At 66.1% G+C, this 57362-nt stretch carries 54 protein-coding genes (1 of these 54 only partly in view); 29 read left to right on the forward strand and 25 right to left on the reverse strand.

The annotated features are described in order from the left end of the window. The first annotated feature begins 168 nt into the window (after nucleotides 1–168). The gene (locus tag ABD663_RS12790) at nucleotides 169–618 is read left to right on the forward strand and encodes a hypothetical protein (protein ID WP_344739140.1); all 450 of its coding nucleotides are present in this window, start codon (nucleotides 169–171) and stop codon (nucleotides 616–618) included. A 221-nt stretch (nucleotides 619–839) separates the two neighbouring features. Here the strand turns inward: ABD663_RS12790 and ABD663_RS12795 are convergent, their stop codons facing one another. Both ABD663_RS12795 and ABD663_RS12800 read right to left on the reverse strand, forming a co-directional pair. Then, a complete protein-coding gene (locus ABD663_RS12795) occupies nucleotides 840–3032 on the reverse strand; it encodes a hypothetical protein (RefSeq protein WP_344739142.1) in 2193 nt (730 codons plus the stop codon). 147 nt (nucleotides 3033–3179) lie between these two features. Further along, a complete protein-coding gene (locus tag ABD663_RS12800) occupies nucleotides 3180–4436 on the reverse strand; it encodes a hypothetical protein (RefSeq protein WP_344739144.1) in 1257 nt (418 codons plus the stop codon). A gap of 942 nt (nucleotides 4437–5378) precedes the next feature. Here ABD663_RS12800 and ABD663_RS12805 point away from each other — a divergent pair. After that, nucleotides 5379–6941, forward strand: a complete 1563-nt coding sequence (locus tag ABD663_RS12805; RefSeq protein WP_344739146.1) for an SNIPE associated domain-containing protein — start codon at nucleotides 5379–5381, stop codon at nucleotides 6939–6941. Between the two features lie 251 nt (nucleotides 6942–7192). On the opposite strand, the gene ABD663_RS12810 is transcribed toward ABD663_RS12805, so the two are convergent. Both ABD663_RS12810 and ABD663_RS12815 read right to left on the reverse strand, forming a co-directional pair. Then, a complete protein-coding gene (locus ABD663_RS12810; protein WP_344739148.1) occupies nucleotides 7193–8269 on the reverse strand; it encodes a DUF3039 domain-containing protein in 1077 nt (358 codons plus the stop codon). A 45-nt stretch (nucleotides 8270–8314) separates the two neighbouring features. After that, the gene (locus ABD663_RS12815; protein ID WP_344739150.1) at nucleotides 8315–8707 is read right to left on the reverse strand and encodes a helix-turn-helix domain-containing protein; all 393 of its coding nucleotides are present in this window, start codon (nucleotides 8705–8707) and stop codon (nucleotides 8315–8317) included. 261 nt (nucleotides 8708–8968) lie between these two features. Between ABD663_RS12815 and ABD663_RS12820 the strand changes: the two genes are divergently transcribed. Both ABD663_RS12820 and ABD663_RS12825 read left to right on the forward strand, forming a co-directional pair. Then, complete coding sequence (locus tag ABD663_RS12820; protein ID WP_344739152.1) at nucleotides 8969–9997, forward strand: ImmA/IrrE family metallo-endopeptidase; 1029 nt, start codon at nucleotides 8969–8971, stop codon at nucleotides 9995–9997. After that, complete coding sequence (locus ABD663_RS12825) at nucleotides 9994–11124, forward strand: hypothetical protein (protein ID WP_344739154.1); 1131 nt, start codon at nucleotides 9994–9996, stop codon at nucleotides 11122–11124. The genes ABD663_RS12820 and ABD663_RS12825 overlap by 4 nt, the downstream gene beginning before the upstream one ends. Here the strand turns inward: ABD663_RS12825 and ABD663_RS12830 are convergent. Further along, complete coding sequence (locus ABD663_RS12830; protein ID WP_344739156.1) at nucleotides 11121–11699, reverse strand: hypothetical protein; 579 nt, start codon at nucleotides 11697–11699, stop codon at nucleotides 11121–11123. The genes ABD663_RS12825 and ABD663_RS12830 overlap by 4 nt on opposite strands. Then, nucleotides 11692–11970, reverse strand: coding sequence for a hypothetical protein (locus ABD663_RS12835; protein ID WP_344739158.1), 279 nt, complete (start codon nucleotides 11968–11970; stop codon nucleotides 11692–11694). Before ABD663_RS12835 ends, ABD663_RS12830 begins: the two co-directional genes overlap by 8 nt. 503 nt (nucleotides 11971–12473) lie before the next feature. Here ABD663_RS12835 and ABD663_RS12840 point away from each other — a divergent pair. Continuing rightward, entirely contained in the window at nucleotides 12474–15419 is a 2946-nt protein-coding gene (locus tag ABD663_RS12840; protein ID WP_344740241.1) for an AAA family ATPase, read from the forward strand. A gap of 73 nt (nucleotides 15420–15492) precedes the next feature. Here ABD663_RS12840 and ABD663_RS12845 read toward each other — a convergent pair whose 3' ends face one another. The 11 genes from ABD663_RS12845 to ABD663_RS12895 form a co-directional block, all read right to left on the reverse strand. Then, on the reverse strand, nucleotides 15493–15945 hold the full coding sequence (locus tag ABD663_RS12845; protein WP_344739160.1) for a single-stranded DNA-binding protein: 453 nt from the start codon (nucleotides 15943–15945) through the stop codon (nucleotides 15493–15495). A 34-nt stretch (nucleotides 15946–15979) separates the two neighbouring features. Further along, the gene (locus ABD663_RS12850; protein ID WP_344739162.1) at nucleotides 15980–16456 is read right to left on the reverse strand and encodes a hypothetical protein; all 477 of its coding nucleotides are present in this window, start codon (nucleotides 16454–16456) and stop codon (nucleotides 15980–15982) included. Further along, nucleotides 16453–16845 carry a hypothetical protein gene (locus ABD663_RS12855; RefSeq protein WP_344739164.1) on the reverse strand — a complete coding sequence of 131 codons (393 nt, stop codon included), beginning with the start codon at nucleotides 16843–16845 and terminating at the stop codon, nucleotides 16453–16455. Before ABD663_RS12855 ends, ABD663_RS12850 begins: the two co-directional genes overlap by 4 nt. Further along, on the reverse strand, nucleotides 16842–18680 hold the full coding sequence (locus ABD663_RS12860) for a type IV secretory system conjugative DNA transfer family protein (protein ID WP_344739167.1): 1839 nt from the start codon (nucleotides 18678–18680) through the stop codon (nucleotides 16842–16844). Before ABD663_RS12860 ends, ABD663_RS12855 begins: the two co-directional genes overlap by 4 nt. A 12-nt stretch (nucleotides 18681–18692) precedes the next feature. Next, a complete protein-coding gene (locus tag ABD663_RS12865; protein WP_344739169.1) occupies nucleotides 18693–19970 on the reverse strand; it encodes a MinD/ParA family ATP-binding protein in 1278 nt (425 codons plus the stop codon). Beyond that, nucleotides 19967–21571, reverse strand: a complete 1605-nt coding sequence (locus ABD663_RS12870) for a hypothetical protein (protein ID WP_344739171.1) — start codon at nucleotides 21569–21571, stop codon at nucleotides 19967–19969. Before ABD663_RS12870 ends, ABD663_RS12865 begins: the two co-directional genes overlap by 4 nt. Next, nucleotides 21571–23061: an SCO6880 family protein gene (locus ABD663_RS12875; RefSeq protein WP_344739173.1), complete on the reverse strand. Its 1491-nt coding sequence runs from the start codon at nucleotides 23059–23061 to the stop codon at nucleotides 21571–21573. Before ABD663_RS12875 ends, ABD663_RS12870 begins: the two co-directional genes overlap by 1 nt. Beyond that, complete coding sequence (locus ABD663_RS12880; RefSeq protein ID WP_344739175.1) at nucleotides 23061–24599, reverse strand: hypothetical protein; 1539 nt, start codon at nucleotides 24597–24599, stop codon at nucleotides 23061–23063. Before ABD663_RS12880 ends, ABD663_RS12875 begins: the two co-directional genes overlap by 1 nt. Then, entirely contained in the window at nucleotides 24599–24892 is a 294-nt protein-coding gene (locus tag ABD663_RS12885; RefSeq protein ID WP_344739177.1) for a hypothetical protein, read from the reverse strand. Before ABD663_RS12885 ends, ABD663_RS12880 begins: the two co-directional genes overlap by 1 nt. Before the next feature lie 20 nt (nucleotides 24893–24912). Then, nucleotides 24913–25425 carry a M23 family metallopeptidase gene (locus ABD663_RS12890; protein WP_344739179.1) on the reverse strand — a complete coding sequence of 171 codons (513 nt, stop codon included), beginning with the start codon at nucleotides 25423–25425 and terminating at the stop codon, nucleotides 24913–24915. 100 nt (nucleotides 25426–25525) lie between these two features. Then, entirely contained in the window at nucleotides 25526–26266 is a 741-nt protein-coding gene (locus tag ABD663_RS12895) for a hypothetical protein (protein WP_344739181.1), read from the reverse strand. Nucleotides 26267–26521: 255 nt separating this feature from the next. On the opposite strand from ABD663_RS12895, the gene ABD663_RS12900 reads away from it, so the two are divergent. The 18 genes from ABD663_RS12900 (at nucleotide 26522) to ABD663_RS12985 (ending at nucleotide 42461) form a co-directional block, all read left to right on the forward strand. Further along, nucleotides 26522–26770 carry a winged helix-turn-helix transcriptional regulator gene (locus ABD663_RS12900; RefSeq protein ID WP_344739183.1) on the forward strand — a complete coding sequence of 83 codons (249 nt, stop codon included), beginning with the start codon at nucleotides 26522–26524 and terminating at the stop codon, nucleotides 26768–26770. A gap of 267 nt (nucleotides 26771–27037) precedes the next feature. Beyond that, on the forward strand, nucleotides 27038–27514 hold the full coding sequence (locus ABD663_RS12905; protein WP_344739185.1) for a hypothetical protein: 477 nt from the start codon (nucleotides 27038–27040) through the stop codon (nucleotides 27512–27514). Between the two features lie 18 nt (nucleotides 27515–27532). Continuing rightward, entirely contained in the window at nucleotides 27533–27982 is a 450-nt protein-coding gene (locus tag ABD663_RS12910; protein WP_344739187.1) for a hypothetical protein, read from the forward strand. Next, on the forward strand, nucleotides 27979–28986 hold the full coding sequence (locus tag ABD663_RS12915) for a hypothetical protein (protein ID WP_344739189.1): 1008 nt from the start codon (nucleotides 27979–27981) through the stop codon (nucleotides 28984–28986). The genes ABD663_RS12910 and ABD663_RS12915 overlap by 4 nt, the downstream gene beginning before the upstream one ends. A 38-nt stretch (nucleotides 28987–29024) precedes the next feature. Next, nucleotides 29025–30143, forward strand: coding sequence for an alpha/beta hydrolase family protein (locus ABD663_RS12920; RefSeq protein WP_344739191.1), 1119 nt, complete (start codon nucleotides 29025–29027; stop codon nucleotides 30141–30143). Nucleotides 30144–30930: 787 nt separating this feature from the next. Next, nucleotides 30931–31593, forward strand: coding sequence for a DsbA family protein (locus ABD663_RS12925; RefSeq protein ID WP_344739193.1), 663 nt, complete (start codon nucleotides 30931–30933; stop codon nucleotides 31591–31593). Then, complete coding sequence (locus ABD663_RS12930; RefSeq protein ID WP_344739195.1) at nucleotides 31593–32612, forward strand: flavin-containing monooxygenase; 1020 nt, start codon at nucleotides 31593–31595, stop codon at nucleotides 32610–32612. Before ABD663_RS12925 ends, ABD663_RS12930 begins: the two co-directional genes overlap by 1 nt. Before the next feature lie 121 nt (nucleotides 32613–32733). Further along, nucleotides 32734–33345, forward strand: coding sequence for a copper resistance CopC family protein (locus ABD663_RS12935; RefSeq protein ID WP_344739197.1), 612 nt, complete (start codon nucleotides 32734–32736; stop codon nucleotides 33343–33345). Further along, nucleotides 33332–33868, forward strand: a complete 537-nt coding sequence (locus ABD663_RS12940; RefSeq protein ID WP_344739199.1) for a signal peptidase II — start codon at nucleotides 33332–33334, stop codon at nucleotides 33866–33868. Before ABD663_RS12935 ends, ABD663_RS12940 begins: the two co-directional genes overlap by 14 nt. Beyond that, nucleotides 33865–34200 carry a DUF6804 family protein gene (locus ABD663_RS12945; protein WP_344739201.1) on the forward strand — a complete coding sequence of 112 codons (336 nt, stop codon included), beginning with the start codon at nucleotides 33865–33867 and terminating at the stop codon, nucleotides 34198–34200. Before ABD663_RS12940 ends, ABD663_RS12945 begins: the two co-directional genes overlap by 4 nt. Next, nucleotides 34197–34799 (forward strand): TlpA family protein disulfide reductase, encoded by a 603-nt coding sequence (locus tag ABD663_RS12950; protein WP_344739203.1) that lies wholly within the window; start codon nucleotides 34197–34199, stop codon nucleotides 34797–34799. The genes ABD663_RS12945 and ABD663_RS12950 overlap by 4 nt, the downstream gene beginning before the upstream one ends. After that, complete coding sequence (locus ABD663_RS12955; protein WP_344739205.1) at nucleotides 34796–35560, forward strand: cytochrome c biogenesis CcdA family protein; 765 nt, start codon at nucleotides 34796–34798, stop codon at nucleotides 35558–35560. Before ABD663_RS12950 ends, ABD663_RS12955 begins: the two co-directional genes overlap by 4 nt. Then, nucleotides 35541–37229: a cytochrome c biogenesis protein ResB gene (resB, locus tag ABD663_RS12960; protein ID WP_344739207.1), complete on the forward strand. Its 1689-nt coding sequence runs from the start codon at nucleotides 35541–35543 to the stop codon at nucleotides 37227–37229. Before ABD663_RS12955 ends, resB begins: the two co-directional genes overlap by 20 nt. Next, entirely contained in the window at nucleotides 37226–38167 is a 942-nt protein-coding gene (locus ABD663_RS12965; RefSeq protein WP_344739210.1) for a cytochrome c oxidase assembly protein, read from the forward strand. The genes resB and ABD663_RS12965 overlap by 4 nt, the downstream gene beginning before the upstream one ends. A gap of 3 nt (nucleotides 38168–38170) precedes the next feature. After that, nucleotides 38171–39808 carry an apolipoprotein N-acyltransferase gene (gene lnt / locus ABD663_RS12970; protein WP_344739213.1) on the forward strand — a complete coding sequence of 546 codons (1638 nt, stop codon included), beginning with the start codon at nucleotides 38171–38173 and terminating at the stop codon, nucleotides 39806–39808. A gap of 212 nt (nucleotides 39809–40020) precedes the next feature. Further along, the gene (locus ABD663_RS12975; RefSeq protein ID WP_344739215.1) at nucleotides 40021–40626 is read left to right on the forward strand and encodes a M23 family metallopeptidase; all 606 of its coding nucleotides are present in this window, start codon (nucleotides 40021–40023) and stop codon (nucleotides 40624–40626) included. Nucleotides 40627–40691: 65 nt separating this feature from the next. Further along, nucleotides 40692–41711: a c-type cytochrome biogenesis protein CcsB gene (ccsB, locus tag ABD663_RS12980; protein ID WP_344739217.1), complete on the forward strand. Its 1020-nt coding sequence runs from the start codon at nucleotides 40692–40694 to the stop codon at nucleotides 41709–41711. Nucleotides 41712–41756: 45 nt separating this feature from the next. Next, nucleotides 41757–42461 carry a thioredoxin-like domain-containing protein gene (locus ABD663_RS12985; protein WP_344739219.1) on the forward strand — a complete coding sequence of 235 codons (705 nt, stop codon included), beginning with the start codon at nucleotides 41757–41759 and terminating at the stop codon, nucleotides 42459–42461. Nucleotides 42462–42486: 25 nt separating this feature from the next. Here ABD663_RS12985 and ABD663_RS12990 read toward each other — a convergent pair whose 3' ends face one another. Then, complete coding sequence (locus ABD663_RS12990) at nucleotides 42487–44532, reverse strand: heavy metal translocating P-type ATPase (RefSeq protein WP_344739221.1); 2046 nt, start codon at nucleotides 44530–44532, stop codon at nucleotides 42487–42489. 87 nt (nucleotides 44533–44619) lie between these two features. Here ABD663_RS12990 and ABD663_RS12995 point away from each other — a divergent pair, with 87 nt between their 5' ends. After that, on the forward strand, nucleotides 44620–44952 hold the full coding sequence (locus tag ABD663_RS12995) for an ArsR/SmtB family transcription factor (RefSeq protein WP_344739223.1): 333 nt from the start codon (nucleotides 44620–44622) through the stop codon (nucleotides 44950–44952). Nucleotides 44953–45010: 58 nt separating this feature from the next. On the opposite strand, the gene ABD663_RS13000 is transcribed toward ABD663_RS12995, so the two are convergent. From ABD663_RS13000 to ABD663_RS13020, 5 genes are all read right to left on the reverse strand, one after another. After that, entirely contained in the window at nucleotides 45011–46306 is a 1296-nt protein-coding gene (locus ABD663_RS13000) for an APC family permease (protein ID WP_344740243.1), read from the reverse strand. Between the two features lie 88 nt (nucleotides 46307–46394). After that, the gene (locus ABD663_RS13005) at nucleotides 46395–47288 is read right to left on the reverse strand and encodes a WD40/YVTN/BNR-like repeat-containing protein (RefSeq protein ID WP_344739226.1); all 894 of its coding nucleotides are present in this window, start codon (nucleotides 47286–47288) and stop codon (nucleotides 46395–46397) included. A 56-nt stretch (nucleotides 47289–47344) separates the two neighbouring features. Next, nucleotides 47345–47926, reverse strand: a complete 582-nt coding sequence (locus tag ABD663_RS13010) for a DUF305 domain-containing protein (RefSeq protein ID WP_344739228.1) — start codon at nucleotides 47924–47926, stop codon at nucleotides 47345–47347. Nucleotides 47927–48013: 87 nt separating this feature from the next. Beyond that, complete coding sequence (locus tag ABD663_RS13015; RefSeq protein ID WP_344739230.1) at nucleotides 48014–48427, reverse strand: DUF6153 family protein; 414 nt, start codon at nucleotides 48425–48427, stop codon at nucleotides 48014–48016. Nucleotides 48428–48603: 176 nt separating this feature from the next. Then, nucleotides 48604–49194 carry a DUF305 domain-containing protein gene (locus ABD663_RS13020; protein WP_344739232.1) on the reverse strand — a complete coding sequence of 197 codons (591 nt, stop codon included), beginning with the start codon at nucleotides 49192–49194 and terminating at the stop codon, nucleotides 48604–48606. Nucleotides 49195–49356: 162 nt separating this feature from the next. Between ABD663_RS13020 and ABD663_RS13025 the strand changes: the two genes are divergently transcribed. From ABD663_RS13025 to ABD663_RS13045, 5 genes are read left to right on the forward strand one after another with little or no spacing between them, the layout of a single operon-like run. Continuing rightward, nucleotides 49357–49638, forward strand: coding sequence for a metal-sensitive transcriptional regulator (locus tag ABD663_RS13025; protein WP_248240652.1), 282 nt, complete (start codon nucleotides 49357–49359; stop codon nucleotides 49636–49638). Between the two features lie 25 nt (nucleotides 49639–49663). Beyond that, a complete protein-coding gene (locus ABD663_RS13030) occupies nucleotides 49664–49996 on the forward strand; it encodes a heavy-metal-associated domain-containing protein (RefSeq protein WP_344739235.1) in 333 nt (110 codons plus the stop codon). Beyond that, complete coding sequence (locus tag ABD663_RS13035) at nucleotides 49993–52266, forward strand: heavy metal translocating P-type ATPase (RefSeq protein WP_344739237.1); 2274 nt, start codon at nucleotides 49993–49995, stop codon at nucleotides 52264–52266. Before ABD663_RS13030 ends, ABD663_RS13035 begins: the two co-directional genes overlap by 4 nt. A 37-nt stretch (nucleotides 52267–52303) precedes the next feature. After that, complete coding sequence (locus tag ABD663_RS13040; protein ID WP_425561781.1) at nucleotides 52304–54445, forward strand: heavy metal translocating P-type ATPase; 2142 nt, start codon at nucleotides 52304–52306, stop codon at nucleotides 54443–54445. Nucleotides 54446–54480: 35 nt separating this feature from the next. After that, the gene (locus tag ABD663_RS13045) at nucleotides 54481–55314 is read left to right on the forward strand and encodes a F510_1955 family glycosylhydrolase (RefSeq protein ID WP_344739239.1); all 834 of its coding nucleotides are present in this window, start codon (nucleotides 54481–54483) and stop codon (nucleotides 55312–55314) included. Nucleotides 55315–55327: 13 nt separating this feature from the next. Here the strand turns inward: ABD663_RS13045 and ABD663_RS13050 are convergent, their stop codons facing one another. Together ABD663_RS13050 and ABD663_RS13055 are read right to left on the reverse strand one after the other, a co-directional pair. Then, the gene (locus ABD663_RS13050) at nucleotides 55328–55810 is read right to left on the reverse strand and encodes a hypothetical protein (protein ID WP_344739241.1); all 483 of its coding nucleotides are present in this window, start codon (nucleotides 55808–55810) and stop codon (nucleotides 55328–55330) included. A 663-nt stretch (nucleotides 55811–56473) separates the two neighbouring features. Then, nucleotides 56474–57362: the 3' portion of a sulfatase family protein gene (locus tag ABD663_RS13055; RefSeq protein ID WP_344739244.1), read on the reverse strand. Its footprint extends 530 nt past the window's final position; 889 of the gene's 1419 nt are visible here — the last part of the coding sequence; its start codon lies beyond the right edge, outside the window; the stop codon is at nucleotides 56474–56476.

Raw genomic sequence — 57362 nt, forward strand, 5'->3', positions numbered from 1 at the left:
GCGAAGGTGACGCGGGCGGGGCGGATCGTGTCCCGTCCTCTGACGGGCGTCGCACGCAGCGCGGGCGTTGGCGTGCCGCCACGGTTCGGCGCGTGGCAACTGACTGATGTCCGAGATCACGGATAAGTTGCGGCCATGGGATGGATAGCGCGGGTCGTGGGCGGCGGAGTGGCGGCGTTCGTGATCGCATGGATATCAACGGCCCTCATGCGCCTCTTCGGACAACCATTGATCGATCGTCTCCCCGGCGGCGACTGGGGAACTGATCGATTGCGCGAGGCTGGCGCCTGGGCGGTCAGTCCCGCCTCGATGTTCTGGTTTGCGGCGGCTGCGACCTTGATCGTCGTCTATTGGGTTGGACGACGCGCAGCGGTAACTCGCGCGACTGCGATCAACTTGATGGGATGGCTCCTCGCCGGTGTGGCGGGCGGTGCAATGCTCAGCTTGTTCCGCGCAGGGATCTCGCTCCCTCATGTCTGGGCGGACCCCGCGCTCTGGTTGCTGGGCGCCGCCTACGTAATGCCGGTCCTGACAGCAGTGGTGTGGTGGACCGTACCCGAGGTGATCGAGGTCGGCAGATCACGCTTGCGGACGAAGCGCACGATGGTTGCGGACTGAGTACGTCGTCCCAAGTAGAGATCCGTACGCGGTGTGCTAGCGGCACACCTATCCTCTTGCGGGCAGTGCACGGACGGGGGGCGATGCGTGCGCCGACGAATGGATCCGACCCTTGTCGGAGCACTATTGGCCCGCGACGTGTTCGGAGCCTCCGCGTACTCGACTCATCAGCGATCGTCATCGCGCGAGGCGTCGGAGCCAAGAAGTCCCAGCGCATCGCGCTACCCCGCGGGACGCTGCTCGCATGCAATTGCAAGCAGTCTGAGTAGTTCCCCGTTCTCCATTCTGCTGGCTCGTGTCAACGCTCGATGGATGACCGAACGAAGATCTGGCTCGCGCATGCGTAGGCGTCCACCCGCGATCGCGAGTAGGAACTCGTGTGATGCCGCCCCATCGTCGGTCCCACTTTGCTCGACGATAAGGCCCACGACGCTTGCGATGTCTCGGCTCAGTGCGCGAGACGCAGAGTAGTCAAGTTCTCGAGGTATTGCCGCGCGCAAGAGCGCCGCTTGAACCAGCCCATCGGTGAATCTGTTGAATGCAAAGGGATCGATTACGACCCGGTTGTGCGCGTCGACCGTTAGCAGAGGAAGGGGCCCATCCTTCGCTTCCACGGGCTCTGTGCGTGCTCGATTCAGCAGCGAGGCGACGGTAACGAAGACGTCGGCGTCGTCGGCGTCTGAGTAGTTGAATCCTTGAGCTTGAGCCCATGCGCGGTCCCAGAACGCGAACCCCTCGGTAAGCCGCAGACGGTTATCCGCCGTCGTAGAAGCCGCGGAGTCGCTCCTGCTGTGGGGAAGGAAGGCACCAACTCGGAACGAGCCCGTCAGCACTTCCGCTAGACGCGCATCAATCCCACGGGCCAAGTCTTCCAGCCCGAGACTCTCGGCTTCGAGAACGAGTCTCTCCCAGACGGTCGCCTCGTAGCCCCATGGATCGATTAGAGGTTCATGGTCCGGCGGCAGGGGCGACATGAACCCAATTCTCACGTCGTGTTTGCGACCGCCGCGCGCTATTCGCAGGTCGCTCTCGAGATTGGCCCACCGCTTCGTGGACCATGTGCGAACCATTCCGATGCAGTAGGTGATGATCGCCCGCGGAGCGACGTCGCGTAATGCGCGGCTGATTTCGTTTACGCTCCGTCCGCTGGCAACGACACTGCAGAAGACGGTCACTCGTTCAGCGCCAGACTCTGCTAGTGATCGCAGGCCCTCTTGGCGCACCAGTGGGATCCCATCGACGCCCGTCTGCTCGCGCCACCAGCCCGCAAGGTTCCGCGAGCAGTCGTCGTTTGCGTGCACAATGAGGTCTGGTAGGTCATCGGACTCGGCGATGAGACGCTCCGCCAGGATCGCTGCTACCTGTTCGTTCGCAAGACCACGCGAGAGATCAAAGTGGATCGTCCGTCTTGAGCCGGCCGCGGTGGCCGAATTCAGTTGGAATAGCCCCCGTGAGAACAGCGTCGCGCCATGTTCCTTGACCCACGGCGGACGGTCAGGTAGGCCGATCTTCCGAGCGGCGGTTTGCGGCGTCGCAGGGAATAGGCTGTCGCCGGCGATTTCGAGGAGTGCGCTGCCGAGATCGCACAGTGTGCACAGTCCACGGTGAGCTTCGGTCGGGAGAATGTCTTCGCCGTCGCCAGAGTTTCCATGCGATCTCAGATCGCAGATCGTATTTGCCGGCGGCTGTGCTGTCCCGAGATAGTACATGGAGACTGCCCGCGCCCCGCCCCGCGGGGAAGCTCCAATCCTGTCAGCGAGTTCTCCCGAACTTGATGCCGAAATAATGAAGAGCGCTCCGGGGTTACTCGCCCACCGGTCAATCGCCTCCCGCGGCGCGGCATGCCCTCGAAAAGAACGAACATTGGCGAGCGAGCTCTCGTTTCCGAGCTGGTGTCCGAGGATGGCGACGGCGTAACCGACCGACCCGAGGGAAGCTGTGTCAATCAGCACTTCATCCACAGGCCCGCCGCCGATCTGATGCCATATGGCGAGCGCTGCAAAGCCGGACCTGGCGTAGTTGTGGTAGGCCTCACCCACGACGATGAATTGCGACTGATGACTACCAGACGGCGTCTTGAAGTGGAAGGAGGAAGTCCCACGATGCACGGCGTCCGAATCGTGGAGCAACTGGCTCAGCCCTTCCGCGAACATCCAACTGACGAACTCCCCCTCCGAGTTGAATCGAGGGTCTGCGAGTTCCGCCGTCACCTTGCTGAGCCCGTCAACGGCTCCACTAGCGCGGACAAAGGCGAGGACCGGTTCCGCAAGTGATCCGCGTCGAGCTAGTCGACGCGGCAGCGCGCCCCTGACCGCGTCAGACGATACCGCGGCCTTCACTAGGGGCGCGAGGTGTTCCGACGTCAGCACGATAAGGCCGCCGGGAGAGGTGTTCGCTAGGTAGTAGTCGCGCACGTCTGCAGCAAGGTCTGCGTGACTAGGAGGGGCACCGGCTATCGAGACTATGTCGAGGTCATTCGAGGGAGCGTCGCGCAGGTCCGCGCGCACACGATAGATGAGTGCGCCTGATCGGCCGTCGGCCCAAACTTGCCCCGCCAACCGTCAAACCTTCCGGGTAGGCACGATCAGTGTGACGGATGTCCCGCAGACACTCGGGTGTTCGGTGGGCTCTTCAGATCCAGTCATTGAGTCGAAAATCGAGGGGCGTGCGGACTCCTCTTGCCTAAATGGATTCGCCTCGAAATCTCGACTGAGCGCGAGCCTACCTGTGCGAATTCGCACAGCTCCCTTCAGGTCAGTCAATGCCTCAAAGATGTGCGTAAACCCTCGTCCGCGTTCCTCGCCTGCCCCGCCAGGATCGTCAGTCACCCCGTCTGCAATTACCGAGCGCATCACATCGAACTGCGCCCGCGCCGAGTTCTCGTGGAGTCCCAGCCGCTGCAATCTGCGGAAGTAGATCCCGGGCCCGCCGTCGACCACGGAGTACTCCGCGTGAAATTGCGTCCCGCGGGTTCCCGCGCGCCGTGCATATCCATTGATGACTGCGTCGCCCGCCCCGAGCGCTGAAAGCTCTTTCGGTGTGCGACTTGCCCACTCCATACGTAGCAGTCGGAACGAAGACTGCTCTATTGTGAGCGACCGACCCCATTGGTCAGCGTTATCGAAGGTCTCCGAAAGCGCGACGGCGATCGACGAGAACGCAACGTCAGGTATCGCCGCATCGGCGTTTCGAATCAGTTCTGATGTAAGTCTTCGTAGCCACGATGCGAACGCTGAGCCGCGGAGCACTCGCGGGGGCCGATTGGCCGGGTACGGCCACCCAACGGGCGGCGCTTGAGGGTCCCACATCCAGTCTCTGACTCGCACCGAGTCATAGAGCGGCGCGGCAACCGAGGTCCACCGCGTGCGGGGGTCTTCGTAGGCCAGAAACGACGCGTGGCCGACGCGTCGAAACGCGGGATCGTCAGCCGCCTGTGCAGATGCTTCTCGCGCTAGCGCTTTAAGTCTGCGCGTGATGTCGATCCCGCGAGAAGAAAGTACCGTTCGCGCAACTACTGCTGCAATCAGCAGCTGAGGTTCGTCGCAGAGGGTTCGGCGAAGTTCGTCATCGCTGGTGGACGGATCAATGTACGAGTGGACTACCCTCTCTGGGTCCCGGTTCGCCCAGGTTGCAATGAGCTGAACGATTCCAACCAACCCGCCGAAGTCATCATTTTTCAGGTGATGAGCGACGCGGAGACGCACGGCGCGACCGCGGTCGTGAGCTCCCCCAACAAGCTCGAGGAGGGCACTGGAGTCCGCAATCGTGCCGCTGCGCGTAACGAGGACGGTATCGCGCCCGACCGAGTCCCCTGGCATGCTGCTCAGGCTAGTGCACGGCAAATCACGCAACGCACTAGTGACACTTCCGCCCTCCGGGTCGATCAATTGCACCGAGACCTTCTCTAAGGAGGCACACGTAGACCCGCGGCGACGAGGGGTGCAAAGCTTGCGCCCAGCTCAACCGCAGGGTGAGAGAGGACGTCTCTCTCACGCCGCTCGTCCCAGATCATTCACCCGGTGACGATGTCGAAACGCTAGTTCGTGGGCCGAGGGCGGGCCGGTCCCTGTCCGGGCGCGCGAAACAGGGACCACGCGTGCGGCCACGTGGGCTGCATTTTGAATCCCAGCCTCATCGACGAGTGGCCGGCGCGACCGCTACGATCAATGGCACTAGATCGCTCGCATAAGGCCCGCGGGAAACCGGACAGGGTGGCGAGATGACGACTTGGGGCACGTGATGCCGCGGCTTGAGAGGCCGCGACAGAGTACCGCTGTTACCCGCGGTCGTTCCTGTTTCACGACATGGAGCCGCGGTGACCACCTGCCCGAAAACCCCCATCCCCTCCCTCTATCTCGCTGGGCGCGCCCTTCTTGCTGCGCGTGCCCGGATGCTCGACCAGCAGCGAAGTCGCGTGGTCATCGGCGTCCATCCCTGCGCGCGATGCAGAGCGTTTCACCTGACGTCCAACCCGAACTCCGAACGTTCGTTGTGGACACGTCGTGCGCTTGCGCTCGCCCAGCGATAGAGCGAGCTGGGATCCGTATCCGGGCGATGCGCGTAGAGCGGAGGTGGCGTGCGCGTTCTTTGGGGGGTCGCAGCGCCGACAGCGAATCGCTGTTCGCTCATCCAGAGTTGGTTGCTGCTCCCGCGGCTCGCGTGTCGCTCCTCGTTGGTAGGTTCGGTTCGTGCCGCCCGTAATCGGGCTGGCCTGCCCGCACATCACCGTGCGGCGGGCGTGATCGACATGGGGGAGCGCGATGACGAACGGTACTGAGACTGCCGCCGACTGGTATCCGGACCCGACCGGCAAGCACGAGCGCAGGTACTGGAACGGGACCACCTGGACCGAGCACGTCTTCTCCGCTGGCGTGCAGAGCGTGGACCCTATGCCCGCGACCGCGATCGATGACACGGCCGATAGCGAAACGGCTAGCGCTCCTGTAACGCGACGCGAGGCTCGCGCGAATGCACCGCAGGCGGTTCGAGAGACAGCGGCGCTGGTCGCCACGCAGCCCCAGGCTGATGAGGAGCGGGTTGGCAAGTCCCGCAAGGTCTCGTTCTTCGGCGCGAAGAAGCAGGCGGAGTCTCTCATCGAGGAGAATGACCGACTCGAAGCGCTGATCACTCAATACGGGTTGAACGAGGTCAGCGAGCTCGACGGCATCAAGCGGGAACTGCAGGAGCAGATCGCGGCAGCGGAGCAGGAACTCGCGCGTGCCCGTGCCGACGCGCAGGCTTCTATCGCTGAGAGGAGCGCCGCACAGCAGGACATTGTGAACCTCCGCGATGCCGCGCGGCTCCAGGAATACGGCCTCTACGACTTCGAGAATCCCGCCGAGTCGTCGGTCGCTCTCGCTACCGAGCTCGAGTCGGTCCGATCTGAGATCAAGCGCCTCGTGCGCGATGGCGGCGCCACTACCGCATCGTCCACGTTTACTTTCAACAACAGCGTTGCGAAGGGCCGCAAGTTCGTCAACGACATGTCGAAGCTCCTGCTGCGCGCATACAACGCCGAAGCGGAGAACTGCATCAAGACGGTTCGCGCGGGCAACCTCGAGTCCGCTCAGAAGCGACTGTCGACCGTCGTCACTCAGGTCGAACGCCTTGGCACGATGATTGACCTCCGCATCACACCGGGGTACCACTTCCTCCGGTTGAAGGAACTCGAGCTTGCCAGCCGGCATCTTCAAGCCCTGCAGGTCGAGAAGGAGCTCGAGCGCGCGAGGCGGGAAGAACTTCGCGAGCAGAAGAAGGCCGAGCAGGAACTCGCACGGGAGAAGGAACGCCTCCAGAAGGAGCGAACCCACTACCTGAATGCGCTGGCGACGCTGGAAGCGAACGGGGACGTCGAAGGTGCGGAACGCCTCCGCGCGAAGCTCACCGACGTCGAACACGCCATCGAGAACGTCGACTACCGGGCAGCCAACATACGCGCAGGCTACGTGTACGTGATTAGCAATATCGGCGCATTCGGCCCCGAGGTCGTCAAGATCGGACTCACGCGGAGACTCGACCCCATGGACCGAGTCAACGAGCTCGGCGACGCATCCGTCCCCTTCAGGTTCGACGTACACGCGCTGTTCTTTGCCGACGACGCCGTTGCCATCGAGGCGATGCTCCACCAGCACTTCGCCGAGCAGCGACTCAATAAGGTCAATCTCCGGCGTGAGTACTTCCGCGCAACCCCGGAGCAGGTGCTCGCCGCCCTCCGCGAGCACAATGTCGAGGTCCTCGAATACTCGCTCGAACCTGCAGCGGCCGAGTACCGCAGTTCGATCGCTGAAGACAGCTCGAGCCCTCGCGACCCAGGACGGATCTGATCCTCAAACGGGCACCGCGAACTGGGGACGTCGTGTGTGGCCTACGCCGCGCGATTGACGTTCGTAGGATCAGCCATGCGCAGTCACGTGTGAGCTACTCGTGCAGCAGTCCCGGACGTCGAGTGGCTTCGACGCACGCAAGGGCGAGAACGACTGGCACGTGCACCGCGTGAGGGGTGTGTCGGTGCCCGGTCTCATTACCCATCCCGAGCACCTATCTGCGCTCACCGTGTCGAGGAGTCCGAGACGGGTCAGGCGGGAGTGTTTGCGTACTCTTCCTGGCAGGTTGCGCACACCGGCTTCGACTCGTGATCCGCCGTGGGGACGAACCAATGTCCGCACATTGCCCGGATTGCTTCGCCGTGCACCGAGGCGTAGGCAATGTGCTCGTGATGCGAGTAGTGCGCGATGGTGCCGAGCCGGACTTCGCCGGGGCGAACGTCCGCGGACAGCGTCCCGGAATCGGCAGTCGCGCGTGCTGCGGACATCGCCTCCTCGGTCAGCACTGTCCAGTGTGACTCGGCGTTGTGGTTCAGAGGAGCGCTCGTCCAGGCCTCGAACTGAGGTTCGATGGCGGTCTTCACGATGATGGATGCGCGGTCGTATAGGTTCGGGTGCTCCCAGCCCGCGGGCACGACCTCCACGACGAGTTCGTGCGCGATAGCGCCATCGACGTCGGTGTGCACGACGAGCATCGACAGGGTAAGCAGCTCCGTGTTGTCGGGCGAGAGCACGATGGTATTGTGCGTGTGCTCGGGGTTGTTGACGGCTGCGTCCAGGAGGACGAGAGCGGTCAGATGTAGTTGCAGCTTCCACGCGTCGAGACGAGCTACCTTCACCTCGACGCGGCGGAGCGTGAAATCCTCATGCGTGGGGAGGAATGCGTCGGAGCCGGATCGGCAGCGTCGAGCGAACTCCTCGTAGAAGTCTTCCGGCGATCCCTTGCGGTGATATCCGGCAGCACCAAGCCAGGCGGTCTCCTTACCGTCCTCGTCGATAACGGCGGCCGCACCCCGCCACCGGGCCGAGTAGGTCTGCTTGAACCACTGTCGGTCGTTCACGGCGCTGATGGTCTCTCGAAGGGTTCCCGCATCGTCCTCGCCTGCGAACTGGTCGTCGAACGCGAGGATGAGTGGATGACGCAACTGGGACAGCGGGGGCAGCAGCCTCAACTGCTTACGCAGTACCGAGTCGGGGATGTCGCCGCCGACCGCTTGTTGGGCAAGCTCACGAAAGCGCTTCGCATTCGCGAGGTCGGCTTGCGTCGTCCAGCCGGACGCCAAGTCCTCAGTTACGCAACGGAGCGTGACCCGGCGGCTTCGTCCCATGGCACCAGCATACGAACTGCGAGCGACACAGGGTGACCCTTCGGATCAGTCGAACTCGTCTAGAGCGAGATCGTCAAGATCGTCCGTGCTCGCGGCGGCTTCAGCGTGACTCTTCTGCATTGCGAGCATCCGAGCTCGGTACGCGAAGAGGTCGGGTGCCGCGATGCGGCGGTCCCGAGCGCCGACAATGTGATGGGCGAGGGCGCCAGAGTCGAGGATCTTGTAGAGATGGGTGCGGCTGACACCGAGCAGCTTCGCAGCCTCGGATGGGGTGAGGTCTTCCTTCTCGGACACGACGAACGTGTCCTGACCCCCGCGCAGGGCGAGGGAGAGACTCTCAAGGGTGGTGCGGAGCGCGCCGTCGGGTAGTTGGAGGAACGCATCCTCGAGGACGGTGATCTCGGTCGTTGGAACGCTGGAAGCGTCGAGCTTAGGCATGGCAGATTGCCTCGGTTCCTGTCGGGGAAGTCGGTGAGACGGCCACACTCAGGGCGTGGCATGTGGCGAATGCGGATGGACGGGGAGGATCACCGTCGTCGGCGTTTACGCATGACTCAAGTGTCACACATGACACGAATTCGGTCAATTCCAAAAATAGCCCGCTCTGTACGCGAGGCCACAAGTCCGCGGTGCAAACGTCATAGACGCCTCAGATGCCACATGTGACACGCGCAGAATATTTTCTGCTATCATGGAGGCATGACATCCAAGGCTGAAGCGCGCGGCGAGCTCCTGGCGGCTCTGCGCCTCTCGCGCGGGCTTACGCAGGTAGAGCTCGCCTCGGCCGTCGGTATCTCGCAGGCCACCCTGTCGAAGGTTGAGTCCGGTGAAGCCCGTCTGGACCTCGAGACCTGGCGCAACGTCGCGGAAGAGTTGCTGGTGCCGCTGTCGGCGTTCCGCGCGGTTCAATCGTCCGCGGCCCCTGCCCGCATCTTCCACCGCAAGCAGCGCACCACCCCGAAGAGCGCTGTGAACAAGGTGGCCGCCGAGATGTCGCTGGTTCGCCTGCGCGTTCGCGACCTCCTTGGGGATCAGACCACGACTCTGCGCCGCCACGATCTTGAGGGCGGGTTCAACACCCCGCAGGAGATCGCGCGCGACGTGCGCGACGAGCTCGGCCTTGGCCGTGGACCGCTCGGCGACCTCGTCGCCATCCTCGAAGGGGCTGGCGTCCTGGTGCTGCGGTGGCCGTTGGATACCATCCAGGTCGACGCCATTGCGTCCTGGCAGGACGACAGCGTCCCTGTGATCTTGATCGGCGAGCATGTCCCCGCCGACCGGCAGCGCTTCACCATGGCGCACGAGCTCGGTCATGCGGTCATGCACGACGGCGAGGCGGGGAAGGAACAGGAGGCGGAGGCGGACGCCTTCGCCGCTGAGTTCCTCGCGCCCGGATCTGAGATCGCGAAGGAGTGGCCGGCCGACGACAGTCTTGACGCCCTCCTGCTATTGAAGAGGCGATGGGGGATATCCCTGTCCGCCCTCATTCGACGGGGCAAGGACACCGGCCGTCTCACCGAGCAGGAGTACCGGCAGTGGAGCATCCAACTGAGCACCACAGGGATGCACCGCCGCGAACCAAACCCCACTGAGCGCGAAAACCCCACCGCGCTCATCACAGCCATACGCAACTTCCTCGACGAAGGCGCGAGTGTCGAGGAACTTGCGAGCAGTGCCCACATGTACCCGCGCGAGTTTCAGTTGACCTTCCTTGAGGAGACATCATGAGTTTCACCGTCATCGATAACCCCAATACCGCCCCGAGCCCGCTGGCCATCGCCCCTCGCGCCGTCGAGACCGGTGATGCGATCGCGTTGCTCACCGACCGGCAGTTCCACGTGGCCGGCCGGAACATGCGCGGCGAAGCGCCGCTCATCCAGACCAGCAGCGGCGGAGCGATCCTTGTCGGGGAGGACGCCGTGGCGAACGTCGCACCTATCCGCGCTGCGAACCCTGACCTGCCACTCATCGTCGAACCCGGCTCGCTGCGCAAGCACCTGGCGACCGGCGCCCAGCCGTTCCAGCTGAGCGCGGCCACGCTCAACGACGACCTCGATCAGCAGCGCGGATATAGCGACCTCGCCATCACCCCGACCGGTCAGATCCGCGCGGGCGACTCCGGCACCCTGAAGGCCGCGCTTCGTGAAGCGAACAAGCTCGACCGCACCGACACCTTGTTCGCAATCCCCGCATACGCCGGCTGGCTCAGCGATGACCAGTACGTCAAGCAGCTCATCGCCGTCATCAACCGCAGCGTCAACCCGGTCCTGCTCGCCTTCATCGATGGGCACAACCCGGTCGGCAGCATGAAGCGCGCCCGCGCATATCGCCACATCTTCCAGGAAGCGACTGTTCCCGTCGTCGCCCACCGCGCCGACCTTGTCGGCTTCGACGCTCTCGCGCATGGCGCCATCGCCACCGCCATCGGCTCCTACCCGTCGACGCGGCGTCTCAACCCCTTCGACCATCGCGGCGGGCCCGTCAGCGATATCGAAGAGATGTCACCGCACATGCTGCTCACCGACATGCTCCGCATCGTGCGCTCGCTCTACATGCGGCGTGAATGGTTTGCGGGCGCTGCGCCGATCCAGTGCTTCTGCGTCATCTGCCGTGGAGCCGACGTCGATCGTCTCCACTGGGACGAGTCGGAACGTCGCATCGGCCACAATCACAACGTCGTGAACCTCGACGGCCTGTACTCGTCGTACGTCGGTCTCGGCATCTCAGCGCGTCGCGCACTGTGGGCCAACCAGGTTCAGGGTGCTCTGGACGCCTATCCGCAGCTGGAGTCGCACCTCGGCCGCAGCCTCCCCGTGGATCCCATTCTCGAGAAGGTCTGGGCGAAGGCGTCCTAGTCGTTTAGTTCGCGGAACTGGCCATAGACGAGCTCGGCGAACCGCCACCGCGCTGGCGACCAGCGTTCTGGAACGAAAGTGGCGGGCATCATCACGCACTCGCCGTCCGTCATCTGAAGTCCGATCCCATAGTGGGAAGCCTCGGCCAGCTCGAACGTGCTTACCGAGGCGGACGTGGTGATTGTCCGCGGCCCGTACCCGGCCCACCTGTGCGCAACGATGCATCCCCGCTTCAGGCTCGTAGACGTGATCTCGATGCTGCGCACGTCCACGGCTGGCTGTACTCGACGCTGCGCCCAGAGGCCGCCTTCGGGATCCTCAAGGATCGTAACGAGGGGTGCGCTGTCCGCCTTGCGCAGCACGCGTTCGAAGCGCGGAGACACTGGCTGCAGCCGATCCTCCGGCGCACCGAGAAGTGCCGCCAGAAGGAACTCATCACGAATCTCGCGCCGACCGGCGCGGACACGCGCTTCATGCTCGGCGCGGTTCACGGAGTACGTGACAGTCAGCAACGACCGGTCGAACACGCCTTCGTGCCGGTAGATGGCGTCCGACTCCTGCAGCACCTCAAGCACGAGCGAGATCCCGCGCGGCTTCCCAGAATGGATGCGGAACCCGCTGGAATCGGATGGGCTCGGTCCTCGCCTGTCGTTCAAGCCTCTCCATAAGTCCCACTCCTTCCAGGGCGACGAGAATACGCTGCACCGCCGACTGCCTCAGCCCAAGTCGATTCTGCAGGCTCTTCGAGTCCACGATGTCCTCGCCGGCACCGATTGCTTCGGCAACGCTCAGCATATGTGTGTTGTTGAAGAGCAGCTTCGATCTGTCCCCGACGCCGCTCCCCATCGTTCCATTGTAACCCGAAACCCAGGTTACGGATCACGCAAGTTCTGGCCATCGCACCCCTGCATCCACCGCGGCACGTGCTGTGCAGTACTTCTGCTCATCGAGTCGCTGGCTCGCGGCCCTTCAGAGAGAAGCACGCGCCAGCTACTGCCGCGCCCGAAGTCGACTGATTCGGCCGAAGGGGTGTCCGCACGAAGGTGGGTCGTGATACGCGCGGATGTGCCTCGCGGGCGCAGTGGGCGACCTGGACACGACTTGCCTCGCAAGACCCGCCCGCAAAGATGCCCGCGCGGCGTACGGCTAATGCACGCCGGCCGCGCCGCAAGGCGGAGCGTCCGCGATCGCGCTTGCGCGAGACATCCGAAGAACCGAAACAGCAATGCACGCAGGCACTTTCTGTGTAAGCACTCGTAAGTTAGACAGATTGAGCGTAGCCTTGGCGCATGCGTGGGGGTCTAGAACGCTGGAAGCGGGGAGTCGAATCGCAGGGCGTTCGCCAGGCGATGGCCTACGCGTTCAAGGGGAGCTGCGACTCGCACCTGCGAAGCATCCCAGGAGTCGAAGCCCTCACCGAGTATGCCGACGGCCGGTCGGGACGCGTGACGCGCTACACAGTCGAGCGTGGCACCATCGCGACGGACGAGCTCGATGCGGAGGAACTCCGGCGCTGGGTCGATGGTCACGATCCCCACACCGACGCTTCCCGAGGTCGTGAACTCCGATCCCCGCATGCCGACCTGATCCTGGACGGCACCATCAATGCACCGAAGTCGTACAGCATCGCCGCGCTCGTAAACGACGACCTCGCAGCCGAGTTCGAAGCGCTTCAGGATCGCCTTCGCGCCCGGATCATCGCAACCTGGCAGCGTGAGCTGAACGCTCGACGAGGGGCTGGCGGCAGCATCCGCGAGCGCCTCCTCCGCATCGAAGTTGTCGAGCTGCAGCACCGCCGCTCGCGTGCGCTCGACCCGCACATCCACCGGCACCTCTGGCTCAACGTGAAAGTGCTCGGCGAAGACGGGAAGTGGTCGAACGTTGACTCCCGCGTTGCGATGAAGCTGCACACGTTGATCAACGCGGAGGGCGAGCTGGCCGCGCGGACGGACCCGCAGTGGCTCGAGGCTCTTGCCTGCAACGGCTACACGCTCGACGGCGATGGGGAGATCGCGGAGCTGGCATCCGCCGTACGTCCGCTCTCACGCCGGTCCAACCAGATCGAAGCGAACCGCGCGAAGCTGCTTCTCGCGTGGCGATTGGAGCACCCAGGTCAGGAACCCGACCACGACGTCCTTCAACACATCGACCGACTGGCGTGGGCGAAGAACCGTCCGAACAAGCCGGGCGTTTTGGACGAGGAGGAGTGGGAGGAGCTCGTTCGTGATGAGATCCGAGTAATCGATCCCGCCCTCCTGATCGCGCGCCAACCCACGAGCGTGCGCGCCACGGCGATCGGGGCCCTGGACCGCGATCTGCTCGCCGCCCGAGCGATCGTGGATGCCGACTCACGATCCACGGCGTGCGGGGGAAGGTTCAGTAACTACGACCTGCGAGCCGGCGCGACCAGGGCTGTCGCGGTATCCGGAATCGTCTCCCCGCGCGAGAGCATGCAGGAGCTCATCGACGAGGTCGTCGTGCGGGCGCTCGCACACACCGTCGACCTGCTCGAGCAGGACGGCGACCGGCCTGGTCACATCAAGGGGTACATGGCCGCCTCAACCGCGGAGCTGAAAGTCGAGCTCGCTGCGCGCTTCGACATGCTCACGCACTCGGGGCAGCGGGTCGACCACGAGGACATCGTCGAGTTCTCGCAAGAGACTCTGCCTCGCGACGTCACGCTCGACGAGGGCCAGTCGGACGCCGCCGCGGCAATCGCCGGTACGGATCGCCTCGTCTCGGTGACGGGGCCAGCGGGCGCTGGCAAGACGACGATGCTCCGCGTCGCGCGCACCGCACTCGAACGGCAGGGTCGAAACCTCGTGGTCGTCGCACCGACGAAGAAGGCGGCCTCGGTGGCGGCGCGTGAGATCGGCGCGACGGCGCTCAGTCTGCATGCGCTGCTCGCCGACCACGGCTGGCGCTGGGGTCGCGATGACGCAGGTGGCGAAGTCTGGACGCGACTCGAACTCGGCGAAACCGATGCCCGGACCGGCGCGGTCTTCATGGGGCCGCGTCGGTTCGTCCTTCGACCGGCCGACCGGGTCGTCGTCGACGAAGCGGGCATGGTCGACCTGCACACGGCCAAGGCGCTCGCAGTCGTCGCTGCCGAGACCGGTGCGGGCATCGCGATGGTGGGCGACCACCTGCAGGCGATGCCGGTAGGGCATGCCGGCGCCATGGCGTGCATGACGCGGCGCGCGACCGCAGTCGTCGAGCTGACCGCGGTGCATCGCTTCCGCGACCCCGAGTACGCCGCCCTGACGTTGCGCATGCGCGAGCCTGACAGTCAAGAAGAGGCGCTTGCTGTTGCCGGCCTACTCGACGAGCGAGGATCGATCCACCGAGTCGCGGATGCCGCACAAGCACGCGACGTCATGGTCGAGGCGTACTTCCGCTATGCGGCGAGTCGCGCGCGCGTCGCACTCGTCACGAGCACGAACGAGGAAGCGGACGCGATCAACGAGGCGATCCAGGAGCGCCGGGTCGAAATGGGACAACTGCATGAGGACCGCCTTGCCATTGGGCAAGGCGAGCAGCGGCTGCTCGAGGGGGACGTGGTGCAGACCCGCCGCAACGACCGCGACGCGGATGTGGAGAACCGTGCACTGTGGATCATCCGGCGCATCGGTGGTTCCGACGTCGAACTGGTCGCGCTAGGAGACAGTGGGGACCGCCGCCGGGTTTCGCTGGAGTATGCCGCCGAGCACATGCATCTCGCCTACGCGTCAACCGTGCACGGAATCCAGGGTGAGACGACAGATGCCTCCGTCGTCGGGCCTGGCGTGGACGCGTCGGGACTGTATGTCGGGATGACGCGAGGGCGCGCGCACAACGAGGCGATCGCGATCGCACGGACGCCCGCCCTCGCTCGCGACCAAGTCGCGGCGAGCATGATGCGGGGGTCGCAGGAAGTGAGCCTCGACGATTCGAGGCGTGCTGCGCAGGCCGAGCTCGGTCGAGCCGCCCGTGATCCAGGTACTCGGCCAGCGTCCGCGCTAGAGGCGCAGCACGACTGGCTACTTCGAGCCGCCCGGACTCTGCTCGACATCGACCAGCGGAAGGCTGACACGACCGCGAGTGCGCACGGGCGCGATGCAGCCGATAACTCGACGAATCTGGACCAGGCTAGGGAGCGCCTGCTCGCCCGCTACCAGTTGGTCACCCGCCAGTACGAGGAAGCAATCCAACACGCCGAGAACCCCGCTGACCGAGCTCGTCCGGACCGCTTCCGGCTCGCCCACGACATGGGTGCGGCGAACGGGCCATCCTCGAGTGCCGGGCTTGGCCGTTGACCCGTACATAGGGGCGCGCGGATAGCGGCGTGGGAGTACAGTGACTCCCACGCCGCTCTCCTGTTGCGATGGGTCAGCGACTGATCCCGACGCCGGTGGACGATACCGGCTCGGCTACCGGCCCTGACGGCGCTCTGTGAGCTTCAGGGCCGCTAGCTTTTGGGGCGCGCTCGACGGCGACCGCCGCGTACTTCAGCGAAGCCCCGACGTTCTCCGCAACGATGTCGCGGGTCTCGCGGGTCTGGCCCGACTCCTTGTCGGTGTAGGTGCCGAAGCGGAGGTCGCCTCCGACGATGACGGTGTCGCCCTTGTGGAGCGACGTCGCCACGTTGCGGGCTTGCTGGTTGAACACGACGACGCGGTGGAACACCGTTCCTGCGTCCTCCCAGCGTCCGGTCGTCTCGTTGAGGCGGCGGTCGTTGACGGCCACGCTGAATCGGGCGTACTCGTTGCCCGACTCGCTCGCGCCGTACTCGGGGTCGCCGGTGAGGTTGCCCTCGATCGTGACCGGGATTCTCGTTGTCATCCTTCTTCCTTCCATTCAGGAGGCAGCTCGTGCCTCAGTTGGCGTGGCTCTGGTTGATCCACGCGTCCCACTCCGCCTCGTCGGTCTCTCCGACCCACGACCGCGGCTTCAATTCGTAGTGCCCGCTCGTGCAGCCCGAACCGGCGCGTTGAAGGCGGGGCTGCGCCTGCGCGAGCCGCTCGTGCCACTCGAGCGGGCCGTATCCCGAGTCGTTCTTGTCGAACGACGCCCGGTGGAAGTTGTGGAGCGCCGAGAGCTCCTCGACGAGCGCGCCATGCTTCCACCAGCAGGCCGGCACGATGCTGATCGGCACGCTGTAGCGCACGGTGAACCACTCAACCCATGTGCGAAGCGCGATCCATGCCGCGCGTGACTCTTCGCTGGTGAGGATCCGCCAATCCACGGGCGGCACGCCAGCAGGCTCGGTCGGATGCGTGAGGATCGGCGGGCCCGACAGTTGCGCCGAGAGCTCCTCCTCGAGTTCCTCGGGCGTTCGCTCACGCTCGTTCATGACGTCTCCCTGAACTCGCGCATCCGCCTCTGAAGAATCCCCAGCGCCATCGTCGATGCGACTCGGCGACCGCGGTGGTGCGACAGCACTCGGTCGCGGTCGATCAGCTGGTGGAGCAGACCGTGACAATACGGATGCATTGCGATGAGGTCGTCGTGGCGCTCGAACGCACTCCACGAGCCGTCGACGAACCGCACGCCGCGGTAATCGAGGTGGTGCAACTCGAGCTGCTCGCGCGTGGCAGAGAGCCCGCATCCGGCGCACGCGAGCGCGCGGCCGAGACGCTCCTGCTTGCGGAACCACCTCGCGCGCCGGGCGAACCACGCGGGGGACGACAGAAACTCGGAGCGGTAGGCGTTCGAGGCCCTGGGCTTGCGGCGGTTGCTCATTCCTCGTTCACCGCCTCGGTCGCTGCTTCCGGTTCGGGTTCGGGCTCGACGACCGGCCGCGGTGCGGGGCGCCGGGTCTCGGCGAAGACCGTCTGCTGGTCCTGCTGGGTCGCGCGCTTGCCGCTCTGGATCTCGCGTGCGTCGCGTCGCGCATCCCAGCCAGCGAGGTCGAGCAGGACGCCACGACGGTTGCGGTAGGCGAGTAGGCCGACGCTCTGCGGCATCCGTCGGATCTCGTCCACAGACATGAGTGGCAGTCGCTCGTGCTGCTCGCTGGTGGAGTGGCCCGACTCGCGCGTGGACCAGGATCGCTGTGTTCGCTTGGTCTGGCGGGTTCCGAGCAGCGCCTCGACGTCGCGCAGGTGGCCCACATGCGACGCCCCGCCCAGCAGCACCTTCGCGGTCGCCGCCGCCCAGATGGTGTCGGCCTCTGCGCGCGACCACGACGTCTCGGCTTGTGACAGCGCCTGCAGGACCACGAACGTGCAGATTCCTCTACCGCCGCCATCCGCCATGATCTGCGGCAGGTTGCCCCAGCGGAACATGTTCGCGATCTCGTCCAGGATCAGACCGAGCGGATGCTGCAGCCGGGAGCCCGGCGACGCGAGTGCTTCGAGGCGGGCCACCTCGACGATGTCATCGAGCAGCGCGCCGAGGAAGCCTCCCATCGCCGACGCGCCGGAGCGCGAACCGACCAAGTAGAGCGTGTTTGCACCCGTGAGGAACTCCTGGGGATCGAACATCGAGTCGCCCGGCTGTGGAGCGAGAGCTTCGCGGATCTTCGGCACCGCGAGGGGAGCGACCGCGCCTTGCACGCCGAACCAAATCGAAGAGACCAGCTTGTCGTCGCCGGCCAGCGTCGCCTCGAGATTGTCACCCCATCCCGATGCGCCGTCGCTGCGCAGTATCGACACTGCAGACTTGCGCGCGAGGACCGGGCTCGTGCCCCAGTTGTAGAGATCTTCGATCGGACGGTTTCCAACTGCGGCGGCGTGGAGAAGCCGACCCAGGACCACGCCGGATGCGTGCGCCCACTCGCCGTTGGTCGACGATGCCCCGAGCGCGGTACCTGTGACGATGGCGCTGCCGCGCTGCATGGCGACCAACGGGTCCTCGCACCCCGCGATGGGCGAGACACGAAGCGGATGGCGCACACCGGACAGTCCCTGGGGGTCGAACACATGAACCTGACCGCGACGTTGGCGCATTCGCAGCGTGGCGGTGAGGTTGTCGTTCGTCGTCGAGGTGGTGATCAACGGCCCCGACCAGTCGATGATCGCGGAGATCAGCACGCGATACCCCTTGCCCGAACGGGGCGGTCCCTCCAGCGCCACCGAGTCCTCGATGGAGACGTAGACGTCGGTGCCACGGGAACGACCGACGCGCCAGCCCACGTCCGTCGGCTTGGGGCGTGCAAGGTCGGGCCGCAACTGCCGCGCTCGCCGCAGGACGGCTTTCCCCGAGAGGTACTGGCGAATCTCGGATGCTTCCGCGAAGCCCAGGCGCGAGCGCAGATCGGCGACGAACGCCTGGTCCGACTCCTTGTAGCGCCGGTAAGCGACGAGACCCAGGATCGCGAGGACGACGACGAGGAGAACGGCGACGAGATCGACGACCCGGATGCCGATCACGGGCAACGCGCATCCGGCCGGCGCCGCGTACACCGCGGTGTCACCCGTGATCGCGAGCCAAAGCCCCGAGAACATGCTGTCGGGCTCTGGTCGAGCCCCGCAGACGACGTTCGTCACGAGTTCGGCCAGGAAACCGAACACGAGACTGAGAACGAACGAGATCGCGATGAGGACCGCAATCCCCTTGCCGAGCATCGACTCCATGGCCGACTCCTCTCACAGACCCCGCGCTGCGGCTGCGGCAACGCGGATCCACGCATCGCGCGTGGGCGCGCGCAGATTGTCAAGCCGCAGCGCTCCCGACTTGAGGGCGGGATCGAACGGGATGTGCTCGACCGCGCGGACATGGCCGGAGAATCCATCCGCGATGCGGTTCGCGCCGCGCGGGTTCGGCTCAGCTTCCGTGACGACGACCACTGCATTGTCTGCGAGTTCGCGTGATCGCTCGTCGCGCTCGCGGAGCGCATCGAGCAGGAGAGCGGCGGACTCGGCCGACTCGGGTGTCGCGAGCGTGGGCAGGACGAGCTGGTTCGATGAGTCGACCATGCGCAACCAGCGCTCCGCCGATTCGTCGTTGCCGGAGTCGAAGATGACAACGCGGTAGTACCGGGCGGCGACCTGCATCAGCAGATCGAACTCGGCGGTGAGGATGCGCTGGTGCACGGCGAGGAGCTCGGGGTTCGAGCGCAGCACGTCGTACCGATCAATCGGCTGGTGATGGACGTACCGGGCAATGCCGGAGACGCCGGCGCCAGGGGCAAGAAGATCAGATGCCGCCGGCAGCAGATCCTTGACCGTCGTGTCGTATCGCCCCGGCTCGGTGCGCCAGCCGAGTGTTCCTCGCGTGTCGTTGTTGTCCCACGCCAGGACGTTCCCGCCGCCGTAGCGGCCGAACACCGCGGCGAGCATCGCGGTGGTCATCGTCTTGCCGACGCCGCCCTTTCCATTCGCGATCGCAATGGTTCGGCATCCGGCCCACTGCTGCGACACCTCGCGCTCATCGTCTCGCCGCCGCAACTCGACTGGAGAAGGACCGAAACCCAGACGAGCGAAGAATGCACGCCAGCCCCCGCGCTTCAGCTCGACGGCGGACGAGGTGTCGATGAAGCTCGGGCGTGAGGGAAGCTCCGGGGCACGGCGGTTGCGAAGCGGTTCGTGTCCCGGAGCTTCGATCTTCACCTCCCTTCCCTGTTGCGATGGGCTGTCAGCCCGCGCGTCGACGATCACCGCGGTTTGCGGCGCTCTCGCTGCGGCCGTGACGAGCGTCCCGTCAGCGTCGATCCGCAAGCGATGCTCTCCGCGATCGCCGGTGGTGACGAGCTCAACGGGGTGGCCGGTGCGCTGTGCTTCAGCGACCGCACGTTGGACGATCGTCTGTCGGATGTCCTCGTCGGGGCGTGCCGACAGGGACTCGATGAGCCCTTCCGGTGTGGTGAAGGTAGCCCTAGGACCGCTGACGGTTGCGTACGCGCGCAGCGTGGTGTCGAGACTCATTGCGGTGTCTCCTCGAAGGTCGACGACAGCCAGCCATCGAGGCTGGTGTCTGTGGGGGAGTCGTCAGGCCAGAAGCGATCGAGTTGATCGGAGTCGAACAGGTACGGCAACCCGTCGCCCTCGTCGTTCTGCTCGAGCGCGCTGTCGGTCGCGAACAGCTCGTACTCCCAGTCGGTCGACGTGGCGAAGCAGTCAACGACATAGGCGTACTGGCCGACATAGGCGAGGAAGACTCCCATCCGCAACCGACGCGCGTCCTCAACGTGAGTCGCCGGGATGTTCAGACGATTGCGGAGCGCCGCGGCTTCCTGGTGATTCGCGCGAAAAATGAACTTGTTCTCGATGTCGCCAACGATCGAGTACGCGAGGTTGCGCTCCCTCGAGTCCGCGTCGCCCACGGCATCCAGGTCACCCATCTTGTGCAGGATGACGATGTTGCTGATGCCGTAGTGGCGGGATAGCTTGAGCCACTGCTGGAACATCTGGAGCGCCGCGAGCGAGGTCATGTCGCGCCAGCCCTCCTCACGGATCAGGTACCGAGTGCGCTTGGCCGACCGGTCCGACACGACCGCCTGAATCCACGCCGTCGTGCACACCTGGGTGAGCTGCGCGACGAGCTCGCTGCGGGAGAAGAGCTCGCTGGTGTCGACGACGACGATCGGTGCATCCGCATCGAAAGCCACTGTCGACTCGTCTTCGAACAGCCCCGAGAGGTCACCGTCGACGAACCGGCGGAGGACGAAGCGCGGCTGCACCGCGCCGTCCGACATGCGGAAGTCGGTGCCGGCATCCTCGACGATCGCGCCGAGGTGCTCGTACACGCTGCGAAGCGTCGGGCGGTCGCCGGTGCTCCGGATGCTGCGCTCGAGCGCCTCATGCAGTGCCGCGTGCTCGACGGCGGTGAGCCTCGTCGAGCCCAACGCCATCTCGACGAGCGACACGAGGGTGGTGATCCGGCGCTGACGGACCATCGTCTCGTCCTGATCATCGTCAGCGTCCGCCCGCCGCGGACCCCGGTCGAGCGGGTTGAGACGAGCGGTGCTTCCGCCACCGATACGGATGACGACGCCATCGGGGATCGCCTCCGAGATCGCCACCCACTCGCCCTTCGGGTCGGAGGGGACGACTGCCTGGTGGCCGAACGCGAGGGAGCGTGTCACCAGGGTCTTGATCGTCGCGGACTTGCCCGCCCGATAGGCCCCGAGCACCAGCACGTTCGTCGAGAGCGTCTGGCGGTCGGTCTTGTTGGCATATGCCTCCCATGGCGAGAAGTGGAAGAGCGCATCGGCGTTGAGGTCGACGCCCAGGATCGGTCCGTGGTGTCCGAGCCCGGCATCCGCCACGAACGGGTAGATTCCCGCGATCTGGCGCGACGTCGCTTGATGGGCCGGGATGCTGGGACGCGCGAGGTTCCAGTACCCGCCCTCGGTGAGGCCGGGACCGAACGGGCCGGGCACCGCAGCCTCGGGCAGCGCGCGCTCCCGACGGCGCTTCCGTGGCGGGCGCTCCTCGTAAGCATCGCGCGCGATCTGCCGGCGCATCGCGCCGCGGTCGCGCTTGGACAGATCGCCCGGTTCGAAGAAGACGACGCGGCGGGCCATCACTTCATCCCCAGCCCGATCGGAAGGACATTGACCATCAGTGCCTCGGCCTGCTGGCAGTAAAGGATCTGCGGCTCCATGCCGGACCTCGCGAGCGCATTGCGCATGCCGGCTATGGCCTGATCCAACAACTCCTCGCTGCGGGCGCTCACCGTGAGATACGCGCCGTAGCGGAACTCGCCGTGGCCGGCGACGATCTCTTCCTCCTGTCGCTCGAGCGCGTCCCAGTCCGCGGCATCCGCGGCCGAGCCGTCGACTCCTCGCTTCGCGCGAAGCCGCTCGTTGCCGCGCCAGACCTTCTTGTCGTCCTCGATGCGGCGCATCGCCTTCTTGACCGAGACCGGCGTGAGGACGATCGACATTATGTGCGTGATCGCCTCGCCGGTGGCCGGCATCCGCGCGAATACGATCGGCTCGACGAACCCGACCGCGGTGTCCGATCGCGGCCACTCCTGAATCCAGAGAGTCGTGTGGACGCCCGAGTCCGTGTACACGACGCCGTTCTTGCCGCGCGGCTCCTCGAGGTACATCGGCCCGATCGCGACCGGATCGACACCGACGTGGTCGTCGTCACGGTTCTGGACGTTGGCGGCGAACTCTGGATCGAAGCCCACCCGGGCGAGCGCGGCGACGTCGCGGGTCGTGAGCCACCGTCGCACGCTGATCCGAGCTGCACTGAGAGCGTCGGCGAGGTTGCGGGCCTCGAGGGCGGCGAGAGCCTTGACCGCATCCTCGCCGCCACCGAGCGACTTCAGCTGGGGCCCGAGCGCGATCAGATCGAGCGTGAAGGTCAGGTAGTTGCGGTGCGAGACCGCGTACCGCTCGGACTTGTCCATCACGGCGTCGTAGTTGCGAGCGACGGGGGAGTCGCCGTGGAGCTTCCGCTTCAGTGTGACCGACTGGTAGTGGTCGCGAGCGGGCCGGATCGTGGTCGGGATCGTGCGCTCCTGCAGCACCGCGCGCTTGATGCCGGGGCGCTGCGTGAACGACGCGAGCACCGGAGCCCACTGCTGCGTGAGATCGAAGCGCTCCGGGTCGTCCTTCATGAGGAAGCCCTGCACCTCGACTTCGGCGGTCACCGACACCGAGCGGTTGTGCGGGTTGTAGGCGCAGGCGACGTCGTCCACGTCCCACAGCTGGATGGATGCCCGGATGCCGGGGAGATTGAGCGTTCCCGCGAGGTGTGTGCGCTCGGGGCGATACACCTGTCGCGTCGCGCCGGTCGCGTGGCGGATCTGCTTCATGAACCAGAGCCCGACCTGTCGCGGAGCGGAGTCGCCGTGCACCGTGACGAACGCGAAGATGCCGATCGGCAGGTACAGCGGCGCGGCATAGAGCAGTCCAGGCGGGCCGAAGCGGTTGACACCGATCAGCACGATGATCGCGGCCACGGTGAGGTAGGTGAGCTGCCAGCCGTCCATGCCCATCACGACGCCCTGCCTCGAGCGGCGAGGCAAGCGGACGGGCCGGGCGAGATCCTGAGTCGACATCATGCGGTCCTCTCAGTTCGGGGGCGAGGGGGTGACGAGGGAGACGGCGAAGGAGCGGATGACGGCGCCGGCCGCGGGGTGGGCCGCGATGTGGGAGGGGCGCCATTAGGGGACGGCGCCGAAGCCCCCGCGCTGGACGGGCTCGCTGCGGGCGAAGTGCCGGAACCACCCTGAGAGCCAGGAGAGCCCGCGGGGCCGACTGATCCCCGTGAAGGGCGACCCGGTGTAGAGCCGCCGCCTCCGCTCGCGCCCGAGGCGCCGGGCGCTCCCGGAGCGCCTGGTCGTGAGGAACGCGGGGGCACGCCCGCCGGCGCCGAGCCAACGCGGCTCGGGATGCGCGACACCGACCTGCTAGCGCTCGTCGCCGCGTGACCGGCCCGTGACCCGACCGCTGAGCCAACCGAGTCGGCGGCGACCGCACCGACAAAGCTGAAGAGTCCGAAGACCGCGAACGGGGCAAACGCGACGAGCACAAGGCCGATAAGCAGTGGCCACGATTGGGGATCCCAGATGGTCTTCACGCCGGCGAGACCGTTGACAATGAGTGTGACGAACCCGATGGTGAGCGGACCAGTGAGAAGCAGCACCACGACCGCCGAGACATAGTGCACGACCCATTGCGGTCCGACAGCCCGGGCGGGATACAGCATCCACGCGATCGGGCCCACTGCGATCAACGCCGCCAGAACGATGTTGCGGAACGCGAACACGAGCATGAGCAGCAGCATCCCGAGCATCAACAGTGTGTGGATGACGAACGCGAAGAAGTAGTTGGCCTGCCCGCCCGCCCACATGACGGACTGCAGCGTCGCGAAGAGTCCGTCGGCACCGTCGCGGTTCATGACGTACCAGGTGAGGTCGTCGACGGCGTTGAGCAGGTGGCCGGTCGCCCATAGCGTGATCGCCGTCGCGGGCACCGCGATGAAGCTGCGGACGACGGCTCCGACAAGCTCCGCGCGGTCGCCCGAGACGATCGCGGCGGCGACCGCCCAGACCATCGCGCCGAAGAGAACCGCGAGGATCGCCCACTGCCAGAACGACCACTCGTTTGTCGCGGCAGTCCACAGCAGGGACGAGGTGTCGAACCGCATGTTGTCGGCGACGGCGAACATCATCGATGTCGACGAGAGCGCCATTCCGCGTCCGGCGTTCTCGAACGTGACGCAGACGAGGTCACCTACCGAGCAGCCATACTCGACGAGAAGTGGTTTGCCTCCGCTCGTCTTCAGCGCCGAGATATGCGCCTCGTCGGTGGTGCATACCGTCGCTTTCGCTCCATCGACGAACACGTTGATGAAGCACTGCTGCGGCTTGATGTCGGCCGTGTTCTGCGGTGTGCAGGTGATCTGCGCGTCGACGCGGAAACAGTCGACGGGGTAAGCGGGGGAGGACCACTGCTCGCCAGTCACCGGAGTCGCGTTCGCCGCAGCCGGTGCGACCTTGACCGACTCCGTCGCTGCGCTCGCCGAAGTAAGCGCGGTCAGAGTCAGGCCGAGCCCGACCACCGTGCCGACGAGCAGCGCCGCCAGGATGCGCATCAGAATCCGAAGTCGAAGTTGACGAACCAGGCGAACAGTCCGGAGGCGGCGCCGAGGATGGCGGCGGCGATGAAGATCCAGAGGATGTTTTCGCCGGCCCAGGTGCGCATGCGGTCGGAGGCGAGGCCGCGGAAGGCGAGGGACGCTCCGGCGAGGATGAGCATGATGAGGACGACGATCATGGCGCCGGCGAGGATGTACGAGGCGATGACTTGGAAGCCTTGGAAGAAGGGGGCGGAGAAGTCGGGCTGAATGTCGGGGATGTCGACATCAAGCGGGCTCGTGCGTGGCATGTGCTGCTCCTTCGTTGCGGTCACTGGAGGGGGAGGCCGCGGGCGGCCAGGAAGGGTTGGGGGTCGAACGGGACGCCGTCTTGCCGCATCTCGAAGTGGAGGTGGCAGCCGTAGGACCGGCCGGTCGTCCCCTCTTTCCCGAGCGGGGTGCCGGCGGTGACGCCCTGCCCTTGCTGGACGAGGAGGGATCCCCATTGCATGTGGCCGTAGATGCTGACCAGGCCGTGGCCGTGGTCGATGACAACGGCGTTGCCGTAGTTCTGGTAGGAGCCGGCCACGATGGCGATCCCGGGTCCGGCGGCGTAGATGGTGGAGCCGCAGCCTTGGGCCATGTCGTAGCCGTGGTGCATTTCGGTGCAGTAGCTGCACCGGTTGGACGGGTTGACTCCGTACCCGCGTCCCTTGAAGTAGCCCCCGGCCTGTGGGTATCCCCATTCGCCGTTCGCGGCAGGGATCGGGCCGGTGCGGACATCCGACGTCACTTGGTCGCCCGCGACGGCGAAAGGGATCGCGACCAGCGGGGTGACGAGCATCCCGATCAGGAGTGTGAGGAAAAGGAGGAGCAAGATTCCGATCCGGCGGCCGGTCCTCGTGTTCGCGAGGGCTGCTGCGGTGGCGACCGGGGCTCCCATATCAGGGCTCCACTGACCCCGAGAAGTAGCGGACGACCTTGCAGTCACCTGCCTGCTGCGCGGTCTCCGGCGTCGGGACGGACCCGTCGCCGCACAGCACCTGGACGCTCACGCGCGCGGCCTCGTCGTACGACGTCTCGTTGCCGGCGTTGTCGGAGCGGGTGAAGGTGAGAGTGACGTCTGCCGTGCCGATGGTCATGTCGCCAGATGCGTCGTCCGGCACCTCGGTGAACTCGACGTCGCCAATGACCGTTGCGGTGACGCGGCCGTCTTCGTTCGCGAGCGACTCCCACTCCGCTTCAGGCAGCACGACTCCCTGTCGCAGCTCGAGTTGCGACGCCTGCATGTCCGACGCGCGGTCGGCTTCGGAGGTGTAGCGGATGTCGGGCGTGAACCACGTGTCGAGATTGGCGAGCCACTCAGCGCGGCTACTCAACCGCGTGTCGAACGTCGATGCCGCTGCCAGCGCTGCGCGGACGTAGGTCTCGGCATCCGTCGTGATCGGCTCCGGCGCCCAGCCCTTATCGGCGACGGATGCGTCGACGAACTCGTCGTCTCTGGGCCCGGCGGGCTCGGTCGCCGGCGTGGAGTCTGGGGGAGTGGTGTCAGCGGGAGCTGGCGCCTCGCCCCCAGAGAAGAGGGATGCGAGGATGATGGCCAGGATGCCGACGAGTAGGACTGCGCCGCCGACGATTGCCCAGACGAGACCCCGCGTGCGCCGAGTGTTCCGTGCAGTGGTCATCGGCCGCCGTCACTTGCCCGAGTGCGGCGCGTGCGTCGAATCGCCCGTGACAAGGCACGCGATGCCGTGTCGAGAGAGATTGCTTCGCTTGACATGAGGGAAGCATATAACCGTACACTGCATTTGTGAAGCATTTTTTGACTCCCTCTTGTGGACGGCGCTGGAGCGGTGGGCCAAACTGGGCTCGTGCCTCGCTACGCCCGCCCCGCGAACAGTGACTACGCGGAGGATCCGATCAACGCGCTCGGGAACGTCATGCAGGCGACCATCATCGGTCTCCTGCGGAAGAACCCGGGGCTGACGCGTTCCGAGATCGCCGATGCGATCGAACTCCCGAAGATGACCATCGCGAACGGGCTCGAGAAGCTCCTCGACGCAGGGTTGATCCTTGCGGACCCGCCGCGCGACGTGGCCATCCGCGGCCAGCGAGTTCGCTACACCGTCGATGACGCACAGGTCACCGAGATGGTTATGCGCCTCGAGCAGGTGCTGGGGGAGTTCTAGTCGACTGGCCCTCGGCCGCAATTTCGGCGGAGTCGGGCGGACCGCTTGCCTTGACATCTCGCACCTTCCTCGGATCGCCGCGGTACCGCGGGATGCTGTTTGAGCATGCCCAACAGCGTGAGGCGTTCATGCTCGCATCCATCGCCGTGTGAGCGCAACGGTTGATTTGGGCATGCCCAACGGGTAGCTTGAGCAATCTCAACTGGGTCGTTGGGCATGCCCAACGGAGTCCCTTCCCTGCCCGAGGCGAAGGATGGTCAACAGAACATGACGGAAGACGAGAGCAAGATGGCAGCAGACGAGTTGGCGAAGCGACTTCGTCTGCTGCTCGACGTATCGATCGCTGAGACCGGCGAGGAGCCGACCTACTCGCAGATCATGGCGTTCCTTCAGACGCGGGGCGTCAGCCTGTCCCGGTCGCGATGGACGTACATGGTGAACGGCCATCGGTTCGTGCAGGATCGCGCGCTGTTCGAGGCGCTCGCGGAGTACTTTGAGGTCGAACCTGCGTTCCTCGCCGGGGGCGCCGATGCGCCGATGCCGGCGAAGGTTGCCGCGCAGCTCGATCTGGTCAGATCCATGCGGGTCGCGAAGGTCAAGTCCTACGCAGCGAGAACCCTCGGCGACATTTCTCCCGAAGCGCTTCAGGCGATCACCCGATTCCTCGACAACGAATCAAATGAGGGCACGACCGCACGCGGTTCGCGGACGGTGATCACGGCCGACGGCTCCGGAGGGAAGTGACGGACAGTGAAGGTCGCAATGCACGCGCCGACGGCGCTCAAGGAACTCGAGCTTGATGATTCCTTCTCGCTCGATGAGCTCGTGGGCGCACTGGAGCGCCGGCGCGGCCGGCCACTGCGGATCGTCGAGCTTGCAGACCTGAGCGATCGTGAGGGTATTTGCGCGCTTTGGCTGATGACCGACAAGGAGGATCTCGTGCTCCACGCGCGAAGTGAGTCGACGCTCCATAGGCAGCAGTTCGTGTTGCACGAGTTGGCCCACATCATTCTCGACCACGGTCATGACGATGCCGATGGCCCCGACGCACTGCTCCCCGACATCGCGCCGTCTACGCGGCGTCGTCTCCTGCGGCGCCAAGACCTCGTCACTGCGGAAGAGATCGCCGCTGAGTCCCTCGCGGACGATCTGGCCGCAGCCATCCGCGGGTCGGTGATCCACGAGTCGAAGTTCTTGGAGATCTTCGGGTGACGCAGATCCTGGTCTCCGCGTTGCTTTGGCTGCTCGTAGCGAGCCTGCTCATCTTGCGACGGGGACGTGCCGATCGAAGCATTCTCTGGTCAGCCCTGACCATCGCGGTCGCGATGACGCTCAACATAGACGGCCTGTACAGGTGGGTCGATGGCCTCCTCGGCGGCACAAACCTTGCCACGGTGGTGGCGGATCTCGCGCTGATGCTGGGGATCTTCTTTCTGGGGCGGGCAGTTGCAAAGGCGACGGAGTACAGGCCGCGGATTGTGCGGTACGCGCTGGGAAGATGGGTGCTCGCGGTGGCGCTCGTATGCACTGTTGTCGCATTCGCGTTCATCGACCGCGGTGCAACGACCACGACCTTCATGCTGGACTACGGGGCGCAGCCCGCAGCTGCCGCCTATTCGATGACCCAGTTCGTGTACGACGGGATCGTGTTGACGGCGATGGCCGCCGTCACGACCCGGCAGATCCGGCACGGCAGGGGAGCGGACCGCTTGCCGGCCATCTCGCTTCTCATCGGGAGCGCTCTTGGGCTCTTGTTGGCGGCCGTCGTCATCGCGATGGACATTGCTCACGTCACCGGGAGTATCGCGGTGATGCTCAGTCTGGGGGCGGCGTACAGTCCGCTCTTTCTTGCGACGTTCCTCTTCCTCTGCGTTGGGCTCGCCGCCCAGCCGGCGATTCGCTGGCTACGCGCTCGGACACGGGTCAACGCAACGCGCAGGTTCATCTCGCAGACGACGCCGATGTGGCAGCGGGCGAATCGTGTTCGGCCAGGCATGAGCCAGCACGACGCGGCAGCCTACAACGCCGCAGATCCGGAGACGCGGCTGCACCGTCAACTCGTCGAGATCCGCGATGCCGCTGTCGATCCACGTGTCTTGTTCGAGTTGGGCGATGCTGAGAGGGTGACCGTCGACGCGGCTGAGGCCCATCTCCTCGGGCATACCGTGAACGCCGACTCGATGGACGTTGGTTCCGCCGCGAGGTGGACGGTTTGAGAGCGGGCTCGGCAGTCGCGGTCGCCGCTGGGCTCGGCTTGGCAGCCACCGCGGGGGCCGCGACTCTGGGGTTCGTCATCGCGCGCAAGCTGACAGCGCCGGCGTCGGGAAGGGTCTTTGACCTCACGGTTCGGGGTGTGATGCGGCGCGAGGAGCGCGACGCGGTGGTGCTCGACCGCACCGCCGGTACCGAGGCGGCCGGGATCTACAACCTGTGGCTTGAGGGCGGCGGGTGGGTCAAGCTAGGTCCGGTCATCGACCACGCGGCGGGGACGGTGACTAGGCTCGTCGATTCAGTAGATCCAAAGGACGCGCTGAGCGTTGGCCGACGCGCATCCTGGAGCGGGATCTACTTTCGCGATCCGGCGGACGCCGGTCTCGACGCGGAGGACGTCGTCGTGGAGACGCCAGCTGGGCCCGCACCGGCGTGGCTGATCCGTCCGACCGTGACGGCGACGAAAGTGTGGGCGATCCATATCCACGGGATGGCGAGCCCGCGAGCCGGCACACTCCGGGGTGTGCACGTCGCCGCAGACGCAGGTCTCGTCTCACTCGTCGTCACCTATCGCAACGATGGCGAGGGCCCGGAGGTGGGGTCGAGCCGGTCCACGCTCGGCGCCACGGAGGCGGACGACGTTCGCGCCGCAGCGAGGTACGCAATCGCCCACGGAGCGGAGCGGATCGTGCTGTTTGGATGGTCGATGGGCGGAGCGATCGCGCTGCAGGTGGCCGCCGATCCTGAATTCAGGAGCGTCATCGATCGGCTGATTCTCGACTCGCCAGTGCTCGACTGGAATGCGACCATTGCCGCGAACTGCGCGCGTGCTGGCTTGCCGCCGCAAGCCGGCGTGCTCGTGCGACCCTGGTTGGAACGGGGTCCGCTCGCACGAGTTGTCGGGTTGAGCTCGGCGATAGCGCTGGATCGTTTCGACTGGATTGCCCGTGCCGAGCGACTGTCAGTCCCGACGCTGATTCTGCACGGGACCGACGACACCTCATCTCCTCCGGGTTCGGCTCGTCGACTCGCGCAGCTCCGTTCCGACGTGGTCCAGCTCAAGACGTTCCATGCCGACCACACCTTGGGGTGGAACTCAGATCCCAATCGGTGGACGACTCTGGCCCTCAATTGGCTCACAACACGCTTCCGACAGAGCTAGCCGCGGAGCCAGAGGTCCTACACCCCGCACAGGTGGCTTGCTTGCACACGGAAGGGCATCGCCCGCGCGGGAACGGTGTCGGTTCTCACGCTGATCTGCCGCTCGAGAATGCCCAGGCGCGATCACGTTGAGCAGACGCGTAGGGGGCGTCGTCGGTGGCGTCCTTGCAGGTCGGGCGCAGCGACCGAGGCAACCTGTGTGGCCTTGGCTGCGGCGCTGGTGCGCGAGGTAGACTGCCCACGATGTTCTCTTCGGCTCGGATGCAGCGATCCGCGATGCTGAATGAGCGACTGTTGATAATGAGGCTCATTACCAGCGTCGGGTTGGCGTTGCTGCTGGCACTTGGGTTGGCGGCAACGGCCCACACCGATATGGACGGAACGCCCCCGGTTGCGTTGGTCGGGACTGACTTTATCGATCCCCACGTCGTGCCTGCGCACGCTGTCGTTGGCAGCAACGAAGCCGTTGCCGATGTGAGTTCCTCACCATCGGATGTGCTTCTTGGCACTGCTCTTTGTGCATTCGGCGTGTTGTGTGGTCTGACGCTTATGGTCGCGTTGCGATCAGTGTGGCGCCGTTGTCGACGGCCGCAGATTTGTTTGACGACACGGATGCTGCTCCCGCTACCCGTGTCTCCGGTGGCCCGCCTGCACGCAATCTCACTGCCGTTGACGCGGTTGGGCATTTCTAGAACCTGACATCTGGCACGCCGCTCGTCTTGGCGGTATTTCCTCTCCGGGCGACCGGCCCGGTCTTGTCTTGTGCCATGTCTTGATCTGGAGTTCCGATGAATACCCGTATGAGGGTGACCATCATCACCACCGGTGTCCTGGTGTTGCTGTTGGTCGCCGCGTTGATCTATGTAGTTGTCGATAGCGATGAAGCCGAACGGGCTGCCGGCGGGGGCGCCGATCCGCAAATCGTCCGCGCGAGTTCCCATGTTCTCGACGACGGGGGTCAGGGCGCCGTCACTGTGGTGGAGTTCCTGGATTTCGAGTGCGAGGCATGTGGTGCGTTCTATCCGATTGTTGAGGATCTACGCGAGCAGTTCGCCGGTGAGATCACCTATGTTGTCCGCTACTTTCCGCTACCGGGTCATCGAAACTCTGTGAACGCGGCGCTTGCTGCGGAAGCGGCCGCCCAGCAGGGTCAATTCGAGGAGATGTATCACCGGCTGTTCGAGACGCAAGCGGAGTGGGGTGAATCGCAAGAGTCGCGCGCCGATGTGTTCCGCGAACTCGCTGAGGAGATTGGGCTAGACCTCGCCGCGTACGACGATGCGGTGGCGGACCCAGCCACGTTGGAGCGCGTGCAGTCAGACTTCGAGGAAGGCCGAGATCTAGGGGTAAGCAGCACCCCCACGTTCTTTGTCGGCGAGAACGCGGTTGAACTGCGGGAGTGGGATGACCTTGAGTCCGCGATCGGTCAGGCAGTAGAGGGTGGCCGCTGATGGTAGCGGGCCTGACCCATCGGCGCGCGATAGTGGTCGGAGCAGGGCAGTCGGGACTGGCCGTCGCTGCGGCGCTCATTGCGCACGGGCTAAGGGCTCAACATGACTTCGTCGTGATCGACGAGGCCAGCGTAGGACATCGTCGTTGGGCCTCCAGGTGGCACTCGATGGAACTGCTCAGCGACGCACGGCACAGCGCCCTGCCTATACGACAGTTCCCGGGGGATCAACGCCGGCATCCTCGGGCTGACGAGATGAATGAATACCTCGCCAAGGTGGAGTCAGACCTCGGCGTGGAGGTTGTCTGGGGAGTTCGGGCCGACGCAGTTCAGCAGCGCGGGGACGGTTCGACCCTGCTCCTCTCCACATCGGCAGGAGATGTTCAGACTCGAAACGTGGTCTGCGCCACGGGAGCGGCCGCCCATCCGCGTTTGCCGGACTGGGCACGCGGTCTGACCGCACCAGGTGTCGTCATCCATAGCAGCGAGTACCTCTATCCACGGCAGATACCGACACCGGAGGTGCTTATCGTCGGTGGTGGAAACAGCGGAGTTCAGTTGGCTCGAGAGCTCTCTGCCTTCCATCGCGTCACGCTGTCAATCCGGACCCCGCGATCCCACGCCGCTCTTGCGCGCTATCCCTCGGCTGCCGGTGGTAGGCGGTCGATGTGGTCCCGCACGCTGCACCGCGAGCCGGCATTCGGCGACCGATACCAGGACTTGCAGCGTGCTGGCGTCACCCTCTCGCCGGCAGTGGCCACCGCAGACGGCGGAACATTGCGCCTGGCGGACGGAGCGGAGATGTCCCCGGGATCGGTCATTCTCGCGACGGGGTATCGCCCGGCAGTTCAGTGGTTGCCGGACACAGCACGCGCTGCACCCCGTCGGAGCACCATCACGGGGGTTCCGGGCCTGTTCGTCGCGGGGATGCCGGAGTACGGCGGCCGCGGAGCGGACACTTTAGTCCGAGTATGGCGTGACGCGGCCGCGATTGCCCGTCAAATCACCGACCGACCATGAAGGAGACTCCGACGTGATCGAATCACCTGCTGGACCTCGATCAATCCGCATGAGCGGCCACCGAAGAGGATCTCTGCGAGCCGCATTGGCCCTCGGCGCTCTGCTCGCAAGTTGGCTGACGATGGCAAGCGCGGTGCCCGCCGCCGCCCACGACGAATTGCTCGGGTCGTACCCCGCCGCGGGGTCGACCATCGATGGGTCCCCGGCCGAGATCACCCTGACGTTCAGTGGCGAGCTGTTGACCGACCTGCAGTCGGCGACGATCGAAGTGATCGCCTCGAATGGTCAGGACGTTGCGGTGGACGACCCGTCGGTCGTCGACACCTCCATCACTCAGCATCTGGATCCCGACCCGCCGGATGGGGCTTTCGTCGTGCGATGGAAGGTTGTCTCCAGCGACGGTCATCCGATCAGCGGTGAGTACACGTACTCCGTGGCATCGCGCGACGCGTCGACCGACACTCCGACGCCAGGGCGGACGAGCGACACGTCGTCGGGACCGTCCCCGACACCGACCGCCTACGTCAGCAATCCTGGGCACGGCGACCCGACGGGGGGCGGAGCACTCATCCCTACCCTGGGAATCGTCACCGGTGCAGCGATCCTCGGCGGCGCAGTGTTGGTCGTTCTCATGGTGGGAAGAGAGCGCCGCCGCCGTGACCGCAGCGACGCGGCTGGGTCGGTCGATGCCGACGTCGGGGATGAGAGCGGGGCCACCGATGATCGGTCGTGAGCGATCGAACCGTTTTGCCGTGGCCTGTCTCGTCGCTGCCGTGGTCGCGCTGCTCGACCAGGCGACGAAGGCGATCGCGCTGACAGGATTGAGCCAGGATGAACGGATCCCGTTGCTGGGGAACCTGCTCGGGCTGCAGTTGGCGTTGAACCCGGGCGCAATTCTCTCCCTCGGCGGAGGGGCGACCTGGCTGCTGACGCTCCTCGGGATCGGGGCAATCACGCTGCTGGTCATCGCGGCAGCACGGGCCGGGTCCGGATGGTGGGCTGTGGGCATCGGTCTCTTGCTCGGCGGTGTGATCGGCAACGTGATAGACCGGCTGTTCGCGCCGCCGGCATTCGGGGCAGGGTATGTCACCGACTTCCTCGCCTACGGCAACCTGTTCATCGGCAATCTCGCGGACGTCGCGCTCGGTGCCGGCGTGGTCGTTCTCGCCCTGAGCGCCTGGCACCGAAGTCGCACCCGTATTGGGGATACTGCTGCGACTGCGGGCGTGACGGATGACGAGGCAGGTGGGTCATGATGGTGAAACCGCGCACGCCGTCGGTGTACCAGCGGAACGCGTTTGCGCCGGCACTGCTCGCCGCGGCCGTCCTGTTCCTTGCGCCGGTGCTGATGGATGGCGACTGGTTCACGCTGGTGCTCTACGTCGTGGCGATCTTCGCCGTCATCGTGGCTTGGTTCGCCATCCAGGCTCGGCACTGGTGGTGGGTGCCCGTATTCGTGGCGATCGCAGTGATCTGGAACCCGGTGTTCCCCTTCCCGTTCACTGGGCCGGCCTGGACGGCTGCGCAGCCAGTCGCCGCCGCGGTGTTCCTCGTTGCCGGCGCGATGATCAAGGTCAGGCGCCCATGAATCACCGCGCACCGATCGCCACCGCCTCGGTTCTGCTCGTCGCCGCTCTGCTCGCCGGGTGTGCGAGCAACGACTCGCTCGCGCAGCAGTACCGGGACGGGTCCGAGAAGGGCTACATCGCTGGAGACTTCCAGGTGTTCGAGATCCCGGAGGAGGAGCGCGGCGACCCGGTGGTGTTCGCGGGCGTGACCGAGACCGGCGAGGTGGCATCCAGCGATGACTACCGGGGTGGGGTGCTGGTGGTGAACTTCTGGTATGCCGCATGCGGCCCCTGCATCGTCGAGGCGCCGATGCTCGAGGAGGTTTGGCAGGAGTATCAGAACGAGGGTGTCGCGTTCCTCGGGGTGAACATCTATGACCAGCCAGCGACGGCACGCTCGTTCGCGCGCGACAACAACGTCACATACCCGAGCGTGATCGACGTGAACGATGGAAGCGTCAAGCTCGCGTTCGCACAGATCACTCCGATCCAGGCCACCCCGACCACGCTCGTCGTCGACCGCAACGGGCGGGTCGCTGCCCGGATCATCGGGCAGTTGGCGAGCCCATCGATCCTGTCCACCTTGGTTGCCGACACTCTCGCTGAGGGCAGCTCATGAACCCGGGAGCAGTGATCGTTGACGGGGCCCTGTGGGTGGCGATCCCGGTCGCGATGCTGGCAGGCCTGATCTCGTTCGTGTCTCCGTGTGTGCTGCCGCTGGTGCCCGGCTATCTTGGCTACCTCGGCAGCGCCACTCCCGCCATGCCCCCCACGACAAGCGCTGTCGGCGTGGTGACAGCCCAGCGATCCCGGCTGCTGCTGGGCGTTGCCCTATTCATCGCCGGGTTCACGGTGGTCTTCGTTGCCGCCACGATCCTCGGGGGCGCCTTCGGCTATCTGCTGGTGCAGTATGCAGGCATCCTCACCCGGGTGTTCGGTGTTGTCATCGTCATCCTCGGATTCGTCTTCTTGGGGTTCTTCGGCATCGCGCAACGTTCGCTCCGGCCACGCATTCGCGGCAGAGCCGGCGTGATCGGGGCGCCGCTGCTCGGAGTCGCACTCGGTGTCGGGTGGACCCCGTGCATGGGCCCCACGCTGGCGGCGATCATCTCCATGTCATGGAACCTCGGCGAGCCCGCCCGTGCCGGTCTGCTGGGCCTGGCCTACTCGTTGGGTCTCGGCGTCCCGTTCCTTCTGCTCGCTGCCGGGTGGGGGTGGGCATCCCGATCGGTGTCGTTCCTGCGTCGCCATATCCGCGCCCTGAACATCATCGGCGGATTGATGCTCGTCGCTCTCGGCCTGCTCATGGTGACGGGACTATGGACCGCGCTGATGTCGCAGCTGCAGCAGGTGGTGATCAATGTCCCGCTCCCGCTCTGACGACGGCACGGACGTGGTAACTGATCCGCTTCGGCCCGGCGATCACGCTGACGTCGACATGTCTGCCGAGATCACCCAGCCCACACTGGAAATCACGGGGTGGATGCGCTGGGGGTGGCGGCAGTTGACCAGCATGCGCACCGCATTGGTGCTGCTGCTGTTCCTTGCGCTTGCCGCTGTACCCGGGTCGCTGTTCCCGCAACGAAGTGCCGATCCCAACGGGGTCATCCAGTGGGAGCGGGACAACCCCGACGTCTTCGGTCTTGCGGACGCGGTCGGGCTGTTCGACGTGTACTCGTCGCCGTGGTTCTCCGCGATCTATCTGCTCTTGTTCACTTCTCTCATCGGCTGCGTAGTTCCTCGCGCGAAGCACCACTACAAGGCGCTCCGCTCCCGCCCACCGCGAACCCCTTCGCGCCTGTCCCGCCTGGCAGGACACCGGGAGGTTGTGCTGCCGGCACAGGAAGGCCCCGCTAACCCCGCGACGCATGCAATCGACGTCGCGGAGGAGCAGCTGAGGAAGTCCGGGTATCGAGTGGAGCGTTACGACGACCGAGGCGCGGTCTCCGTCTCGGCCGAACGTGGCTACCTGCGAGAGAGCGGCAACCTGATCTTCCACATCGCGCTCGTCGGCGTGCTGGTCTCGGTCGCGGTCGGCGGTTCGTTCACGTACACCGGCCAGCGGGTCGTGGTGGAGGGCACCACATTCGTCAACGCACTCAGCGACTACTCATCCTTCAATCCCGGCCGTTTCGTCGACGGCACCAGCCTCGCCCCGTATGCGCTTACTCTCGACGACTTTGGGGTGTCATACCAACTGCCCGGCACCCCAGGCGCGGGCCAAGCCGGTGATTTCTCGGCCAACGTCACCATTCGTCAGCCTGGAAGGGACGACCGAACCCAGAGCGTGCTCGTGAACCATCCGATCACCGTCGAAGGCGACCGCATCTACCTGCTCGGCAACGGGTACGCCCCTACGCTCACCGTCCGTGACGCGACTGGTGAGGTGGTGTACAGCGAGTCGCAGCCGTTCCTTCCGCAAGACTCCAACATGACGTCACTGGGGATCCTCAAGATCCCCGACGGGTTGCCCGAGCAAGTGGGGCTGGTCGGGTTCTTCTACCCCACCCAAGGGGTGCTGCCCTCCGGGGCGTTCACCTCGGTCTACCCCGACGTCATCAACCCCGTGCTGACCCTCAACGTGTTCAGTGGGGATCTCGGCATCGATGACGGTACACCCCGCTCGGTCTACACGCTCGAGGTCGACGGGCTCACCCAGCACACCGGCGGTGACACCGCCGCCGATTCCCTTGAGCTCACCCTCGGCGCCACCGCGAACCTGCCGAACGGATGGGGCACCGTCACCTGGGAGCAAGCCACGGCGGAGGAGCCCGTGAAGCGCTTCGCCTCCCTGCAGATCCGATCCGACCCCAGCAGCGCGTGGGTGCTGACGTTCTCTGTCCTCGCCGTTCTCGGCCTTTTCGCGGGGCTGTTCGTGCCCCGCCGCCGGCTCTGGGTGAGAGCCCGCACCACCCCGGACGGTGTGAATGTCGAGTACGCCGGACTCGCCCGTGGAGAAGACCCTGCTTTGGCTCGTGCTGTCGACGAGTTTGCGACCCGCCACGCGCAAGCTCTCGGTATCGGACAGCCGGCGAAGGGCACGCCGTGACGACCGTATGGATCCCGGACGCCCCGCCGACCCTTGCGGAGTTCCTCACCCCCGCCGCCCTCCCGGCCCCGGTGCTCCCGGTCGTCGCGGGGCTCCTCGCCGCCACGTACCTGGCTGGCGCGATTCGCCTGTGGGCGCGCGGCCGCGGCTGGCCGGTGTGGCGGACGATCAGCTTCCTGTTGGGCTGCGTCGCTCTCGCCGCCGTCACCGGGCTGGCGGTCGAGAACTACGGCTACGCCCTGTTCTCGGTGTTCATGTTCCAGCAGCTCACCCTGATGATGGCGATTCCGCCGCTGCTGGTCCTGGGCTCACCGGGCACACTGCTGCTGCGCGCAACCCCGCACCACGGCCCAGGCCTTCTGGTCCTGCGTGCCGCACACGCGGGGCGGCGCAGCCGGATCGCACGGTGGCTGCTGAGCCCGTGGCTGGCGGTGCCGCTCTACCTGTTCGCGTTCTACGGCCTCTACCTGGCGAACTTCGCCGACCCAATCCTGTCGACCGTCACCGGCCACACCCTGCTCGAGGTCGGGTTCCTGATCGCCGGGATGCTGTTCGCCCTCCCGGTCCTGTCGTCCGACCCGCTGCCGGTGCGGATGAGCCACGGCGGCCGCGCCCTGGACGTGTTTGCCGAAGCCGCCCTGCACGCCTTCTTCGGCGTGTTCTTGATGATGGCCACCAGCACCCTCGTGCAAGGGTTTGCCGATCCGACGACCACGCTGGGCATAGACCCGATCGAAGACCAGCGCCTCGCCGGCGGGCTGGCCTGGTCGTACGGCGAGGCCCCAACCTTGCTGATGCTCATCTACGTGATGCACCGATGGTTCCGCGACGACACAGCCAAGGCCGTCGCCGCCGACCGTCGGGCTGACGCCCACGGCAACCCCGAACTTGACGCCTACAACGACTACCTCACCCGACTCCACCAGAAAGACACCTGACCGATGCGCGCCCGCCCGCCCACACGAGCTCCGGCCGCGCCGCCGGCGCAAGCGCCGCCTCGCCGCGCCGCAGCTGCGTGGTCGCTGCCGCTGTGGGGGGCGGTGCTGGCATCCGCGGCGGCCGGGTTCCTTCTGGATCTCGCATCCCCGCCGGTGGGGTGGTGGCCGCTGACCTTCGTGAGCGTCACGGTCGCCCTGCTGTGCCTGGTCGGCCGCAGCATCCGCGGAGGGCTGCTGGTCGGCACTGTCTTCGGCGCCGTGTTCTACACCAGCCATCTGGTGTGGGTGGGGGAGTTCCTCGGCCCGGTGCCGTGGCTCGCCCTCGCTTGGCTCGAAGCGGTCCTGTTCGGCGCCGGTGCCGTGCCGATCACCCTCGCCTACCGATGGACAACGCGCTACTGGCCCCGTGGCCTCGTGCACCTGCTCGCGGTGCCGCTGCTGGTCGGGATGCTATGGGCGGCCCGTGAGGTGGTGATGGGTGCGTGGCCGTACTCCGGGTTCCCGTGGGCGCGGGTCGGCATGACCCAAGTGAGCGGGCCGCTCGCCGAGGTCGTGTCCTGGACGAGCGTGACCGGCCTGTCCCTGCTGATCGTCGCGGTGTGCGCGGCGGCGGTGCAGTGGATCCGTGCTGGCGGCATCCGGTTCGCGGTTGGTCTCCATCCCGCCATAGGTCTTGCTGTTCTCCTGGTTGTGACACCGCAGTTCCCGACCGCGTCGGCCGGAGAGTTCCGGGTCGGGTGGGTGCAGGGCAACGGCCCCACCGGGTACTTCGATGACAAGGCACCCGGCGACGTCCTCGCCGCGCAGACGGCGGCGACGCGCCCGCTCTACGGGCAGCCGGTGGATCTGCTGGCCTGGCCCGAGGGTGGCGTCGACGCCGACCCTCTCAGCGACCCCGGCGCCGCCGTCGCGCTGGACCGGGTGGTGCAAGCGGCGGGAGCGCCGCTGCTGATGAACGCCGCAACGACCCGCGGCGACCAGGTCTTCAACACGTCGCTCCTGTGGACCGCGGAACCCGCGGACCGACAATGGCACGACAAGGTCAACCCGGTCCCCTTCGGGGAGTACGTACCCGACCGCTGGTTCTACGAACTGATCGCCCGCGACCTGGTCGGCCTGATCCAACGCGAGTACAGCCCCGGCACAAACCCGCCGATCGTGCAGGTCGAGGATGTCGGGGTGGGATTGGCGATCTGCTTCGACGTGATCTATGACTCCGTGATCTGGAATGCCACACGACAGGGCGCGCAGTTGTTCGTATTCCAGACCAACAACGCCGACTTCCGAGGCACCGACGAAAACCTTCAGCAACTCGCCTTCGCTCGGATGCGCGCCATCGAGACGGGTCGCGCCGTCGTGAATGTCTCCACCGTAGGAACGAGTCAGGCCATCGCGCCGGACGGGACGACCCTCGGCAGCATCGACCTGGACACTGCGGGTGCGGTGATCAGTACCGTGCCGCTTCGCACGGGACTCACTCCGGCGACCGTCCTCGGCCCGTCTCTCAACGGTCTCGTCGTCGCCGGCGCCGTGATCGTTCTCGCAGCGTTCGGGGTTACCCATCGGCGCCGCGCTCCAGAGCGCGACCTGAACCCTACTGATCGACGAAGTCGACGGGAGTCGACGAGGGAGGATATGTGACTGCACACGCACACGCATCAGATACCGAACAGCCTCCGGTCCGCGCGAGGAGGCAGCGGCGACCGTACGCGAAGACGCCCAGCGGTCGCTCGTCGGGCACCCGCAGGCCCATTCGTGCTCTGTCGGGCATGGTGATGGTGGGAGGCCCTGTCGCTGGCTTCGCGCTACCTGCATATGGTGCCTGGCAACAGTCGGAACCAGCACCCCGCACCGTGCAGCAGGCCGCTTCGGGCGACGCTCAATCCCTCGTGGTTGCCTCGGGCGCGGCCGGAACGTCGCTTGCGCGGGAGAGCAATGCCGCGACGACTCAGGAGGAGATCGACCGGAAGAAGGCGGCCGAAGAAGCGGCTGCGCGCGCTCGCGCTTCGGCCGCTGTGGCGGCGACGCCCTTCGACTACGGGATGGTCACCCCCGGCACCGGCGTCGTGCGCTGGCCGCTGGGAGGGCCGTTCACGGTGGGAGATCGATTCGGTGCCCGAGGCGGCGCTCACATGGGTACCGACATGCTGGCTGCGGGTGGAACGCCTGTATACGCGGCTGTCGATGGCGTCGTGAGGATCTCGCAGGACAGCTATGGCGCATATGGTGTCGCGGTCGTGGTGGAATCCGTGATCAACGGACAGCCGGTTGGGACGGTCTATCCGCATATGCGGACCGGCAGCCGCCAAGTCTCCGTGGGCCAGTCCGTGGCCTCTGGTCAGCTGGTCGGCCTGGTCGGCAGTACCGGGCGATCCACCGCCAACCACCTGCACTTCGAGGTTTACATCGACGGAGCTGCGATCGACTCGCTGGCGTGGCTCCAAGCGAACGCAGGCTGACATATGCAGTCCGCCAGACAGCACTACCTCTTTACCGCTCCTGACCAAGACTGGACGACTCAGCCATGACCGACACACTCTCCCTCGACGGTATTTCGCTGCTCCTCGTGTGGACGGCGATCGCCACGTATCTGCTCGCGTTCATCGCATACGTCATCGACCTCGCTCAACGCTCGGTGCCAGCCCCCTTGAGGCAACTGGAGCCGGCAGCGGTCGGTGCGGCGGCAGCAGTGAGCGCGCAGAACGGCGGATTGCGGGTTGGCCCGGCAGATGTCATCCACGTGCCGCCACAGCAGCGGCCGCGGCCGCTGCTGTGGGCCCGGATTGGAACGTCCTTGACGATTCTCGCGTTCCTCTTCCACGTGTCCGGAACCGTTCTGCGCGGGATCTCGGCTGGTCGGGTGCCGTGGGCGAACATGTACGAATTCGCGCTGACCGGCACCGTCCTGATCGTCGCGGTCTATCTGCTGGTGCTCCGCCGCTACGACCTCCGCTTCCTCGGCGCGTTCCTGGTCGGCATGATCGTGCTGCTCCTGGGCGGTGCGACCATCACGTTCTACGTCGAGGTCGTCCCCCTGGTGGACCCGCTCAAGAGCGCATGGCTGGTCATCCACGTCTTCGTCGCGTCGCTTGCGACCGCCTTGTTCGCGCTCGCCAGCGGCCTCGCGACGACACAGTTGCTGCAGGCTCGCCGAGAACGCCGCCTCGCCGCCGGGGCCTCGGCGGGCGGCGTCCGGCCGCCTGGACCGCGATTCCTCGGTACCTTGCCGTCCGCGGAGGCGCTCGAGTCCCTCGCATATAGGTTCGTGATCGTCGGGTTCATGTTCTGGACATTCACGCTGATCGCCGGCGCCATCTGGGCCAACGACTCCTGGGGGCGCTATTGGGGGTTCGACACCAAGGAGGTGTGGACGTTCGTGATCTGGGTGCTCTACGCCGGCTACATCCATGCACGCGCCACGCGCGGCTGGCGGGGCACCCGATCCGCGTGGCTGTGCATCATCGGGTTCGCCACGGTGCTGTTCAATTTCACCATCGTCAACACGCTGTTCAAAGGGCTCCACGCCTATTCCGGGCTCACCTGAGATCAACGTTCCGACCCCCCTCCCGCACTGACTTGGAGCATCCGAATGACACCGACATCCTCAAACCCGGCCGACCGGGGTCACGACGGCAAGGCAAACGCCGGTCTGACCATCAAGCAGCAACGCGAGCTCAAGCGAAAGGAGAAGCTCGCCGAGTATCAGAAGCAACTCGCCAAGCGACGTCGCGGAAGGCTGGTCTGGTGGGTTGTCGGCTCCACCGCGGCGGTCGTGATCATCGGGCTCGTCGTCGCATCCGTGGTGTTCGCCCCGTCACCACCGAAAGAGTACGAGGCCGGCAGTGAGGGTGCCACCATCGCCGGCGTCGAGACCTTCTCCAACACCGCACAGCACGTCGCCGGTGTCGTCGAGTACGAGCAGAGCCCGCCGGCAGGCGGCCCTCACAACGCCGTGTGGCTCAACTGCGGTGTCTACAACCAGCCTGTGCCCAATGAGAACGCCGTCCACTCGATGGAGCACGGTGCCGTGTGGGTGACCTACAACCCCGACGAGATCGCCGGCGCTGAACTGGCGACGCTCAACGGCTACCTGCCGTCGACATACGTCATACTCTCCCCGTTCGAAGGCCTGGACGCGCCGATCGTGCTCTCGAACTGGAACAACCAGCTCAAGGTCGATTCCGCCGACGATCCTCGTATCAGTCAGTTCCTCGAGGAATACTGGCGCAGCCAGAACGCCCCGGAACCGGGTGCCGCCTGCACGGGCGCGCTTGATGCCCCCGGAAAGCAATGAGTCGGGCGAACCGTGGCCGGGGCGTTCATCGCTCGGGCTCGTCTTCGTGATCAATGCCGTGGTGCTCCCTACCTTGTTCGAAGCGCAGTAGGCGGAGCGCGTTGGCCACGACGATCAGGGTGGATCCTTCGTGGATGAGCACCACGGCTCCGATGGTGAGGCCGAGGAACGTCGCGATGATGAGGAACGCAACGACCAGGAGGCTCGCGACGAGGTTCTGACGGATGATCCTGCTGGTCGCCCGGCTCAGCCTGAGGGCGAACGGCAGGCGACCGAGATCGTCGCTCATCAGCGCGATGTCGCACGTCTCCAACGCGACGGTCGAACCGGCCGCGCCCATGGCGATCCCGACGTCGGCGCGGGCCATCGCGGGGGCGTCGTTGACACCGTCACCGACCATTGCGATGGGCCGATGAGTCTCCACAAGCCGGGTGATCTGAGTGACCTTGTCTTCGGGAAGGAGGCCGCCGATCGCCGTGTCCACGCCCACTTCTCGTCCGACCGCGTCAGCGACGCGCTGGTTGTCTCCGGATATCAGCACAAGCTGCCCCACGTCGGCGTCGCGCAGCTTGCTGAGTACCTGGACGGACTCGGCGCGTGAGGCGTCCATCACCCCGACCATCCCGAGGAATTGGTCGCCGCGCCGCACGATCATGAGCGTCTGACCGGAGTCTCGCGCCCGGGTGTAGGCGTTGGCCAGTGTGCCGGGAAGTTCAAGCTGCTGCTCATCGAACATGCGGAGGTTGCCGACCTCGACCCGCTCTCCCTCGATCGTGGCGGTGATGCCGCGGCCGACGACCGCCGCGAGTTCAGACGCAGAGAGCTGATCGCCCTCGGACACGCGCGGGGCGAGGTCGCGGACGATCGCGGCGGCGAGGGGGTGATCACTCAACGCCTCGGCCGCCACCAACGTACGCACCAGTTCCATCTCTGGGACGTCGGCGGCCGGTGTGATCGAGGTGACCCGTGGTGCACCCCACGTCAGGGTGCCGGTCTTGTCGAACGCGATCGCCCGTACTCGGCCGAGTGTCTCGAGGGGGGCGCCCCCCTTCACGAGGACGCCGGCGCGGGCGGCACGGGCCACACCCGCGAGGACCGCCGCCGGTATGGCAATGGCGAGAGCACAGGGACTCGCCGCGACGAGCACCGTCATGGCGAGATAGAACGCGTCGGAGAACGGCTGTGCAAACGCGTACATGGAAATCAGTAGCGTCGCGACGACGCCGAGGATCACGGCGGGCACGTACCAGCGCTGAAACTTGTCGATGAACTGCTGCGTCGGAGAGGCGGCCTGGTCGGCGGTGCGGACCAGTTCGACGACCCTGCTGAGCGTCGAGTCCGCTGCGGTCGCGGTGACGTCGATCTCGAGCACTCCGGGCCCGTTCACCGTGCCAGCGAAGACCCGGTTGACGGCAGGGAGCGAGTCGACGGTGCGCATTGCGCGCTCCGCATCGGCGACCGGCTCTTTCTCCACCGGTATCGACTCTCCGGTGACCGCGGACTGGTCCACGGCGGAAGTGCCCGAGATCACGAACCCGTCCGAAGGAATTCGGGAGTTCGGGCGGATGACCACGACATCCCCAACTGCGATCTCCTCTACTGGGACTTCCACCGGCTCATCACCGTCTCGGCGCACTAGCGCACTGCGAGGGGCGAGTTCAGCGAGGGACTCGATGGACTTGCTGGCGCGGCTGAGCGCGTATTCCTCCAGTGCGTGGCCGAGGCTGAACAGGAACAGGAGCACCGCGCCCTCAGCCCAGCGGCCGATCAACGCTGCTCCGGCGGCGGCCACGAGCATGAGGAAGTCGACCTCGAATCTCGCGCGCAGCGTCGAGGTGATCGCCGTGCGGACCGTGAAGAACCCGCCGAAGAAATAGGTCGCCAGGAAGAAGGCCAACGGCCACCCGATGAGCGGCAGCCCCAGCGCGAACTCCGCGATCATGCCGCCGGCATAGGTAATCCCCGCAATGATGGCGAACCACAGTTCCCATCGCGCGGATCCATGAGCGTGCTCGCTCTTCTTGTCGGTGGATGTAGTCGCGGTGTCGGTGTGGGTGGGGGATGCAGTCACCTGTTCACGATACATCACAAGATCATGATATTTCGTAAGTGTGAATGATTATCGTGAACTCCGTGATCCCACGGCACAATGGAGCACATGGTTGGTGCTGCGACGGGCCGCGAATCCAGTCCGCTATCCGTTGCCGATGCCGATCGGCTCGCTGAGATCATGCAGGCTCTCGGCTCGTCGGTGCGGTTGCGTATCCTCAGCGCGCTCCGCTATCGGCCCAGTACGGTGACCGAACTCAGTGAGCTGTTGCAGATCGGCCAGACGACTGCGTCGAACCACCTCCGGTTGCTGAGACATCTCAGCCTCGTCTCGGGGAGTCGTGACGGCCGACACATTCACTATTCCCTCTTCGACGACCACGTCTCCGAGCTACTCGACGAAGCCATCGGTCATCTTGAGCATCTGCCGACACGAGGGTGAGCTGCTTCTCCAGTAATCGGGTGCGACGGGGTCGGATGCCGACCTGACGGCGGTGACTCTACGAGCGGTCGTCGTCAGCGTTCCGTCGGGCGACGGTGATTGATTGTCCGATGAAGATCGCGGCGGCGATCCCGACCGCGACGAGGACCGTCGGCAGATTTGATTGAGACTTGAGCACGGTGAACGGAATGAGAATCGCGATATCGAGTCCGATCGTGAGGGCGGGCAACCACCAGTTCGCTTGGATCTTCTTGCGAAGGTGGAGGGTGACCCCCCACTGCACGGCGATGTCCATCGTCAGGTAGAGGAACACGCCTATGGAGGCGATCTGGGTCAGGTCCAGGAGGGCGGTGACGGCGATGGCGAGTCCGGCGGTGATGATCAACGGCTGATGCGGCACCTTCTGCGGTAGCGAGGGCGCCTGCTTCATCTCTTGCAGCATCCCGTACAGCCGGGACACTGAGTACAGGCTCGCGAGCAGGCCGGACAGCGTTGCCACGACGGCGATCGCGACGGTCAGCCCGACCCCCCACACGCCGAAGAGGGGGTCGGCGGCTTCGGCGAGTGCATAGTCGCGGGCATCGACAGCCCCCTTGGCGCCGATGCTCGCCTCGACGGACAGGGCGATCAGGAGGTAGAGGACGGCGCAGATCGTGAGGGAGATCACGATGGAGCGGGCGATGTTGTGTTTGGCGTCGCGGATGTCATCGCCCTGATTGGTGATGGTCGTGAATCCCTTGTACGCAAGGACGCACAGGGCAACCCCGGCGAGAATTCCGAACGGCTCCACGGGGTCACCCGAGGCTTCGGAGAAGAAGCCACCACCGGACACCGCGGCCGCCACCAATCCCGCGATGGCGAGCACGGCGATGCCGAGGATCTTCACGATCGCCGTGGTCATCGCCGACTTCTCCACCAGCGCATTGCCGACGAGGTTCACGACCGCAGCGGCGACGATGGCGGCGATACCGAGGACCGGTACCAGAACGGCCGAGTCCTGCAGGCCGAACGGGCGCAGGAGGTAGGTGCCGAAGGTACGGGCCAGCAGGCTCTCCGCGACCACCATGGAGACATACATGAAGAGGGTGAACGAGCCGGCGACGACGCCAGACCCATAGGCATCCTTCAGTAGCATCGCGATCCCGCCGGAGGACGGGTTCACGCTCGAGTAGCGGCTGTACGCGTAGGAGCTCGCGCCGGCGACGGCCGCTCCGGCTACGAACGCGATGGGGAACCAGTCCCCGGCGAACCCGGCAACCTGGCCGACCAGCGCGAAGATACCCGCGCCGATCATCACCCCGGTGCCCAACGAGACCGAACCGGCGAGTGAGATCTTCTTGTCGCCAGAGGTCATTGGCCGACATCTCGCGTTGGCTCGAGCGGGTTGACCCCGCCGGCGGAACGGAGACGACCGACGCGGGCGGCTCGGGGCAGTGCCGGGATCACGATGCGGGCTCCGTTTCGATGACGAGCTGCCACGTCTTGCCACCGTCCGTCGTGACACGCACCCCGCCCTCATCGGCGATTGCGACTGTCCCGTCCGCGGCCGCCGCGATCGCCGCAGCGGCCCCGGTTGCCCGACCTGCCGTGCTCCACGACGAGCCCGGTACAGTGCTGCCGGTCCAGATCGTGCCATCCGTTCCCACCCCGATGATTCCTTCCTGAACAGTGGGGTCCGCGGCGATCACCACCAGAACGGGAGCGTCCTGGACGGGTGAGAAGGTGGCACCGCCGTCACGGCTTACCATCAGGCCGTCGGCGGTCGTGGCGGTGACGACGTCGGGCTGAACCGTGTCGATGCTGATGTCACGCGCGGTCAGCGCCGCGAGATCCACCCAGGTCTGACCGGCATCAGTGCTTGCCGCCAGCACAGCCCGGTCCGAGGGCAGCCCGAGGATGAACTCGGGCGCGGCGGGTGTGGTCGCAAGCATGTGGAAGTCGGTGATCCCTGCCAGTGACACCTGCTCCCAACCGGATTCCGTATGCCGGACCAGCCCGATGTTCGGCGCGATGAAGGTGGCATCGTCCGATTCGGGGCCGGGGTGACCAGACGCGAGAAGACTGTCGCCCTGGACAGTCAGCCCCATCGCATCGAAGGCGGTGCCTCCGACGACGGAAACCTCACCACCGGTCAGGTCCGCGCGGTAGACACCGGTGTGTGCACCGACCAGCAGCGCACCGACTGGATCGAAGGCGACGTCATGGACGTGCTGAATGGGTTCGGTAGGAGCCGACGGGGCGGCCTGGTCTTCTGTGACAGCAGCGCAGGCGGTGACAGTGATGGCCAATGCCCCGGCAAGACCGAGGGTGGCAAGAAAGCGGGTGTGTGTGCGCATAGTGGTGGCGTTTCTCCGTGGACAGGGCCGGCCAGGTCTGACCGGCCCCAGTCCGGTTAGAGGGTCGCGAGAATGTCCTCCATCGTGGTGATCTCCGTGGTCTGCGAGGCGATGATGTTCTCGGCGAGGGCGATCACTTCGGCGTTCTGACCGCCTTCCACCTCGGTCTGCGCCATCTCGATCGCGCCCTCGTGGTGCATGATCATCTGCTCCAGGAAGAGACGGGACGCCTCCACGCCGGTGGCATCCTGAAGGGCTTGCATGTCGGTGTCCGACATCATCCCTCCGTGATCCATTCCGTCCATGTCCCCCATCGGGGCGCCCCAGTCATCGAGCCAGGACTCCATGAGCTCGATCTCCGGGCCCTGGGCGGCCTTGATCTGTTCGGCCAGGACCACGACGCGCTCGTCGATGTCGTCCTTCGCGAGGACCATGTCGGCCATCTCGACAGCTTGTTCGTGGTGAGGGATCATCATCATCGCGAACTGAACATCGGAGCTGTTCACGTCGACGTCCGCGGATGTCGATGAGTCCATTCCGGGCATATCACCCGGTCCGGTAGCGGTGCTGGCGCAACCGGCGAGGGCAAGTATGGCGGTAAGGGCGATTGCGGCGGTCGCCGCAGCGCGGTTCTTCAATTGGGGTTCTCCTTAGTCGTGTGTGACGCGCACGATCGGGCGATCGCACGCGGAAGCTCGGCTGACCGATAGATCAGCAGGCTGAGATCACGTACGACTGATGCAGAGAACGAGAAGAGACGGCGGTCGCGACCGCGAGATCCTGCCGGTGATCAGGACTGGTCCGGCTCGGCCGAACGTGACACCCCAACTGACGCCGACGCGGGGAAGCAGAATCAGGAGCGACGCGACCAGGAGGACGAACACGCACGCCATTGCCAGCATGGCCTCGTGCCCGCCGCAGTCCGCACAGCCCGCGTCGGTCGATGATGCGTGAGGATCCGAGGGAGAGCCCGCGTCAGGCATCGACATCGCGGCAGGCTCGCTATGAGTGGTGGGGGTGTTCAGCGCGTGCATCGCCATCAGTCCGAACGCGAGCGCGGCAGTGAGGACGATGAGCAGGAACACAGAACGGCCCGCCCCGAAAACGGAGCGGCGCGGATGCTGTGCGATAGCGATCACCGAGATCTCACCTCCCCTCCCGTTCAGGGTAATCGCACGGCGCTGGAAGGGCGATCGACATCATCGCCGACGGGCGCCGATTCTCACGTTCGGAGTCGACACGACCGGGGCTGAGTCCGGCCATGCCGACGTTGCGCGACGCCTCTCGGTCGCCAGCGCGGACACGCCCCGGCCGGTCAGCGATCCGCGCACTGGCGATCAGCTGGTTCGTCGAATGTCGGCACGGGGCGCGCCTGGGCGTCTTCCGATGTCAGAGCCAGGCCGTTCTCCCGGATGTCTGCGGTGAGCCAATCCATCTCGAGGATCTCGCGCTTCTGCGCCTCACTGATCGCGACGGCGAGTTCGCAGACGCGGACGTCTTGTATCTGAGCCCGTTCCGATCGGGTGATCGCGAGAGAGTGGTGGGGGATCATGCCCTGCATGAATCCGATGTCGTCGACCGTGATCTGGCTGCGATCCAGATAGATGCCGCCGCCGATCAGCAGAACTCCGGCGACGATGATCGCGATGTTCGCCTTGGTGTTCTTATACATGTCGAGCATCCAGGCGAGCATGATGAGCACCATCGTCCCGCCCATGGTGATCGCCATGAAGATGCGGCTCTCGCTGAGACGGATGTGGCCCCATTCCCACGAGCCGGCGAACATGACGAAGTACATCACGACGACCGCGGTGAGGATCATGGCGCCGAATCGGATGTACATCGCGCGTGACTTGCGGGTCTCGCCCCGGTCCTGCGGGTCGGTGTGTTGCGGTTCTTCCGGCATGACGCGTCCTTTCGAGTAGGGAGGCTGGCCCATGTATGAAGGCAGCACGCTACCTCTCGGCGGCTGATCGGCACACAGGCCTTGCCATACCGTGCCGGGGTAGAGTAAAGGAGCATCAGTTCCCTCTTGACGTGCATACCCATGGGGGGTATAGTCACCCATGTGAACGGCTACGTGGCGAACAAGGATGACCTGCTCAAGAGGCTGCGACGTGCCGAAGGGCAGGTGCGGGGCATCGCGCGGATGGTCGAGGAAGACAAGTACTGCATCGACATCCTCACGCAGGTGTCGGCGGCGACCAGGGCGCTCGAGACGGTGGCTCTCAGTCTTCTCGGCGATCACCTGAGCCACTGCGTGGCGGAAGCCAGTGCCGAGGGTGGCCCGGTCGCGGCGGAGAAGATCCGCGAGGCCAACGATGCCATCGCCCGCCTCGTGCGTTCCTGAGACCCCCGACGATGAAGGAGACACCATGACCACCGACAACCGCATCGATCTGGGACTGAAGGATGCCGGCGCGGGATGCGCCTGCTGCGCACCCTCCACCGCCGCATCCGCTGAGACGAAGCCGATGGACGGCGCAGTGACGTCCGAGGTGTTCGTGTCGGGGATGACCTGCTCGCACTGCGTCAGCAGCGTCACCGAGGAGCTCACGGCGATCGAGGGCGTCGACGACGTCTCGGTGAAGCTGAACGCGGATGGCGCCTCCCGGGTCGAGATCCGCAGCTCGACGCCGATCGCCGACGCCGAGATCCAGTCAGCCGTCGAAGAGGCCGGGTACACCCTGGCGCGCGTGTCGTCATGACCACGGGTGATGTCGAGCTCGACATCACCGGGATGACCTGCGCATCGTGCGCGACGCGCATCGAGCGCAAGCTCAACAGGCTCCCCGGGGTGGAGGCGACCGTCAACTACGCAACCGAGAAGGCTCGGGTGCGCGGCGACGACGTCGACCCAGCCGCGCTGATCGCCACGGTCGAGTCGGCCGGCTACCAGGCTGCGCTTCCCGCGCCGCCGGTGGCCGACGCCCCCGATGACGGCACCGAGTCGGAGGATCTCGAGCTCGTCTCGCTGCGTCGGCGTCTGCTGATCAGCGCCGCGCTGTCGGTGCCGGTCGCTCTCATGTCGATGATCCCGGCGCTGCAGTTCGAGTACTGGCAGTGGCTGGCGCTCACGCTCACCGCTCCCGTGGCGGTGTGGGGCGCGTGGCCGTTCCACCGCGCCGCCGCGATCAACGCCCGACACGGTGCGGCGACGATGGACACCCTGATCAGCGTCGGCGTCACCGCGGCGTTCGGGTGGTCGCTGTATGCGCTGTTCTTCGGCGGCGCGGGAGTCCCCGGAATGACGATGACCTTCACTCTGATCGGCGCTCCCCAGGCCGGGGGTCACGAGATCTACCTCGAGGTCGCCGCGCTGGTGACGGTGTTCCTTCTCGCGGGGCGCTACGCGGAAGCCCGCGCCCGGAAGTCGTCGTCGGAGGCGCTGCGAGCACTGCTCGAGCTGGGTGCGCGAGACGCCGTGCGCCTGGTCGACGGCGCGGAGCAGCGCATCCCGGTCGACCAGCTCGTCGTCGGCGACACCGTGCTGGTGCGTCCCGGCGAGAAGATCCCGTCCGACGGCCTGGTCGTCGACGGATCATCCGCGATCGACGCAAGCATGCTGACCGGCGAATCCGTGCCGGTCGAGGTAGGCGTGGGTTCCCGCGTCGTGGGCGCGACGGTCAACGCCGGCGGGCGGCTGGTCGTCGAGATCACCCGCGTCGGTGCCGACACCGAGTTGGCCCGGATGCGGCGGCTCATGGAAGACGCGCAGACCGGCAAAGCCCGGGTGCAGCGCCTCGCCGACCGCGTCTCGGCGGTGTTCGTGCCGGTCGTGATCCTGCTGTCGATCGCCGCGTTCGTCGGCTGGATGATCGCCGGCGGCAGCCTGGAGCTCGCCTTCACCGCCGCCGTGGCGACCCTCATCATCGCCTGCCCGTGCGCGCTGGGTCTTGCGACCCCGACCGCGCTGCTGGTCGGCACCGGACGCGGCTCGCAGATGGGCATCCTCATCCGGGGCCCGCAGGTGCTGGAGCAGACCCACGATGTCGACGTCATCGTCTTGGACAAGACCGGCACGGTGACCAGCGGCACCATGGCGGTTTCTGCCGTTCGCCCCGCGGCCGGTATCACCCGCGATGAGCTGCTCGCCGCGGCGGCGGCGGTCGAATCCGGATCGGAGCATCCCGTCGCCCGGGCCATCGTGGCCGAAGCCGGTGCGGTCTCGCCCGCCGACACGTTCGACTCGCACGCCGGGCTCGGCGTGCAGGGGATGGTCGGCGGCTCGCTCGTCGTGGCCGGCCGCCCCGCGTGGCTGCAGGAGCAGTGGGGCATCCGCATCGACGACGACCTGCAGAAGGATGCCGGCGCGCTCGCGGACGGCGGTGCGACTGTCGTCGCCGTCGGCCGCGACGGGAGCCTGCTGGGCCTCATCGCGGTGGCCGACACCGTCAAGCCCACCAGCGCCGAGGCCATCGCCCGCTTCCGCGCGCTGGGCATGACGCCGGTGCTGCTCACCGGCGACAACGACGGTGCCGCCCGGCACATCGCCGCTCAGGTCGGCATCGACGAGGTGCGATCCGGAGTCACCCCGGCAGGCAAGCTCGACGCGGTGCGCCGGCTGCAGGAGCAGGGCCACACGGTCGCGATGGTCGGCGACGGGGTCAACGACGCCGCCGCCCTCGCCGCGGCCGACCTGGGCATCGCCATGGGTGGAGGCACGGATGCCGCGATCGCGGCCAGCGACATCACGGTCGTCTCGGGCGATCTGCTGGTCGTCGCCGACGCGGTGCGGCTGGCCCGGCGCACCCTGCGCACCATCAAGGGCAACCTGTTCTGGGCGTTCGCGTACAACGTCGCAGCCATTCCCGTCGCCATGGCGGGTCTGCTCAACCCGCTGGTCGCCGCCGCCGCGATGGCGCTGTCGTCGGTCTTCGTGGTCACCAACAGCCTGCGACTGCGCGGGTTCCGTCCCATTCCGCCGAGCTCGTCGACGGTCGCCGTCGAGAATTCGCGCGCCCCCGCTCGGCTCTAACCGAGACGACGGAAGCACTCCTGGAAGGAGATTCCCCATGAGTCAGCACGACCCTCACCACGCCCCCACTCACGGCGGGCACGCCGCCGGCGTCGACGAGTTCCACCATGACGACGACCATCCCGCGCACGACGACCATGCCGGGCATGGCGAGCATTCCGGCCACAGCGGGCACGGCGGGCACTCCGGGCACGGCGGTCACTCCGGGCACGGCGACCACGTCGGCCAGTTCCGCCGTCTGTTCTGGATCATGCTCTTCCTCGCGATCCCGGTCGTGGCTTTCTCGGGCATGTTCTCGATGCTGCTCGGTTACCCGCTGCCGGATGCCCCGTGGGTCGGGTGGATCTCGCCGGTTCTGGGCACGGTCATGTACGTGTGGGGCGGTGCGCCGTTCCTGACCGGTGCCGTCGGCGAGCTGCGTGCGCGCACGCCCGGCATGATGCTGCTGATCGCGCTGGCGATAACCGTCGCCTTCCTCGCGTCGTGGGGAGCCAGCCTCGGTCTGCTGCACCATGAGCTGGACTTCTGGTGGGAGCTGGCGCTGCTGATCGTCATCATGCTTCTGGGGCACTGGATCGAGATGCGGTCTCTGGCGCAGACCACCTCCGCGCTGGATTCCCTCGCGGCGCTGCTGCCCGACGAGGCCGAGAAGATCGACGGCGACTCGACCGTCACCGTCGCCCCGGCCGACCTGGTCGTCGGCGATCTCGTTGTGGTGCGTCCGGGCGGGCGCGTGCCCGCCGATGGCCGCGTGGTCCAGGGGTCGGCGAGCATGGACGAGTCGATGATCACCGGCGAATCCCGCCCTGTGCGCCGTGGAGACGGCGATCCGGTGGTCGCCGGGACCGTGGCCACCGACTCGGGCCTTCGGGTGGAGATCACCGCGGTCGGAGACGACACGGCGCTCGCCGGCATCCAGCGACTCGTGACGGAGGCGCAGAACTCGTCGTCGCGGGCGCAGCGCCTCGCCGACCGTGCCGCCGGATGGCTCTTCTGGTTCGCGCTCGGCGCCGCCGCGATCACCGCGACGGTGTGGTCAATGATCGGGATGCCCGATGCCGCCGTCATCCGCACCATCACCGTGCTCGTGATCGCGTGCCCGCATGCGCTGGGTCTGGCGATCCCGCTGGTCGTGTCCATCGCCACGGAGCGCGCCGCTCGCGCCGGAGTGCTCGTCAAAGACCGCCTCGCACTCGAGAGCATGCGCACGGTCGATGCCGTGCTGTTCGACAAGACGGGCACGCTCACCAAGGGCACCCCCGCCGTTACCGGCGTCGAGCCCACTGCAGGAACCGACGAAGACCGGCTGATCGCGCTCGCGGCCGCGGCAGAGGCCGACTCCGAGCACCCGCTCGCGCGGGCGATCGTCGCCGCGGCCCGCGACAAGAGCCTCGCCGTACCGGCATCCTCCGATTTCGAGTCCTCGCCGGCCATCGGTGTTCGCGCGACCGTCGACGGGCACGTCGTGCAGGTCGGGGGGCCGCACCTGCTCGATCAGGAAGGGGGCGAGGAACTGCCCGTCGCAGATCAGTGGCGCGACGAGGGCGCCATCATCCTGCACGTCCTCATCGACGGCGAGGTCGCCGGCGCGCTGCGGCTGGCCGATGAGATCCGTCCCGAGTCGCGCCAGACGGTCGACGCGCTGCACGCGCGCGACGTGGAGGTCGTGATGATCACCGGCGACGCCGAGGCTGTCGCGGCGTCGGTCGCCGCCGAGCTGGGGATCGATCGATACTTCGCCGGTGTGCGGCCCGAAGACAAGGCGTCGAAGGTCAAGCAGCTGCAAGACGAGGGCGGCAAGGTCGCGATGGTCGGCGATGGCGTCAACGACGCCCCCGCGCTCGCCCAGGCCGACGTCGGCATCGCGATCGGCGCGGGCACCGATGTGGCGATCGCCTCGGCCGGTGTCATCCTCGCCAGCGACGACCCCCGCTCGGTGCTCTCTGTGATCGAGCTGTCACGGGCCAGCTACCGCAAGATGAAGCAGAACCTTTGGTGGGCGGCCGGCTACAACCTGATCTCGGTGCCGCTGGCCGCGGGCATTCTCGCGCCGATCGGATTCGTGCTGCCCATGTCCGTGGGAGCGATCCTCATGTCGCTCTCCACGATCGTCGTGGCCCTCAACGCCCAGCTGCTGCGTCGCCTCGACCTCAGCCCGGATGCGGTCATCGACCGCTGAAACCGCGTCGGCCCTCGAGGCCCGAAAGGACGCCTATGATCACCCGCCCTCACGCGACCGCCACCGCCGTCGCGCTTATCGCGGTCGCTCTCACCGGCTGTGCGGCCGCCGACCCGCCGCCCACCGGCGACGAGCACGCCACCGACATGCTCCACGTGCACGCGATCGTCACCACCCCGGGCGGCGACGGCTACTTGCTGGGAACCCACGAAGGAATCTATGCCGCGACACCCGATGGACAACTCGGTGACCGGGTCGGCGACGAAGACTTCGACGCGATGGGGCTGACGGCGTCGGGGGAGGACCTCATCGCCTCCGGCCACCCGGGCCGCGACACGTCGGAAGGACTGGGGGCGGGAAACCTCGGCATCATCCGCAGCGACGATGGCGGCATCACCTGGGATCCGGTGGCGTTCACGGGCGAGAAGGACTTCCACGCCCTCACCGCCGCGCCGGACGGCACACTGTACGGGCAGGCCACCGACAGCGGTGAGCTGCTCTCCAGTACTGACTCCGGCGTGACGTGGCAGCCGACCGGCGCCACCCTCTTCACTTTCGGGCTCGCGGTCGACGCGACCGGCGGAATCATCGCCGTCACACCCGACGGGCTGCAGCTCAGCACCGACGGCGGCGCTTCGTTCGCAGCGCTCTCGGATGCGCCGAAGCTCTACGTCATCGCCGCGTCTCCCGACCACCAAAGACTCGTCGGGGTGGGCACCGACGGCGCGATCTGGAGCAGCACCGCCGGCGGCGCCTGGCAGAGCATCGGAGCCGTGCACGGCGCGGCGCAGGCCATCACGATCGCCGACGACGGAGAGGTCCTCGTCGTCGACGACAGCGGAGTCAGCCTGGTGCGTCCCGACCGCTGACGATGCCGAGAGCCTAGGCGACCGCCGGCTTGTGTCGATCGGGCGGACGCTTCACCAGCAGCGCGGCAGTGCCAGCGATGGCAACGGTGGCTGCGGCGATCGTGACGAGATGGATGCTGAGCGGCCCGCCGTTGTACATCGTCACGCACACCGCGACCAGCGTGACCGCGACGATGACGAGAGCCACGGGGCGCTGTCGGCGGAGTCCGATCAGCACGAGCAGGGCGGGAACGACGTAGAGGACGACGCTCGCGGGCCCCATGGCGTTCACGGCGGCGATGTAGCCATCCGTCCCAGGGATCACGGCGAGGATGCTGCGGTAGAACATCGCGACGCAGTGCAGAACGAGCCCGATCACGCCGATCACCAGCAGCGTGACGTCGACCCGCGAGGAGCGCCGCGCATACTTCCCCCATGGCAGCTTCTTGCTGAGGAAGCGCGCGGCGAAAAGAAGTGCTGGGACCAGCACGAGTGCTGCAGTGAGCGTGATCGGCACAGTTGGCTCCCGTCGTCGACCCTTGAGTGCATCTCAGCATCAATCCCTGAACAGGTTCTCGGTTCTACCCGTCGCTACTACATGAGGGTGGCGCTACGCTCCTGCTGGCGCGGGCGGCGGATTGTTGTGGCGGTCATCGGCCGCGTGGTTGGGGTTCGCAACTCGCCCTCGATACTGGAGACATGCTTCCTCGGCGGATCTTTCGCGTTTCGCGCCGGGTGACCCCCAGGTGACCCCGAGCATGCCGAGGGTCGTGTGGTCTTCTGAGTGCCGGGTGTGTTGAGTGCGTGGCGAGCGGCCGCGTTTCCGCCGGAAAGATCCTGATCGAGTCAGGAAATCCGCGTGACTCCGTCGTAGCGCGGGTCACGCGAAGCGCTGCCGGGGTTCGGGTCGTGTGACCCTGCTAAGGTGGAGTCCCCTCACGGGGACCGAGGGTTCAAATCCCTCCGTCTCCGCCGAAAAATCCCTGGTCAGACGAGATTGATTCTGCGTCTGCCACGAACTCTGCCATCTCTGCGACGTTTTGCGACGCGGCCGGTGCTGAGCGGTTCATACGTGATGGCGATCGCACGCAGATCAATCTGCTTCGTCGTCGGGTGATCGAGCCCCGCATCGATGCCGAAGCAGCGGAGACGAAGAGCGCCGATCCCTCCGTCTCCGACATCAATAGGCCCACGTGCGTGGCAGGGGTTGCTCGACTTCGAGCGTGCGTTGAACCAGCCGGCGTCGGTGCTCTGCGAGAAGTGATGCCCGGTCCACGTCGACTTCCACCTCGTTGAGCGGGTTGGACGAGAGATCCCACAGGTGTTCGCTGCCGTCTCGCGTGATGACGTATCGGTAGTCAGGTGTTCGTATCGATCGCCATCCGAGGTGCTCGGTGATAGCGATCTGTGGTCCCCGCGATGCCGGTGTTCCGGTGCCGTGCACGAGCGGCAGCAACGAGCGGCCTTGCATCGTAGGGGGGACTGGAACGCCCAGCGCGGTGAGCACGGTCGGCGCGATGTCGACGGCCTCGACGATCTGGTTCTCTCGCTGAGCGGCCGGGTGGTCGGGGGCAGAGACGATCAGCGGCACGCGGGAGACGGCGTCATCGGCCGGAAAGCCCTTTGAGAGCCGAAGGTGATCCCCCAACCACTCACCGTGATCGGAGGTGAAGACCACCAAGGTGCTTGCGGCACGGCCGCTCCGGTCGAGTTCTGCCAGAATGCGACCCACCTGATGATCGACCTCGCTGATGGCGGCGAAGTAGCCGTGGCGTATCTCGCGAAGCCGCTCATCTGTGAGGCCCGTTGATGCCTGATGTTCGCGCTCGCTGTCTGTGAGGGCAGGCAGGGGGAGGGACTCCAGATCGTATAGGTCCAAGAACCGTTGAGGCACGTGATAAGGCGCATGCGGCGAGAAGAAGCTGGCGATCGTGAAGGATCTCTCGTGCGGTGACAGCGATCGCAGATGCTCAACGGTGCGGGTGCCCACCCAGGCCGAGTGCGTGAGTTCTTCACCATGCTCGAAGGTGCGCACGTGCGCGTAGTCGTCGCGAGGACCGGCGTGCTGG

This window comes from Microbacterium awajiense (genome assembly GCF_039536545.1).
Lineage (GTDB): Bacteria > Actinomycetota > Actinomycetes > Actinomycetales > Microbacteriaceae > Microbacterium > Microbacterium awajiense.

Coding starts and splice junctions, on each gene's coding strand:
- ABD663_RS12800 (WP_344739144.1), bottom strand. CDS start 4,436: ATGCCAGGGGACTCGGTCGGGCGCGATACCGTCCTCGTTACGCGCAGC.
- ABD663_RS12805 (WP_344739146.1), top strand. CDS start 5,379: ATGACGAACGGTACTGAGACTGCCGCCGACTGGTATCCGGACCCGACC.
- ABD663_RS12810 (WP_344739148.1), bottom strand. CDS start 8,269: ATGGGACGAAGCCGCCGGGTCACGCTCCGTTGCGTAACTGAGGACTTG.
- ABD663_RS12815 (WP_344739150.1), bottom strand. CDS start 8,707: ATGCCTAAGCTCGACGCTTCCAGCGTTCCAACGACCGAGATCACCGTC.
- ABD663_RS12820 (WP_344739152.1), top strand. CDS start 8,969: ATGACATCCAAGGCTGAAGCGCGCGGCGAGCTCCTGGCGGCTCTGCGC.
- ABD663_RS12825 (WP_344739154.1), top strand. CDS start 9,994: ATGAGTTTCACCGTCATCGATAACCCCAATACCGCCCCGAGCCCGCTG.
- ABD663_RS12835 (WP_344739158.1), bottom strand. CDS start 11,970: ATGGGGAGCGGCGTCGGGGACAGATCGAAGCTGCTCTTCAACAACACA.
- ABD663_RS12840 (WP_344740241.1), top strand. CDS start 12,474: ATGGCCTACGCGTTCAAGGGGAGCTGCGACTCGCACCTGCGAAGCATC.
- ABD663_RS12845 (WP_344739160.1), bottom strand. CDS start 15,945: ATGACAACGAGAATCCCGGTCACGATCGAGGGCAACCTCACCGGCGAC.
- ABD663_RS12850 (WP_344739162.1), bottom strand. CDS start 16,456: ATGAACGAGCGTGAGCGAACGCCCGAGGAACTCGAGGAGGAGCTCTCG.
- ABD663_RS12855 (WP_344739164.1), bottom strand. CDS start 16,845: ATGAGCAACCGCCGCAAGCCCAGGGCCTCGAACGCCTACCGCTCCGAG.
- ABD663_RS12860 (WP_344739167.1), bottom strand. CDS start 18,680: ATGGAGTCGATGCTCGGCAAGGGGATTGCGGTCCTCATCGCGATCTCG.
- ABD663_RS12865 (WP_344739169.1), bottom strand. CDS start 19,970: ATGAGTCTCGACACCACGCTGCGCGCGTACGCAACCGTCAGCGGTCCT.
- ABD663_RS12870 (WP_344739171.1), bottom strand. CDS start 21,571: ATGGCCCGCCGCGTCGTCTTCTTCGAACCGGGCGATCTGTCCAAGCGC.
- ABD663_RS12875 (WP_344739173.1), bottom strand. CDS start 23,061: ATGTCGACTCAGGATCTCGCCCGGCCCGTCCGCTTGCCTCGCCGCTCG.
- ABD663_RS12880 (WP_344739175.1), bottom strand. CDS start 24,599: ATGCGCATCCTGGCGGCGCTGCTCGTCGGCACGGTGGTCGGGCTCGGC.
- ABD663_RS12885 (WP_344739177.1), bottom strand. CDS start 24,892: ATGCCACGCACGAGCCCGCTTGATGTCGACATCCCCGACATTCAGCCC.
- ABD663_RS12890 (WP_344739179.1), bottom strand. CDS start 25,425: ATGCTCGTCACCCCGCTGGTCGCGATCCCTTTCGCCGTCGCGGGCGAC.
- ABD663_RS12895 (WP_344739181.1), bottom strand. CDS start 26,266: ATGACCACTGCACGGAACACTCGGCGCACGCGGGGTCTCGTCTGGGCA.
- ABD663_RS12900 (WP_344739183.1), top strand. CDS start 26,522: ATGCAGGCGACCATCATCGGTCTCCTGCGGAAGAACCCGGGGCTGACG.
- ABD663_RS12905 (WP_344739185.1), top strand. CDS start 27,038: ATGACGGAAGACGAGAGCAAGATGGCAGCAGACGAGTTGGCGAAGCGA.
- ABD663_RS12910 (WP_344739187.1), top strand. CDS start 27,533: ATGCACGCGCCGACGGCGCTCAAGGAACTCGAGCTTGATGATTCCTTC.
- ABD663_RS12925 (WP_344739193.1), top strand. CDS start 30,931: ATGAATACCCGTATGAGGGTGACCATCATCACCACCGGTGTCCTGGTG.
- ABD663_RS12930 (WP_344739195.1), top strand. CDS start 31,593: ATGGTAGCGGGCCTGACCCATCGGCGCGCGATAGTGGTCGGAGCAGGG.
- ABD663_RS12935 (WP_344739197.1), top strand. CDS start 32,734: ATGGCAAGCGCGGTGCCCGCCGCCGCCCACGACGAATTGCTCGGGTCG.
- ABD663_RS12940 (WP_344739199.1), top strand. CDS start 33,332: ATGATCGGTCGTGAGCGATCGAACCGTTTTGCCGTGGCCTGTCTCGTC.
- ABD663_RS12945 (WP_344739201.1), top strand. CDS start 33,865: ATGATGGTGAAACCGCGCACGCCGTCGGTGTACCAGCGGAACGCGTTT.
- ABD663_RS12950 (WP_344739203.1), top strand. CDS start 34,197: ATGAATCACCGCGCACCGATCGCCACCGCCTCGGTTCTGCTCGTCGCC.
- ABD663_RS12955 (WP_344739205.1), top strand. CDS start 34,796: ATGAACCCGGGAGCAGTGATCGTTGACGGGGCCCTGTGGGTGGCGATC.
- resB (WP_344739207.1), top strand. CDS start 35,541: ATGTCCCGCTCCCGCTCTGACGACGGCACGGACGTGGTAACTGATCCG.
- lnt (WP_344739213.1), top strand. CDS start 38,171: ATGCGCGCCCGCCCGCCCACACGAGCTCCGGCCGCGCCGCCGGCGCAA.
- ccsB (WP_344739217.1), top strand. CDS start 40,692: ATGACCGACACACTCTCCCTCGACGGTATTTCGCTGCTCCTCGTGTGG.
- ABD663_RS12985 (WP_344739219.1), top strand. CDS start 41,757: ATGACACCGACATCCTCAAACCCGGCCGACCGGGGTCACGACGGCAAG.
- ABD663_RS12995 (WP_344739223.1), top strand. CDS start 44,620: ATGGTTGGTGCTGCGACGGGCCGCGAATCCAGTCCGCTATCCGTTGCC.
- ABD663_RS13000 (WP_344740243.1), bottom strand. CDS start 46,306: ATGACCTCTGGCGACAAGAAGATCTCACTCGCCGGTTCGGTCTCGTTG.
- ABD663_RS13005 (WP_344739226.1), bottom strand. CDS start 47,288: ATGCGCACACACACCCGCTTTCTTGCCACCCTCGGTCTTGCCGGGGCA.
- ABD663_RS13020 (WP_344739232.1), bottom strand. CDS start 49,194: ATGCCGGAAGAACCGCAACACACCGACCCGCAGGACCGGGGCGAGACC.
- ABD663_RS13030 (WP_344739235.1), top strand. CDS start 49,664: ATGACCACCGACAACCGCATCGATCTGGGACTGAAGGATGCCGGCGCG.
- ABD663_RS13035 (WP_344739237.1), top strand. CDS start 49,993: ATGACCACGGGTGATGTCGAGCTCGACATCACCGGGATGACCTGCGCA.
- ABD663_RS13040 (WP_425561781.1), top strand. CDS start 52,304: ATGAGTCAGCACGACCCTCACCACGCCCCCACTCACGGCGGGCACGCC.
- ABD663_RS13045 (WP_344739239.1), top strand. CDS start 54,481: ATGATCACCCGCCCTCACGCGACCGCCACCGCCGTCGCGCTTATCGCG.